The organism is Citrobacter sp. Igbk 17, assembly GCF_028069775.1.
Lineage (GTDB): Bacteria > Pseudomonadota > Gammaproteobacteria > Enterobacterales > Enterobacteriaceae > Citrobacter.
The window spans coordinates 173014-229502 of the sequence record NZ_JANEWI010000003.1 but is presented as its reverse complement, the minus strand read 5'-3'; the positions used below and the strand labels follow the sequence as shown (position 1 = coordinate 229502).

56 protein-coding genes, 1 tRNA gene, 1 other RNA gene and 1 pseudogene (1 of these 59 running past the window's edge) are annotated in these 56489 nt (G+C 52.8%); 26 read left to right on the top strand and 33 right to left on the bottom strand.

The features are described 5' to 3' along the window. The 3 genes and pseudogenes from tssE to NNO08_RS03345 form a co-directional block, all read left to right on the top strand. A pseudogene (gene tssE, locus NNO08_RS03355) lies at positions 1–350 on the top strand (type VI secretion system baseplate subunit TssE); its annotated part reaches 100 nt to the left of the window's first position; the annotation flags it as partial. A 44-nt stretch (positions 351–394) separates the two neighbouring features. Then, positions 395–883: a hypothetical protein gene (locus NNO08_RS03350; protein ID WP_271456189.1), complete on the top strand. Its 489-nt coding sequence runs from the start codon at positions 395–397 to the stop codon at positions 881–883. A 130-nt stretch (positions 884–1013) separates the two neighbouring features. Then, on the top strand, positions 1014–2375 hold the full coding sequence (locus tag NNO08_RS03345; RefSeq protein ID WP_271456188.1) for a VasL domain-containing protein: 1362 nt from the start codon (positions 1014–1016) through the stop codon (positions 2373–2375). A gap of 74 nt (positions 2376–2449) precedes the next feature. On the opposite strand, the gene NNO08_RS03340 is transcribed toward NNO08_RS03345, so the two are convergent. Beyond that, a tRNA-Phe gene (locus NNO08_RS03340) sits at positions 2450–2525 on the bottom strand. Positions 2526–2630: 105 nt separating this feature from the next. Further along, positions 2631–3338, bottom strand: a complete 708-nt coding sequence (locus tag NNO08_RS03335; protein WP_271441188.1) for a DUF554 domain-containing protein — start codon at positions 3336–3338, stop codon at positions 2631–2633. A gap of 458 nt (positions 3339–3796) precedes the next feature. Here NNO08_RS03335 and NNO08_RS03330 point away from each other — a divergent pair, with 458 nt between their 5' ends. Continuing rightward, complete coding sequence (locus tag NNO08_RS03330) at positions 3797–5932, top strand: ornithine decarboxylase (RefSeq protein WP_271456187.1); 2136 nt, start codon at positions 3797–3799, stop codon at positions 5930–5932. A gap of 56 nt (positions 5933–5988) precedes the next feature. Here the strand turns inward: NNO08_RS03330 and NNO08_RS03325 are convergent, their stop codons facing one another. The 4 genes from NNO08_RS03325 to mutY form a co-directional block, all read right to left on the bottom strand. Continuing rightward, on the bottom strand, positions 5989–7245 hold the full coding sequence (locus NNO08_RS03325) for a nucleoside permease (protein WP_137382607.1): 1257 nt from the start codon (positions 7243–7245) through the stop codon (positions 5989–5991). Between the two features lie 210 nt (positions 7246–7455). Beyond that, positions 7456–8541, bottom strand: a complete 1086-nt coding sequence (gene mltC / locus NNO08_RS03320; protein ID WP_137382608.1) for a membrane-bound lytic murein transglycosylase MltC — start codon at positions 8539–8541, stop codon at positions 7456–7458. Positions 8542–8627: 86 nt separating this feature from the next. Next, the gene (locus NNO08_RS03315; RefSeq protein WP_003027126.1) at positions 8628–8897 is read right to left on the bottom strand and encodes an oxidative damage protection protein; all 270 of its coding nucleotides are present in this window, start codon (positions 8895–8897) and stop codon (positions 8628–8630) included. 28 nt (positions 8898–8925) lie between these two features. After that, positions 8926–9978, bottom strand: a complete 1053-nt coding sequence (gene mutY / locus NNO08_RS03310; protein ID WP_271456186.1) for an A/G-specific adenine glycosylase — start codon at positions 9976–9978, stop codon at positions 8926–8928. A gap of 160 nt (positions 9979–10138) precedes the next feature. On the opposite strand from mutY, the gene trmB reads away from it, so the two are divergent. The 4 genes from trmB to ansB all read left to right on the top strand — a co-directional run bounded on the left by trmB (position 10139) and on the right by ansB (position 13189). Beyond that, positions 10139–10858 (top strand): tRNA (guanosine(46)-N7)-methyltransferase TrmB, encoded by a 720-nt coding sequence (gene trmB, locus NNO08_RS03305; protein WP_271441191.1) that lies wholly within the window; start codon positions 10139–10141, stop codon positions 10856–10858. Then, positions 10858–11184 carry a YggL family protein gene (locus tag NNO08_RS03300; RefSeq protein WP_198905818.1) on the top strand — a complete coding sequence of 109 codons (327 nt, stop codon included), beginning with the start codon at positions 10858–10860 and terminating at the stop codon, positions 11182–11184. Before trmB ends, NNO08_RS03300 begins: the two co-directional genes overlap by 1 nt. Before the next feature lie 49 nt (positions 11185–11233). Next, a complete protein-coding gene (locus NNO08_RS03295) occupies positions 11234–11953 on the top strand; it encodes a DUF2884 domain-containing protein (protein ID WP_271441192.1) in 720 nt (239 codons plus the stop codon). Positions 11954–12142: 189 nt separating this feature from the next. Beyond that, positions 12143–13189 (top strand): L-asparaginase 2, encoded by a 1047-nt coding sequence (gene ansB, locus NNO08_RS03290; protein ID WP_271456185.1) that lies wholly within the window; start codon positions 12143–12145, stop codon positions 13187–13189. A 118-nt stretch (positions 13190–13307) separates the two neighbouring features. On the opposite strand, the gene hemW is transcribed toward ansB, so the two are convergent. Genes hemW through NNO08_RS03265 form a run of 5 tightly spaced genes read right to left on the bottom strand, consistent with a single transcriptional unit; the run spans position 13308 to position 16614 of the window. Then, positions 13308–14444 (bottom strand): radical SAM family heme chaperone HemW, encoded by a 1137-nt coding sequence (gene hemW / locus NNO08_RS03285; protein ID WP_271456184.1) that lies wholly within the window; start codon positions 14442–14444, stop codon positions 13308–13310. Then, entirely contained in the window at positions 14437–15030 is a 594-nt protein-coding gene (locus NNO08_RS03280; RefSeq protein WP_271456183.1) for an XTP/dITP diphosphatase, read from the bottom strand. The genes hemW and NNO08_RS03280 overlap by 8 nt, the downstream gene beginning before the upstream one ends. A 7-nt stretch (positions 15031–15037) precedes the next feature. Continuing rightward, positions 15038–15328: a DUF167 family protein YggU gene (yggU, locus tag NNO08_RS03275; RefSeq protein ID WP_202037792.1), complete on the bottom strand. Its 291-nt coding sequence runs from the start codon at positions 15326–15328 to the stop codon at positions 15038–15040. Next, complete coding sequence (locus NNO08_RS03270) at positions 15325–15891, bottom strand: YggT family protein (protein ID WP_003825417.1); 567 nt, start codon at positions 15889–15891, stop codon at positions 15325–15327. Before NNO08_RS03270 ends, yggU begins: the two co-directional genes overlap by 4 nt. Positions 15892–15909: 18 nt before the next feature. After that, the gene (locus NNO08_RS03265; protein ID WP_271441196.1) at positions 15910–16614 is read right to left on the bottom strand and encodes a YggS family pyridoxal phosphate-dependent enzyme; all 705 of its coding nucleotides are present in this window, start codon (positions 16612–16614) and stop codon (positions 15910–15912) included. A 17-nt stretch (positions 16615–16631) separates the two neighbouring features. Here NNO08_RS03265 and NNO08_RS03260 point away from each other — a divergent pair, with 17 nt between their 5' ends. Then, the gene (locus tag NNO08_RS03260) at positions 16632–17612 is read left to right on the top strand and encodes a type IV pilus twitching motility protein PilT (RefSeq protein WP_271441197.1); all 981 of its coding nucleotides are present in this window, start codon (positions 16632–16634) and stop codon (positions 17610–17612) included. On the opposite strand, the gene ruvX is transcribed toward NNO08_RS03260, so the two are convergent. The 8 genes from ruvX to metK all read right to left on the bottom strand — a co-directional run bounded on the left by ruvX (position 17609) and on the right by metK (position 24866). Further along, positions 17609–18025, bottom strand: coding sequence for a Holliday junction resolvase RuvX (gene ruvX / locus NNO08_RS03255; RefSeq protein ID WP_182269195.1), 417 nt, complete (start codon positions 18023–18025; stop codon positions 17609–17611). The two genes, NNO08_RS03260 and ruvX, sit on opposite strands and share 4 nt — an antisense overlap. Further along, positions 18025–18588: a YqgE/AlgH family protein gene (locus tag NNO08_RS03250; protein ID WP_170974365.1), complete on the bottom strand. Its 564-nt coding sequence runs from the start codon at positions 18586–18588 to the stop codon at positions 18025–18027. Before NNO08_RS03250 ends, ruvX begins: the two co-directional genes overlap by 1 nt. Positions 18589–18764: 176 nt before the next feature. Continuing rightward, positions 18765–19712, bottom strand: coding sequence for a glutathione synthase (gshB, locus tag NNO08_RS03245; protein WP_271450371.1), 948 nt, complete (start codon positions 19710–19712; stop codon positions 18765–18767). 19 nt (positions 19713–19731) lie between these two features. Next, complete coding sequence (gene rsmE, locus NNO08_RS03240) at positions 19732–20463, bottom strand: 16S rRNA (uracil(1498)-N(3))-methyltransferase (RefSeq protein ID WP_271456182.1); 732 nt, start codon at positions 20461–20463, stop codon at positions 19732–19734. Positions 20464–20537: 74 nt separating this feature from the next. After that, positions 20538–21245, bottom strand: coding sequence for a deoxyribonuclease I (endA, locus tag NNO08_RS03235; protein WP_271441200.1), 708 nt, complete (start codon positions 21243–21245; stop codon positions 20538–20540). A 94-nt stretch (positions 21246–21339) separates the two neighbouring features. After that, positions 21340–21837 carry a SprT family zinc-dependent metalloprotease gene (locus tag NNO08_RS03230; protein WP_271456181.1) on the bottom strand — a complete coding sequence of 166 codons (498 nt, stop codon included), beginning with the start codon at positions 21835–21837 and terminating at the stop codon, positions 21340–21342. Positions 21838–21914: 77 nt separating this feature from the next. Continuing rightward, a complete protein-coding gene (gene galP, locus NNO08_RS03225) occupies positions 21915–23309 on the bottom strand; it encodes a galactose/proton symporter (RefSeq protein WP_137382622.1) in 1395 nt (464 codons plus the stop codon). 402 nt (positions 23310–23711) lie between these two features. Then, a complete protein-coding gene (gene metK, locus NNO08_RS03220; RefSeq protein WP_005123306.1) occupies positions 23712–24866 on the bottom strand; it encodes a methionine adenosyltransferase in 1155 nt (384 codons plus the stop codon). 541 nt (positions 24867–25407) lie between these two features. Between metK and NNO08_RS03215 the strand changes: the two genes are divergently transcribed. The 4 genes from NNO08_RS03215 to speB all read left to right on the top strand — a co-directional run bounded on the left by NNO08_RS03215 (position 25408) and on the right by speB (position 28911). Further along, positions 25408–25545 (top strand): hypothetical protein, encoded by a 138-nt coding sequence (locus tag NNO08_RS03215; protein ID WP_271450368.1) that lies wholly within the window; start codon positions 25408–25410, stop codon positions 25543–25545. 91 nt (positions 25546–25636) lie between these two features. Then, the gene (gene yqgB, locus NNO08_RS03210; protein ID WP_137382624.1) at positions 25637–25768 is read left to right on the top strand and encodes an acid stress response protein YqgB; all 132 of its coding nucleotides are present in this window, start codon (positions 25637–25639) and stop codon (positions 25766–25768) included. A gap of 8 nt (positions 25769–25776) precedes the next feature. Beyond that, positions 25777–27753 carry a biosynthetic arginine decarboxylase gene (speA, locus tag NNO08_RS03205; protein ID WP_137382625.1) on the top strand — a complete coding sequence of 659 codons (1977 nt, stop codon included), beginning with the start codon at positions 25777–25779 and terminating at the stop codon, positions 27751–27753. A gap of 237 nt (positions 27754–27990) precedes the next feature. Next, entirely contained in the window at positions 27991–28911 is a 921-nt protein-coding gene (speB, locus tag NNO08_RS03200) for an agmatinase (RefSeq protein WP_271441203.1), read from the top strand. A 95-nt stretch (positions 28912–29006) separates the two neighbouring features. On the opposite strand, the gene NNO08_RS03195 is transcribed toward speB, so the two are convergent. Beyond that, positions 29007–29765 carry a M48 family metallopeptidase gene (locus tag NNO08_RS03195; RefSeq protein WP_271456180.1) on the bottom strand — a complete coding sequence of 253 codons (759 nt, stop codon included), beginning with the start codon at positions 29763–29765 and terminating at the stop codon, positions 29007–29009. A gap of 279 nt (positions 29766–30044) precedes the next feature. Between NNO08_RS03195 and tkt the strand changes: the two genes are divergently transcribed. Continuing rightward, the gene (gene tkt, locus NNO08_RS03190; protein ID WP_202037803.1) at positions 30045–32036 is read left to right on the top strand and encodes a transketolase; all 1992 of its coding nucleotides are present in this window, start codon (positions 30045–30047) and stop codon (positions 32034–32036) included. A gap of 51 nt (positions 32037–32087) precedes the next feature. On the opposite strand, the gene NNO08_RS03185 is transcribed toward tkt, so the two are convergent. Genes NNO08_RS03185 through NNO08_RS03165 form a run of 5 tightly spaced genes read right to left on the bottom strand, consistent with a single transcriptional unit; the run spans position 32088 to position 35142 of the window. Then, positions 32088–32747: an ABC transporter ATP-binding protein gene (locus NNO08_RS03185; RefSeq protein WP_271456179.1), complete on the bottom strand. Its 660-nt coding sequence runs from the start codon at positions 32745–32747 to the stop codon at positions 32088–32090. Then, positions 32741–33418: an ABC transporter ATP-binding protein gene (locus tag NNO08_RS03180; RefSeq protein ID WP_271456178.1), complete on the bottom strand. Its 678-nt coding sequence runs from the start codon at positions 33416–33418 to the stop codon at positions 32741–32743. The genes NNO08_RS03185 and NNO08_RS03180 overlap by 7 nt, the downstream gene beginning before the upstream one ends. Continuing rightward, complete coding sequence (locus NNO08_RS03175; protein WP_271456177.1) at positions 33406–34113, bottom strand: energy-coupling factor transporter transmembrane component T; 708 nt, start codon at positions 34111–34113, stop codon at positions 33406–33408. The genes NNO08_RS03180 and NNO08_RS03175 overlap by 13 nt, the downstream gene beginning before the upstream one ends. Further along, positions 34114–34692 (bottom strand): ECF transporter S component, encoded by a 579-nt coding sequence (locus NNO08_RS03170; protein ID WP_271456176.1) that lies wholly within the window; start codon positions 34690–34692, stop codon positions 34114–34116. It abuts the gene before it with no gap. A 24-nt stretch (positions 34693–34716) separates the two neighbouring features. After that, positions 34717–35142 (bottom strand): PPC domain-containing DNA-binding protein, encoded by a 426-nt coding sequence (locus tag NNO08_RS03165; protein ID WP_271456175.1) that lies wholly within the window; start codon positions 35140–35142, stop codon positions 34717–34719. Positions 35143–35516: 374 nt separating this feature from the next. Between NNO08_RS03165 and epd the strand changes: the two genes are divergently transcribed. The 7 genes from epd to srsR all read left to right on the top strand — a co-directional run bounded on the left by epd (position 35517) and on the right by srsR (position 42677). After that, positions 35517–36536 carry an erythrose-4-phosphate dehydrogenase gene (gene epd / locus NNO08_RS03160; protein ID WP_271441207.1) on the top strand — a complete coding sequence of 340 codons (1020 nt, stop codon included), beginning with the start codon at positions 35517–35519 and terminating at the stop codon, positions 36534–36536. Positions 36537–36584: 48 nt separating this feature from the next. Next, positions 36585–37748, top strand: coding sequence for a phosphoglycerate kinase (gene pgk, locus NNO08_RS03155; protein ID WP_003027032.1), 1164 nt, complete (start codon positions 36585–36587; stop codon positions 37746–37748). Positions 37749–37845: 97 nt separating this feature from the next. Further along, a complete protein-coding gene (fbaA, locus tag NNO08_RS03150) occupies positions 37846–38925 on the top strand; it encodes a class II fructose-bisphosphate aldolase (RefSeq protein ID WP_003027029.1) in 1080 nt (359 codons plus the stop codon). 191 nt (positions 38926–39116) lie between these two features. Beyond that, complete coding sequence (locus tag NNO08_RS03145) at positions 39117–39977, top strand: small-conductance mechanosensitive channel MscS (protein ID WP_271454887.1); 861 nt, start codon at positions 39117–39119, stop codon at positions 39975–39977. 209 nt (positions 39978–40186) lie between these two features. Continuing rightward, positions 40187–40822, top strand: coding sequence for an arginine exporter ArgO (gene argO / locus NNO08_RS03140; protein WP_032940461.1), 636 nt, complete (start codon positions 40187–40189; stop codon positions 40820–40822). A 90-nt stretch (positions 40823–40912) separates the two neighbouring features. Continuing rightward, entirely contained in the window at positions 40913–41659 is a 747-nt protein-coding gene (locus tag NNO08_RS03135; protein WP_271441208.1) for an oxidative stress defense protein, read from the top strand. Between the two features lie 121 nt (positions 41660–41780). Next, the gene (gene srsR / locus NNO08_RS03130) at positions 41781–42677 is read left to right on the top strand and encodes a LysR family transcriptional regulator SrsR (protein WP_271456174.1); all 897 of its coding nucleotides are present in this window, start codon (positions 41781–41783) and stop codon (positions 42675–42677) included. Here the strand turns inward: srsR and NNO08_RS03125 are convergent. From NNO08_RS03125 to argP, 5 genes are all read right to left on the bottom strand, one after another. Then, positions 42674–44140: an acetyl-CoA hydrolase/transferase family protein gene (locus NNO08_RS03125; protein ID WP_271456173.1), complete on the bottom strand. Its 1467-nt coding sequence runs from the start codon at positions 44138–44140 to the stop codon at positions 42674–42676. The genes srsR and NNO08_RS03125 overlap by 4 nt on opposite strands. 25 nt (positions 44141–44165) lie before the next feature. Next, positions 44166–44951, bottom strand: a complete 786-nt coding sequence (scpB, locus tag NNO08_RS03120; RefSeq protein WP_137382640.1) for a methylmalonyl-CoA decarboxylase — start codon at positions 44949–44951, stop codon at positions 44166–44168. A gap of 10 nt (positions 44952–44961) precedes the next feature. Beyond that, positions 44962–45957: a methylmalonyl Co-A mutase-associated GTPase MeaB gene (gene meaB, locus NNO08_RS03115; protein ID WP_271456172.1), complete on the bottom strand. Its 996-nt coding sequence runs from the start codon at positions 45955–45957 to the stop codon at positions 44962–44964. Beyond that, positions 45950–48094, bottom strand: a complete 2145-nt coding sequence (gene scpA / locus NNO08_RS03110) for a methylmalonyl-CoA mutase (RefSeq protein WP_271456171.1) — start codon at positions 48092–48094, stop codon at positions 45950–45952. The genes meaB and scpA overlap by 8 nt, the downstream gene beginning before the upstream one ends. Before the next feature lie 231 nt (positions 48095–48325). Then, on the bottom strand, positions 48326–49219 hold the full coding sequence (argP, locus tag NNO08_RS03105; protein ID WP_032940465.1) for a DNA-binding transcriptional regulator ArgP: 894 nt from the start codon (positions 49217–49219) through the stop codon (positions 48326–48328). 170 nt (positions 49220–49389) lie between these two features. Here argP and rpiA point away from each other — a divergent pair, with 170 nt between their 5' ends. Together rpiA and serA are read left to right on the top strand one after the other, a co-directional pair. Continuing rightward, positions 49390–50049 (top strand): ribose-5-phosphate isomerase RpiA, encoded by a 660-nt coding sequence (gene rpiA, locus NNO08_RS03100; RefSeq protein WP_003026986.1) that lies wholly within the window; start codon positions 49390–49392, stop codon positions 50047–50049. Between the two features lie 270 nt (positions 50050–50319). Continuing rightward, entirely contained in the window at positions 50320–51552 is a 1233-nt protein-coding gene (serA, locus tag NNO08_RS03095; protein ID WP_271456170.1) for a phosphoglycerate dehydrogenase, read from the top strand. A 380-nt stretch (positions 51553–51932) separates the two neighbouring features. On the opposite strand, the gene NNO08_RS03090 is transcribed toward serA, so the two are convergent. From NNO08_RS03090 to zapA, 3 genes are all read right to left on the bottom strand, one after another. After that, positions 51933–52529 (bottom strand): 5-formyltetrahydrofolate cyclo-ligase, encoded by a 597-nt coding sequence (locus NNO08_RS03090; protein ID WP_271456169.1) that lies wholly within the window; start codon positions 52527–52529, stop codon positions 51933–51935. Positions 52530–52548: 19 nt separating this feature from the next. Next, positions 52549–52732: non-coding RNA, 6S RNA (gene ssrS, locus NNO08_RS03085), on the bottom strand. Between the two features lie 41 nt (positions 52733–52773). Beyond that, positions 52774–53103 (bottom strand): cell division protein ZapA, encoded by a 330-nt coding sequence (zapA, locus tag NNO08_RS03080; RefSeq protein ID WP_006686880.1) that lies wholly within the window; start codon positions 53101–53103, stop codon positions 52774–52776. Positions 53104–53269: 166 nt separating this feature from the next. On the opposite strand from zapA, the gene NNO08_RS03075 reads away from it, so the two are divergent. From NNO08_RS03075 to ubiH, 3 genes are read left to right on the top strand one after another with little or no spacing between them, the layout of a single operon-like run. Continuing rightward, complete coding sequence (locus tag NNO08_RS03075; protein WP_003026978.1) at positions 53270–53848, top strand: YecA/YgfB family protein; 579 nt, start codon at positions 53270–53272, stop codon at positions 53846–53848. Positions 53849–53872: 24 nt separating this feature from the next. Then, a complete protein-coding gene (gene pepP, locus NNO08_RS03070; RefSeq protein ID WP_271456168.1) occupies positions 53873–55198 on the top strand; it encodes a Xaa-Pro aminopeptidase in 1326 nt (441 codons plus the stop codon). Next, positions 55195–56373 carry a 2-octaprenyl-6-methoxyphenyl hydroxylase gene (gene ubiH, locus NNO08_RS03065; protein ID WP_271456167.1) on the top strand — a complete coding sequence of 393 codons (1179 nt, stop codon included), beginning with the start codon at positions 55195–55197 and terminating at the stop codon, positions 56371–56373. Before pepP ends, ubiH begins: the two co-directional genes overlap by 4 nt. The last annotated feature ends 116 nt before the right edge of the window (positions 56374–56489 follow it).

Below are 56489 nucleotides of genomic sequence, written 5' to 3'. Positions count from 1 at the left end.
TCTCGGTACTGGATAACATGCAGCGCATCCTCAACTGTCGCGCCGGGACGCTGGCGCATCTGCCGGACTATGGCTTGCCGGATATGACCAAAACCCTGCAGGGGATGCCCGGCACCGCCCATGAACTGATGGGCGTGCTGTCGGCGGTGCTGCTCAAATATGAACCGCGCCTGAAAAGCATTAAGGTGGTACTACTCGAACAGATTGTTCCGGGAGAGCTTCTCTATGCTATTGATGCTGAACTCAACGGTATTGGCCTGGTGCGTTATGGTACGAAGTTTATGCCTGAAGGGCGTGTTTTGCTCCGACATCTTAAGCAACAGCAGTATCTCGGGAATACCTCCAGGATATGGCTCTTCTTTTTTCTCTCCAGCGTGAAAGGCCAGATAACATCATGTCAGCAAAATCACACTTTCTGAAAAAACTGCAGGCCAGACAGACGCTCCCCGGCTTGCCCGTCACTAAGCATCAGGCTGATATCGCCACATTTCGCTCGCGCATGACGCAACTTCAGGAACAGATGACCGGGTGGCTGGTGGATACGGGGATAGAGGTGCAAACAATACCTGTTTCTGTCACCGATCTGCTGGTGGAGGGCGGGGCTTTTGATGTCCCCGGCCTCGTTCTGCGTTATGAAAACCAGGCTGTAAAATTTCTGCCGGTATTTTTGTACGGTCAGGGCGTGACGGGGTGCGTGGAGATAACCCTCCAGACCGGAGAACACCTTACTGTATTAGGACGCTTATACAGGCGGGCAGGTAACGTCAGCGTCTGGATGTACGCGCCGAAAAATGACATCTCCCTGCCACAGCAGATGTTCGACGAAGATACCTTTTTTCGCCTGATTACCGCTCTTTTACCCCAGCAGGCTTGTGAATATTAACTTTTATTTTTGGCAGTATTCATCGAGTTTATTCATACGGCGTATTGAGTGCGAAGGGGCACTGCTCCGGGAAGCGGTATTAGCTGCCATCTGACGAAATTAACCTGCATGGATTTTCAGGAACCACTGAGTGAATAGTCAAAGAATGTTAAAGACTGGCGGCGATCCACGCGGCCTTCCCGATTTTACCCCATTGCGCGATGAACTAAGTAAACTGACGCATCCGGCGCGCCCGGATGTGGACTGGTTATATGCCGAAAAGCTCTGTCTTTCTCTGTTTGAGCAAAATGGCGCGGAGTTGCAGACGGCTGCCTGGTACACTCTGACGCGGCTGCAGTTGGCTGGGGTGGGGGGATTGAACGAAGGGTTGGCAATACTGGCGGTACTGATCTCCCGTCAGTGGGGATCGCTGTGGCCGCAGTCGCCCCGTGCGCGAATGGAAATCCTCAGTGCGCTGAGTAAACGGCTTCAGCAGATGATGCGTACGCTGACCTTATCTTATGCCGATCTCCCGCAATTACATCAGGCTTTGCAACATATCTCCTATTTTGGGGAGGTGTTACAAAAGCGGGAGCTGACAGACTTCGGTCAGACAGAAGCGCTGCGCGTACAGTTACACAATACGGTGGTAAGGCTGGAAAACAGCGTGCCACCAGGTCTGCCATCAGCATCTACAAGCGAAACACTGACTGCCTCCACTACCCGTCATGCGGATACGATTGCCGAATCTGACGGTTACCATCAATGGGTTTTTGTCGCACCGTCAGAATCTACGGTAAATATTGCTCCTCCAGTACGTTGGAAAGCGTTTGTGGCGGGAATGGCGCTGATGCTGGTGGCGGGGGGCGCATCGCTGTGGGGCTGGCAGGCATGTCATCGGGCTGAACCTTTGGTTGCACAGCTGAACACTTCATTGGCCGTGGCTCCTGAGCCGTTGACGATGGCGCAGCTGCAGGTATTAAGACAGCAAAAACTGCAACCAGAAGTGATTACTCTCCGTACCCGACAGCAGCTGGAACGCTTGTCTCTATTACCGCCAGACTCAACTTTTCGCCAGGAAACACAGCTGATACAACAACTGCGAGCCCTGTTCCCGGACAATGCTGAAGTAAGACAGCTTGCCAGTCAGTGGCGACATCAACAGGAAGCAACAGCACTTGCCCCGCAAAGTCTTAATGGCTGGTATCAGGGAATGATGAAACTACAGCAATTGGCAAACCAGTTGAATGCGCTGGACGAAAAACGCGGTAAATATATGACCGTCAGTGAACTGAAATCGCAGGTTTTTACCATCACACAGTTGTTTAGCCAGACACCGCCTGTGGAAGAGCGCTTACGGCAATTCGCGCAACAGTCATCACGCAATCAGGCCTTAGCTGTGGCGATAGACAGTCATTTGCGCCAGTTGTTGGCGAGATACAGTTTGTTGATGGACAGGGAAAATGATCATAATGAAATTAACAACGGAGGAGGAGTCTCTGGCGGCAAATAATCGAGCAAAGTCCGCTAGTAAATCACGTTTCTCCAAAAGCAAAAACCCAGCCATAGGCTGGGTTCTTTAAATAGTGGTGCCCGGACTCGGAATCGAACCAAGGACACGGGGATTTTCAATCCCCTGCTCTACCGACTGAGCTATCCGGGCAACGAGGCGCATTAAACCCGATTCACCTCGTTTCGTCAACGAAATTTCTTCAAATCAATGCAGACTGCACAATCTATCACCACATTGCTGGTATTGCACGCATTCTCAGGCAAAAAATGCAGTCCATGCTGCGGAAAGCGGCATTGCCAGTAGCAGGGCGGGAAGCATATTCACCACCGCAAACATTTTGATTCCACAAATACGTAGACCCGTCGCCAGCAACAGCAGTCCGCCTACCGCGCTGAAATCAGCCATCATGGCTGGGGTTGTCAGCGGTAAAATCAGAGCCGCGCAGGTGGCGAGCGTCAGCTGGATTGCCAGCATCGGTATGAAAATGGCAGACACGGCGATTCCTAGCGAGCAGGCGAAGATAATAGCGGTGAAGAAATCGAGAAATGACTTCGCGATTAAAATATTAGGATCGCCGGTCATCCCTTCATGTATCGCCCCGAAGATCCCGGTTCCGCTGGCGCAAAACAGCACGATGATAGCCACGTAGCTTTGGATGAAAGATTCGTGTGTTGCATTGACATCCGATTTGGTGAAAAGCTGCTGTGCTTTGGCGACCGCGGTATTAATGCCTTTTTCCAGATGACAGAACTCGCCGATCAGCGCGCCGACCAGCGTTGCCAGCACCATCACCGGCAAATTGGCGCACTTGATGACCAGTAAGATACCGATGCCTAACGAGGCCAGCCCGAAAATAGAGGTCATAGAGACCCGAATTCGTTCTGGTAAATGCTGACTGAGCAGCGCACCAAGAACGCCACCGAGTAAAATGGCGCTGGCATTGATAAAGGGTCCGATTACCACATTCGCTCCTGCATATCCATTATCATCTTGATATTAAATGAAATGAGTTGGGTATAATTATGTTTTCAGAATGCATTATTATGACGCTAATATTCGATAGAATGCTTGTTTATCTGTGAGGTCTATGCACTGGATTTTATCTTGCGCCTGATAGTGAAAGCTGCCATGATTGCGCGAATTTTCTCCTGTCTGAATGGGGCTGCCTGGGATGTTATTATTACCCTTACATCACCTTTCTGCGCGACGTTTGCCCCTTCCTGCAACATCTCTTTATTCTCTCACCATGCGGTGACGGCAGCGCACGCTCACTGCAGGATAACAGTAAAATCAGAGGCTATCTGCTTTTACTGATGTCTGGCGGTCGGGGCTGGTGACCAGTTTGACCTGTCATTTCGAGGGGCATAGCAATGCGGCTTTGCCCGGGACTTTTGATTCTCCCGATACGGGTTTTTGCGCTTATGAAATCAATGAATATTGCCGCCAGTGGTGAACTGGTTTCTCGTCTGTCTACTCATCGCAAGGTGGTGACGCTGGACAGTACCGATTTTACTGACGTCGCGGCAGTCGTCATTACCGTTGCGGACAGCCGCAGCGGGATCCTGGCTTTGCTAAAACGCACCGGGTTTCACTTACCGGTGTTTATATTTTCAGAGACCAACGTGGATGTACCCGCCGACGTTGAGGCGGTTATCTGCGGCAATGCGCAGGACTGGCTGGAACTGGAGTCTGCCGCCTGTCGGTATGAGGAAGATCTGCTGCCACCCTTCTATGACACGCTGACGCAGTATGTTGAAATGGGGAACAGCACCTTTGCCTGCCCAGGACACCAGCATGGCGAGTTTTTTAAGAAGCACCCTGCGGGTCGTCATTTCTATGAATTCTTTGGCGAGAACCTGTTTCGCGCGGATATGTGCAATGCTGACGTTAAGCTCGGCGATCTGCTGATTCATGAGGGGTCCGCGAAGCATGCACAAAAGTTTGCGGCTAAAGTCTTCCACGCCGATAAAACCTATTTTGTGCTGAACGGGACCTCTGCAGCAAATAAAGTGGTGACCAATGCGCTGCTGACGCGTGGCGATCTGGTGCTTTTTGACCGTAACAACCATAAGTCGAACCACCACGGTGCGCTGATCCAGGCGGGGGCGACACCGGTTTATCTGGAAGCAGCGCGTAATCCGTTTGGCTTTATTGGCGGCATTGATGAACACTGCTTTGATGAGGCGTATCTGCGCCAGCAAATCCGTGAAGTCGCACCGCAAAAGGCTGACCAGCCGCGTCCGTTCCGCCTGGCGATTATCCAGCTTGGAACCTATGACGGGACAATCTACAACGCCCGCCAGGTGATCGATAAGATCGGTAGCCTGTGTGATTACATCCTGTTTGATTCCGCATGGGTTGGCTACGAGCAATTTATCCCGATGATGGCTGATGGATCACCGCTGCTGTTGGAGCTGAATGCTAACGATCCGGGGATCTTAGTTACCCAGTCGGTGCATAAACAGCAGGCCGGATTCTCGCAAACTTCGCAGATCCACAAAAAGGATAACCATATTCGTGGTCAGGCGCGTTTCTGCCCGCATAAGCGCCTGAATAACGCGTTTATGCTGCATGCTTCCACCAGCCCGTTTTATCCGCTGTTTGCGGCGTTAGATGTGAATGCCAAAATACATGAAGGCGAAAGTGGACGTCGGTTATGGGCGGAGTGCGTAGCGCTGGGAATTGAGGCCCGTAAAGCGATACTTACCCGCTGTAAGATGATTCAGCCGTTTATTCCCCCAGTGGTTGATGGTAAACCGTGGGAAACCTATCCGACGGCGGTGATTGCCAGTGAGCGTCGCTTCTTTAGCTTTGAACCTGGCGAAAAATGGCATGGCTTTTCCGGTTATGCGCGTGACCAGTATTTTGTCGATCCCTGCAAGTTGCTACTAACCACCCCCGGCATTGATGCACAAACCGGGAAATACACGGCGTTCGGCATCCCGGCAACGATTCTGGCGCACTACCTGCGTGAAAATGGCATCGTGCCGGAGAAGTGCGATCTGAACTCGATTCTGTTCCTGCTCACTCCGGCAGAAAGCGCAGAAAAAATGGCACAGCTGGTAGCTATGTTGGCGCAGTTTGAACAGCATATTGAAGATGACACGCCGCTGGCTGACGTGTTGCCGACAATCTTCAATAAGTATCCGGTACGTTACCGGGACTACACGTTGCGTGAACTGTGTCAGGAGATGCATTCACTGTACGTCAGCTTTGATGTGAAGGATCTGCAAAAGGCCATGTTCCGTCAGGCGAGCCTGCCTGCCGTGGCGATGAACCCGCAGGATGCCAACAGCGCTTTTATTCGTGGTGATGTTGAACTGGTTCGCATTTGCGATGCGGAAGGCCGTATAGCTGCTGAGGGAGCATTGCCTTATCCTCCTGGTGTGTTGTGCGTGGTGCCAGGTGAAGTATGGGGCGGGGCGGTACAGCGTTATTTTCTGGCGCTGGAAGAGGGCGTGAACCTGCTGCCGGGCTTTTCGCCGGAGTTGCAGGGCGTTTACAGTGAGACTGATGCGGACGGTATTAAGCGTCTGTATGGCTATGTCGTGAAGTAAGCGCCATCTGGCCAAAAAAAGGTCACCATTAGGTGACCTTTTTTCATCAATAAAGATTAATGTGCGATAGTCTGCGTGCCAGTCGGAACGCGTACGTGTTTATATTTAAACAGAGCCACGAAAGCGAAGGCCAGAACCAGTGAGTAGCCAGCGAAGATCAGCCACACCGTCTGCCAGTCAGTGATACCATTCAGCGTGTAGTACTCAACCACTTTACCGCTCACCAGCCCACCCAGAATACAACCGAAGCCGTTGGTCATCATCAGGAACATACCCTGTGCACTGGCGCGGATTTCAGGACGTACCTCTTTCTCTACAAACACGGAGCCCGAGATGTTGAAGAAGTCGAAGGCACAACCGTAAACAATCATCGACAGAACCAGCAGCACGGTACCGAACGGAGTCGGATCGCCGTAAGCAAACAGACCGAAGCGCAACATCCACGCCACAATACTGATAAGCATAACGTTCTTGATACCGTAACGGCTTAAGAAGAACGGGATGGTCAGGATAAACAGGGTTTCAGAGATCTGGGAAATAGACATCATCACCGACGCGTGCTCAACGATAAAGCTACCAGAGAACAGCGGGTTGTTATCGAAGCTGTGCAGGAAGGTATTACCGAACATATTGGTAATCTGCAATTCTGCGCCCAGCATCATTGAGAAGATGAAGAAAATGGCCATACGCTTGTTTTTAAACAGCGCAAAGGCATCCAGGCCAAGCATTGATGTCCAGCTCTGGTTTTTCTGCTGGTTGGCAACCGGAATGTGTGGCAGCGTCAGGGTGAACAGGACCAATACGACGGATAATGTTGCGCCGATATAAAGCTGCATATGGCTCAGTTCAAAGCCAGAGAAGCTGACTGCCCACATGGCCAGAATAAAGCCGATGGTGCCCCAGATACGGATTGGTGGGAAGTCGGTGACAATATCCATCCCGGCAGACTGCAAGCGATAGTAAGAGATGGTGTTGATTAACCCCAATGTTGGCATATAGGCCAGCGAGTTAAGCAAAATCACAAAGAACATTGCCCCAGGCGTGGTCACTTCGGCTGCGGCGAACAGCGTTCCTGCACCGACCAGGTGGCAAAGCGCATAAACCCATTTTGCACTGATCCATTTGTCAGCCACGATCCCTAACAGGGTCGGCATAAACACGGCGGCAATCCCCAGCGAGCTATACACTGCGCCGATGGATGCACCGTCGAATTTAAGGGTGACAAACATATAGGAGCCGAGGGTTGTCAGCCAACTACCCCACAGGCAGAACTGCAGAAACGAGAGAACTTTCAGCTGCAGCTTAAGATTCATGTTAATTTCCTCACACCGTAATGCGGATGGATGTTTTAAAAGGCACATTTGCCGTTGCAATATGATGTGATTCTATCAATGAGAGACACTCTTTTTTTGTTAGCTGTGACAAATATTTGCAAACAATTTCTAATTGCAAAGCAAAATAGTGACGGAGTTAACGCTTTTTCCTCCTCTGCCGCGGGAATGAGCGGGCAGAGGAGGAGGGGATTATCGACGTCGATAGGTTTTCTGTGCGGAATTGACCTTGTAAAGATAGCGACGTGATTCTGCAGAGGGATGTCGCGTGGTCAGAGTTTGGTAAACGTCACCAGGTGACATGCTATTGATAATATTCGCGGCCTGAATTTTATCGTTAGAGAAAACGCGCAGCACGCTTCCCGCGCCGCCGTTATAGGCGGTGATGACCGCATAGCGACGCGAGGTTGGATTATCAATACCGCCCAGATAGACGTTGTTGAGCATTGCCAGATAGGCCGTACCCGTATCAATGTTACTGGCTGGGTCGAACAGGAAGCTGCGGCTTGGCGTACCTGAGCGCCCCTGAGAACGGAACACATCTTTCCCGGCGCTATGTTGGACTACCTGCATGAGTCCCAACGCATCGGCATGGCTGACCGCATAGGGGTTAAAAGAGGATTCGGTCTGCATGATAGCCAGAATCAGCGACTCATCAACGCCATACTTCCGTGATGCCTGACGCACCATACCAACGTACTTATGCGCACGCTTATCAAGGTGGTTTGGTACCAAATTGATGGTCACGCTATAGATGATACGCAGCCCGTTGCTGCGGCTCTTCAGGCGCGTTTGTAGCAGATAGTTGGCAAAGTTAGTGGCACGTCCCTCCCAGCGAATCGGTTGGCCGGTATTATCCACCACCTGTCCGTAGAGGAACGGTTCTTTGGAAATTTTGATGTCATCGACATCGGAATAGAGATCGATAGATCCCGGATCATCGCCCATCAGCAATGTCTTGATGATCGCCCGACGCAGGTGTCCGGCGGGATCTGTCCCGGCAATGGTCTCGACAGTGATTGTACCGTCATCGAAGTTGATATGGCTGCGGGTTTGATACTGATCGGTATACTTCACGTAGTCCTTCGGACCCGCAATTAGCACTTCCTTAAATCCCCACAGATTCTCAATGTTATGGGCAAACTGCCCCATCAGAATATCAAAACCGTTGGTATCCTTGACCCAGGCTTCATTATAGGAATCGCCTTTCTTGGTCGAACTGGAACAGGAGATGAGCAACGGCGCAATAACGGCAAGCGCGAGAAATTTTTTCATCATTCCGGGAGTGCGTGTTGTGTTTGTTATTTGCAAGGACCAGATAAAATCGTAGGCCGGATAAGCGCAGCGCCATCCGGCAACGGTTCTTATGACTCTGGAGTATAGCCTTCAATATGCACATCCTTACCTTCAAACAGGAAGTTGATCATTTCCTGTTCCAGCAGTTTGCGGTGCTCGACGTTCATCATATTGAGTTTTTTCTCGTTAATCAGCATGGTTTGTTTATGCTGCCACTGCGCCCACGCTTCTTTAGAAATCTCGTTATAAATGCGTTTTCCCAGGTCGCCCGGGTACAGCTGAAAATCCTGGCCTTCGGCTTCGCGTTGCAGGAAAGTGCAAAAAATTGTTCTGCTCATTAAAAAATCCTCTCTATCGACCGATACGTTAAATCTGCGTACCGGCGCGTAATTGCTGTAACAAACGCTCCACGGGAGCCGCCAGGCCGACTGACGGCGGTTGCGCTAAGTTATACCAGAGCGCGTTGCCTTCATCCATGCATGCGGTGAATGAGGACACGCGAAGCCACATAGGCACAATATCTAAATGGAAATGGCTAAAGGTATGGCGAAACGCATTAAGTTGGGTCAGATTATCTGCGTTAATTTGTCGTTGCGCCAGCCACTGACGAAGCCCATCTTCATCGTCAAACTGCGGAAAACAGTATAATCCCCCCCATAAGCCGCTGGGTGGGCGCTGCGCGAGCAGCACCTCATCATCATGTTGCATCAGTAAAAAATAGCCCGTCCGTTCGGGTAACGTCTGTTTGGGCTTTTTACCGGGGTATTGTGCCCAGCTTGCATTGGCGGTCGCCACACAGCCATTTTCTAATGGGCACAGGGAGCACTTAGGTTTTGAGCGCGTGCAGACCATTGCCCCTAAGTCCATCATTGCCTGGTTGAAACGCTCAACGCCGCGGGCAGGTGTGACTTGCTCGCTCAGTTCCCACAGTTTCTTCTCGACCTCTTTCTTACCAGGCCAGCCGCTGACAGCATAACAGCGAGCCAGCACGCGTTTAACGTTGCCGTCGAGAATCGGAAAATGCTGACCCAGAGAAAGCGAAAGGATCGCGCCTGCCGTTGAACGTCCAACGCCTGGCAACGCAGCCACTTCATCAAAGGTCTGTGGAAATACTCCACCATGCAGGGTGACCACCTGCTGCGCGGCCTTATGCAGATTTCGGGCACGGGCGTAATAGCCAAGGCCGGTCCATAAATGCAACACTTCATCCAGCGGTGCATGGGCTAAATCCGTAACCGTTGGGAAGCGCGCCATAAAACGCTCATAATAAGGGATAACGGTCGCAACCTGGGTTTGTTGCAGCATGACTTCTGAGAGCCATACTTTGTAAGGCGTCTTGTCAATTTGCCAGGGCAACGTTTTCCGCCCGTATTTGTCGTACCAGCTCAACACCTGAGCTGAAAATTGAGACGCTTGCATGATTACCGTTTCATTATTGCCGGGGGCAAGATTGCAGCACAGAGGCAACAGGGTGTAAACCGGAACTTTCCGCTGCTCACTTTCTTCCTTTACTTGCATCCGGCAACTAACTTTGGATAATGCCCGTTTTCGGAACTCAAACACAGCAGACTAAACTTTTATGAAGAACGACGTCATTTCACCGGAATTTGATGAAAACGGCCGCCCTTTGCGCCGGATTCGTAGTTTTGTTCGTCGCCAGGGGCGACTGACGAAAGGGCAGGAACACGCGCTGGAAAACTACTGGCCGGTGATGGGCGTTGAGTTCAGCGAAGAGCCCGTGGATTTTACAACGCTGTTCGGTCGCGATGCGCCAGTGACGCTGGAAATTGGTTTTGGTATGGGCGCTTCGCTGGTAGCGATGGCGAAAGCGCGTCCGGAACAAAATTTCCTTGGTATTGAAGTTCATTCTCCGGGCGTTGGCGCGTGTTTGGCATCAGCCCATGAAGAGGGCGTCGAGAACCTGCGCGTAATGTGCCATGATGCCGTTGAAGTCCTGCATAAAATGATTCCTGACAATTCTTTATCTATGGTTCAGCTGTTTTTCCCTGACCCATGGCATAAAGCACGTCATAATAAACGCCGTATCGTTCAGGTGCCGTTTGCTGAACACATTTTGAGCAAACTGAAGCCTGGCGGCGTTTTCCACATGGCAACCGACTGGGAAGCTTATGCGGAACACATGCTTGAAGTGATGTCCTCCATTGACGGATATAAAAATCAGTCAGAGAGTAACGATTATGTACCGCGCCCGGAATCGCGCCCGGTAACCAAATTTGAACAACGTGGTCATCGTCTTGGCCACGGCGTATGGGACTTAATGTTCGAGAGGGTGAAATAATGGCAAAGAACCGTAGCCGTCGTCTGCGTAAAAAAATGCACATCGACGAATTCCAGGAAGTCGGATTTTCGGTTGCATGGCGTTTCCCGGAAGGTACATCGGGCGAGCAGGTCGATAAAATCGTTGATGACTTTATTGATGAAGTGATTGAGCCGAACAAGCTGGCTTTTGACGGCAGCGGCTATCTGGCCTGGGAAGGTCTGATCTGCCTGCAGGAAATCGGCAAATGCACTGAAGAGCATCAGGCAATCGTGCGTAAGTGGCTGGAAGAGCACAAACTCGAAGAAGTGCGCACCAGCGAACTTTTCGATATTTGGTGGGACTAAGTAGCAAAGGGTCGGCAAATGCCGGCCCGATTTGTATTGAGGGAAAGATATGATGCGCAAAACGCTGCTGGCGGCAGTCCTAACGTTCACGGCGATGGCCGCACATGCAGATTACCAGTGCAGCGTCACCCCGCGTGACGATGTGATTTTGAGCCCACAAGCGGTGCAGGTGAAGGGCGAGAACGGCGACCTGATTATTACCCAGGCCGGCGATGTCACCTTTAACGGTAAACAGTACAACCTGAACGCCGCACAGCGTGAGCAGGCCAAAGATTATCAGGCGGCGTTGCGTAGCAGCCTGCCGTGGATTGACGAAGGTGCCAGAGCGCGCGTAGAGAAAGGTCGTGTGGCACTGGATAAAATCATCGCCAAAGAAGTGGGTGAAAGCAGCAACATGCGTGGCCGCTTAACCAAGCTGGATGCGCAATTGAAAGAGCAGATGAACCGCATCATCGAGCACCGTACAGACGGTCTGACCTTCCATTATAAGGCGATTGATCAGGTCCGCGCGGACGGACAACAGCTGGTCAATCAGGCGATGGGCGGTATTTTGCAGGACAGCATCAACGAGATGGGAGCGAAAGCCGTGCTCAAAGGCGGTGGTAATCCACTGCAGGGCGTGCTCGGTAGTCTGGGCGGTTTGCAAACGTCAATTCAGAATGAGTGGAAGAATCAGGAACAAGACTTCCAGCAGTTTGGCAAAGATGTTTGCGCACGCGTCGTGATGCTGGAAGATAACCGTAAATCCCTGGTTAGCACTCTGAAATAATATTCACCTCTTTTTAACGGCATAGAAACATTTCTGTGCCGTTTTATTTTGTGTTTATCTTCTTTTTTGATATCCATCTCTAAGAATAACAATTTCATGGAAATATAAATCTGGTTAATTGGATTGCGTCACATTATTCATCTGTGGGATGGACATAATGCAGCAAATTCAAGTAACTGGAGAAATAACATGGAGTTTTTCAGAAAAACGGCACTGGCAGCACTGGTTATGGGTTTCAGCGGTGCAGCGCTGGCATTACCCAATATCACCATTTTAGCGACTGGCGGGACGATTGCTGGTGGCGGTGATTCCGCGACAAAATCTAACTACACGGCGGGTAAAGTTGGTGTAGAAAACCTGGTAGATGCAGTGCCCCAGTTGAAAGACATTGCGGTCGTGAAAGGTGAGCAGGTAGTGAATATCGGCTCCCAGGATATGAATGACGAAGTCTGGTTAACACTGGCGAAGAAGATCAACACTGAGTGCGATAAGACTGACGGATTTGTGGTTACTCATGGTACGGATACCATGGAAGAAACCGCCTATTTCCTCGACCTGACCGTGAAGTGCAACAAGCCGGTGGTACTGGTCGGCGCAATGCGTCCGTCTACGGGTATGAGCGCCGATGGCCCGTTCAACCTGTATAACGCAGTGGTAACTGCCGCAGATAAAGCCTCAGCTAACCGCGGTGTGCTGGTGGTGATGAACGACACCGTTATGGATGGTCGCGACGTGACCAAAACCAATACCACCGATGTCGCTACCTTCAAATCCGCTAACTATGGCCCGCTGGGTTATATCCATAACGGAAAAATCGACTACCAGCGTACGCCTGCGCGTAAGCACACCACATCGACTCCGTTTGATGTTTCTAAGCTGACCGAGCTGCCGAAAGTGGGGATTGTTTACAACTACGCGAATGCTTCCGATCTGCCGGCAAAAGCGCTGGTTGATGCCGGTTACGCCGGGATCGTCAGTGCGGGTGTAGGTAACGGCAACCTGTATAAAACCATTTTTGATACGCTGGCAACTGCCGCGCATAAAGGTACGGTAGTCGTACGTTCATCCCGTGTACCGACGGGTGCAACTACCCAGGATGCAGAAGTGGATGATGCGAAATACGGATTTGTGGCTTCAGGCTCGCTGAACCCGCAAAAAGCGCGTGTTCTGCTGCAGCTGGCATTGACTGAAACCAAAGATCCTAAGCAGATTCAGGAAATGTTTAATCAGTATTAATAGCTGAAGGTGGCTGTGCCCTGGCCTTTCGTAGGCCGGATAAGGCGCAGCCGCCATCCGGAAAATTGCCTGATGGCGCTACGCTTATCAGGCCTACGTTCACTATATCATTACCGTATTACTCCGCCAGAAACAGCTCCAGCAGCGAATTCAAAAACAGCTTACCGTGCTGGGTAATCTGCCAGTACTCATCGCACTCGCTCAAATAGCCCTGCGCGATAGCCTCTTCAATCTTTTGACGAATAACTTCTTCGCTAAGCCCGGTGTATTGCGTGAATTCAGCGCGTGGTGCGGCTTCCAGTAACCGGAAACGATTCATAAAGAACTCGAACGGCTTATCGGCCTCAGCGACATCACGCTGACTTTCTAAGTAGCGTCCTTGCATATAACCGCGTGGATGCCGCGTTTTGGTGGTGCGCAGGATCCGCCCGTCCGGGAATGTGACTTTACCGTGTGCGCCGCAGCCAATGCCAAGATAGTCACCAAAGCGCCAGTAGTTCAGGTTGTGCTGACATTGATAGCCCGGCTTTGCATAAGCTGAGGTCTCATACTGCTGATATCCGGCAGCGGTCAGCAACTGGTGGCCTTGTTCAAAAATATCCCACAGCGCGTCATCGTCTGGTAATACGGGTGGACGAGAGCCGAACAGCGTGTTGGGTTCAATAGTCAGTTGATACCAGGAGAGATGCGGTGGATTCAGCGCGATAGCTTGCTGCAAATCGCCCAGCGCCTCTTCCAGTGTTTGATCCGGCAGACCGTGCATCAGATCAAGGTTAAAGCTACGTAGCCCCAGACCACTCGCCAGGTGCGCGGCACGTTTGGCTTCTTCCGGTCCGTGGATACGTCCCAGACGTTCGAGCTTGGCGGAGCTAAAGCTCTGTACACCAATAGATATCCGGTTGACCCCGGCGCGTTGATAATCGACAAAGCGATCGGCTTCAACAGTTCCGGGGTTCGCTTCCATCGTGATTTCTGCATCTGCCGCCAGATTCAGGCGTGCACGCACGCCGTCCAGCAGCGTTTGCATCGCCGGACCAGAGAGCAGGCTCGGCGTACCGCCACCAATAAAGATCGTCTTTATTTCACGTCCCTGAGCGTGTGTAACCTCGGTATCCAGATCGCTCAGCAGATGTTGCACGTAGTCGTCATGTGGGACTTCGCCCTTCAACGCATGCGAGTTGAAATCACAGTAGGGGCATTTCTGTACGCACCACGGGATGTGAATATACAGACTTAGCGGTGGAAGCTTAACCATTACGCAGGGCATCTAACAGCAGCTTCAGCGCCTGTCCGCGGTGGGAGATCGCACTTTTCTCCTCACGGGTCAGTTCTGCCGCGGTTTTCCCTTCAGACGGCACAAAGAAGATAGGATCGTAGCCAAAACCACCGGTACCGGCAGGTTCGCGGGTGATTACGCCAGGCCAGCTTCCGTGGCAAACAATAGGGGTCGGATCATCTGCGTGGCGCATATAAACCAGTACGCAGTGGAATTGCGCCTGGCGCTTCTCGTCGGGCACATCCTGCAAAGTATGCAGCAACTTTTCCAGGTTCTGTTTGTCAGTCGCATCTTCACCAGAATAGCGTGCTGAATAGATACCTGGCGCGCCGCCCAGCACGTCTACCGCCAGACCGGAATCATCGGCAATAGCAGGAAACCCGGTGATTTGCGCTGCATGGCGCGCTTTCAGAATGGCATTTTCAATAAACGTCAGGCCGGTTTCTTCAGCGGAATCAACGCCCAGATCCGTTTGGGCAACGACATCAAGGCCGAAATCGCTCAGAAGAGAGGCGAGTTCACGCACTTTACCGGCATTGCCGGTCGCGAGGACAACTTTTTGCATGGGATACCTAATCAGTTAGCGCCGCTATTGCTGGCGGGATCTGTTGCGGATGAATAATTTTAACCTGTTTATGACGGCCAAGCTCGCCCTTCTCAATGACGATCTGGCTTTTCGCTACGCGGAACTGTTTGCCGAGAAACTTCACCAGATGACTGTTCGCTTGTCCGTCGACCGGCGGGGCAGTAATGGCGACTTTTAGCTCGTCGCCATGTAAACCCACAATACTGTCACGGCTGGCTTTCGGCTGAATATAGAGCCGTAAAACCAGACCGTCATCGCAGGGTGTCACGGCACTCATAGCGCCATCCACAGCCCCGGCAGCAACATATTGCCTGTCGCCTGTAATACCTCTGCGATCCCCATGTTAATGACATAGAGCAGCAGCACCAGGATCATTGGGGAGAAGTCGATTCCACCCATGCCTGGAAGTATGCGACGGATAGGGCGCAGCAGCGGGTCCGCCAGTTGAATCAGTACGTATTCCACAGGGCTGCGACCCTGACTGACCCAGCTCATGATTGCCATCACTAAAAGAACCCAGAAAATCAGCAATCCAATGGTTTTCAGGACGATCAACACCGCGGCGATCCAGATGATTGGCTGGAACGTGACCACCTTAAACAGCACGATGGCTTTGATAAAGCTGAGAACGAGCGCAACTAATGCTGATGCGCTGTCAATCGGCCCCATCGGTGGAATAATGCGGCGTAATGGCCCAATAATGGGCTGGGTGATTTTCACAATAAACTGTGAGAACGGGTTGTAAAAATCGCAGCGAGACCACTGCATCCACACGCGCAATAGCAGCGCCATGGTATACAGCTCAATTACCGTTGAGAGCAGGAAGGTCAACGTATTCATGGTGTTCCTTAGTTTTCCTTAATTTTTTGTGTAATCACGAGCACCAAAAATGGCAGTGCCAATGCGCACCATCGTGCTACCCGCCGCGATGGCGGCATCCATATCATCAGACATCCCCAGTGAGAGGGTGTCGATATCTGGGTAGCGCGTTTTCAACCCGGCAAATGCTACAGCCATTTGCTGTGCAACTTCAAACTGCCTTACATAATCTGACTCTGGCGCCGGGATCGCCATCAGCCCACGTAGGGTTATACGTGGTAGCGCGGCGACGTCGGCGGCCAGCGCATCAAGCTCAGCCAGCGGAATACCTGACTTGCTATTCTCATCGCTGATATTTATCTGAATCAGTACATTCAGCGGTGGCAGATCGGCCGGGCGTTGTTCGCTCAGGCGAGCCGCGATACGCAGACGGTCGATTGTATGACACCAGTCAAAATGTTCAGCTACCAGACGGCTCTTGTTGGACTGCAGCGGGCCGATAAAGTGCCACTGCAGACCTTCAATACCGTTTTCTTTGAAGTAGCGGATCTTATCCACGCCTTCCTGAACATAGTTTTCGCCAAAGGCGTGCTGCCCGGCGACGATGGCTTCTTCGATGGCGCTCGCAGGTTTGGTTTTACTGACTGCAAGCAACGTAACTTCTTCTGAAGACCGCCCGCAACGCGTCGCGGCGGCTGAGATTTTGTCCCGGACATGTGCCAGGTTATGCGCGATATCGTTCATTTTCCGAGGATGTTCATATGAATATGGAAGAAATAGTGGCCCTTAGTGTAAAGCATAACGTGTCGGATCTACACCTGTGCAATGCATGGCCTGCGCGTTGGCGCATACGGGGAAAGGTGGAAATCGCGCCATTTACTACGCCGGACGTAGAGACGCTGCTGATGTACTGGCTCAACGACCAACAGCAGGTACAGTGGCGTGAGCAGGGGCAAATTGATTTTGCTATTGCGCTGGCAGATTCCCGGCGTTTACGCGCCAGCGCTTTTGTTCATCAACAGGGAACGTCGCTGGCGCTAAGATTGCTACCGCTTGATTGTCCTCGTTTAGACGATCTCCAGGCTCCCGAGGCTATACCTGACCTGCTGCACAGTGAAAATGGGTTAATTCTGGTTACAGGAGCTACCGGTAGCGGCAAATCGACCACACTGGCTGCGATGGTGGAGCACCTTAATCACCATGTTGCGGGGCATATTCTGACGCTGGAAGACCCGATTGAATATCGCTACACCAGCCAGCGCTGTCTTATTCAACAACGGGAGGTGGGCGCACACTGTGCTTCTTTTGCCGCCGGCTTGCGCGGCGCGCTGCGTGAAGATCCCGACGTCATTTTGCTGGGCGAACTGCGCGATGTTGAAACCATCCGGCTGGCCTTAACAGCGGCGGAAACGGGGCATTTGGTGCTGGCAACGCTACACACGCGTGGGGCTGCACAAGCCATTGCGCGGCTGGTAGACACCTTTGCTGCATCAGAGAAAGATCCCGTGCGTAATCAACTGGCGGATAGCCTGCGGGCAGTGCTTTCACAAAAACTGGAAGAAGATAAGCAGGGCGGACGGGTGGCGTTATTTGAGTTGCTCGTTAACACACCCGCCGTTGGCAACCTGATCCGCGAAGGGAAGAACCATCAGCTACCCGGCGTGATACAAACCGGGCAACAATCAGGTATGCAGACATTTGCACAAAGTCTGCAGCTGCGACAGGCGCAGGGGCGGCTTTAGTAGCCCTGTTCGAAATAGCTTTCGAGGATCACAACGGCAGACGCGGAGTCTACTTTGCCTTTATTCAGCGCACGGTATCCACCCTGTTCAAACAGGCCGGAGCGGGCTTCGACGGTACTTAGCCGTTCGTCATGCAATGTCACGGTGACACCGAAACGGCCATGAATGCGGTTGGCGAATTTGCGCGCGCGTGCGGTCAGGGGTTGCTCAGTACCATCCATATTGAGCGGCAGGCCGACGATGATTTCATCTGGTTGCCACTCTTTTAGCAAACGTTCAATCAAATTCCAGTCCGGCGTACCGTCCTGAGCTTTGATAGCAGGTAGGGGTCTGGCTGTGCCGGTAATACGTTGGCCAATCGCCACGCCAATGCTTTTGGTACCAAAATCAAACGAGAGTAACGTTTCACTCATTATGCATGTCCCGCCACGCCAGGCATGGTCAAAATATCTATGCCGATAAGTTTTGCAGCATCGCGCCAGCGATCGGCGATCGGTGTTTTAAACAAGATGTTGAGATCGGCGGGGGCGGTGAGCCAGGCGTTATCCAACAGTTCTTGTTCAAGCTGGCCCTTTTCCCAGGATGAATAACCTAATGCGACCAGCACTTCGGACGGTTGTTCCTGGGTACCTAAGGTTTCTAAAACATCGCGGGATGTCGTGATGATGGTGTTATCGGAAATTAAGATACTGGATGCAAAACGGGCGGGCGGGGTATGCAGAATAAATCCGCGGTCTTCCGCCAACGGGCCGCCGAGCATCACTGCTTTATCCAGACGGATGGACGGATCGCGTCCTTCAGGCGTGATCTTCAGCTTTTCCAGAATCCCTTCAATCTGTAAGTTTTCCAGGGGCTTATTGACGATAATCCCCATCGCACCGTTCTCATTATGTTCACAGATGTACACCACAGCGCGGCGGAAAATAGGATCCTGGAGAGCAGGCATGGCAATAAGAAAGTGATGCTGTAAATTCATTGTCAGAGGTTCTGTTTCCTGGTTCAAAAAAGCAACAGCGCCCAGTATGTGGGCAAAGCGAGAAGATGTCACCCTCTGAAAATAGCGTTGCCGGATGAAGGGTGCGCCTTATCCGGCCTACGGGGTGCAATTCCAGGCCGGATAAGACGCGAGGGCGTCGCCATCCGGCAACGTATTTATTTCTGTAGACGAGCCTCAATGGCATCCATCAGCATTCCGGTAATAGAGACCGGGAACTCTGCTTCGATTTCACGAATACAGGTTGGGCTGGTGACGTTAATTTCAGTGAGGCGATCGCCAATGATATCCAGGCCGACAAAGATCAGACCTTTGGCTTTCAGGGTTGGTCCAATGCGACGGGCAATTTCCCAGTCACTGTCGGTTAATGGGCGCGGTTCGCCACGACCACCGGCAGCCAGGTTGCCTCGGGTTTCTCCACCCTGCGGAATGCGCGCCAGGCAATACGGTACAGGTTCGCCATCGACTACCAGGACACGTTTGTCGCCGTCTTTAATTGCTGGCAGATAGTTCTGCGCCATGCAGTAGCGGGTACCGTGCTCGGTCAGCGTTTCAGCAATCACGCCGAGGTTCGGATCGCCTTCCTTCACACGGAAGATAGATGCGCCGCCCATACCATCCAGCGGTTTAAGAATAATATCGTTGTGCTTTTGCCAGAAGGCTTTCAGCTGTGCCTTGTTACGCGTGACCAGCGTTTCCGGTGTCAGGTCGGCGAACCAGGCGGTGAACAGCTTTTCGTTGCAATCACGCAGACTCTGCGGCTTGTTAACGATCAGCGTCCCTTGTTCTTCTGCACGTTCCAGAATGTAGGTTGCGTAGATGAACTCAGTATCAAACGGGGGATCCTTACGCATCAGGATGACGTCCAGATCTGCCAGCGGGAGATCCTGTTCGTTGTTGAACTCATACCATTTGTCGTAGTTCTGCTCGACGCTCAGAGTACGCGTACGGGCGCGGGCTTCCCCGTTTTCCAGATAAAGATCGGCCATCTCCATATAGTGAAGTTCATAACCACGACGTTGTGCTTCCAGCAGCATAGCAAAACTGGAATCTTTCTTGATGTTGATGCTTGTGATGGGATCCATCACGATGCCGAGCTTAATCATGTTCTTCTCCGTTTATGCCTTAGCCCAGATCGCCAAAACGCACCTGAAGCGCGGTAATGGCGGTGAGCGCAGTTGTCTCTGTACGCAGAACGCGAGGTCCTAACAGGATATCAGTAAACTGATAACGTGCGGTCATGGCAATTTCATCTGCCGACAGCCCACCCTCCGGGCCAATCAGCAAGCGGATACGCTCTACGGGTAGCGGCAGTGTATTAATGCTGGCGCTGGCGCGTGGGTGCAGGTTCAACTTCAACCCTTCGTCTTGTTCAGCGCACCATGCTTCCAGAACCATTGCCGGGCGAATTTCAGGTACCCGGTTACGACCGCATTGTTCGCAGGCGGCAATGGCAATTTTCTGCCACTGCTGGAGTTTCTTGTTCAGGCGTTCACTGTCCAGTTTAACGCCGCAGCGCTCAGAAAAAAGTGGCGTAATGAGGCTTACACCCAGTTCGATCGATTTCTGGATAGTGAATTCCATTTTTTCGCCACGTGACATGACTTGTCCAAGATGGATATGCAACGGTGATTCACGATCGTCGAGTTCGGCGTTAATAACCTTCACGTCCACGCTTTTCTTACTGGCATGGGTGATTTCGGCGTCAAATACCTGATTACTGCCGTCAAATAGCTGCAGGGCCTGGCCGGGGCCCATGCGTAGTACGCGACCAATATGATTGGCGGCATCCTCACACAGTGAAATTTGGCTACCGGAAGTGATTGGCTCAGGGTGATAAATGCGGGGAATGCGCATAGTTAAACATCCGCGTCATGGCCCTGAGCTATTTAAGGCCAGGGCATGGTTAAAAATATTGACGCTAGTGTAGGTTAGCTCTTTTGTGCCTGGCAAGCGCGTTGCACATATGGATTATGGTTACCCTGTACCTTTGCAATACGCTCATCACGTTCACACTCCCAGTCGGTTACCGGATACTGCTTATTCCAGGCGTTAAAAAGCTGGGTTTGTTGGCGGGAGAGTGTGAGATCGTACTGGTCGCGCATGTAAAAATAGGTACGAGCAATGGCGCCACGGGCGCGCGCTGGCGGCTCGGCAACTTTCTCTTTGAAGTCGACTTTCATGGCGCACTGTCCATATTGGCCTTCGCCGCCGTTCCACTGGCTGTACATGAAGTTTGCGCGATCGCCATTGACTTCACCTACTGCCGGCTGCAGGTTATGCATATCGCTTTCCATCTTGCGATAGACCGGATCTTTGGCGCAGTTTTTACGCCCACCCTCCTGCCAGCACTGGCGCTGATGGCCAAATTGCCATGCAGGAACCACGTGCTCCCACTCAATTCGGCTGGCTCGGTTTTCATTTTTTCGCACTTTGTAACCGCAAGATTCGAGGTCCACGACCCCTTTTTTGCCTTGCCAGTTAATCTTACAACCACAGTAGAAGTCGCCCGGCGCATCGGCGTTAACCTTGACGCCCGCTGCTTTTGCCTGAGAAAAACTGTTGATGCCTTCGGCTAAAACCGGGCCTGAAAACGCAGCGGCTAACAGGGCCGCTGCAAAAGAAAGATTACGGTACATCACGAACTCCGTGTCAAAACGAGCCCGCAACGTAGCGAAAGTTATTCCTGTATGCAATCAGTTAGATCAGAAAAGTTCCTGATAATTCTGATGATTATTCTGCAATCAGCGGCTCACCGCAGTGGACGCAGCGGTAGGTGGCTTCACCGCGTACAACGCGGTTATGGCGGCGGACCGTCAGCTGGTGTTCCCGGCACTTACAGCGGTAGGTAAAGGTCTTGCGTTGTATGGATTGCAGTTCAAACTGATGCGTGCGTCGGGCTGGAACGCCCAGCACGCTCTCCATCATCCATTTCCATTCTTTGCCGTGTGGCGGTACGCGGCCAAAGTGCTTCCACACCAGCAAATGCGCCAGTTCATGTGGAACTACCTCATTCACGAACGCGTCGACATTCTCCATCAGCAGTACCGGATTGAGGCGGATTTCGTAGGTTTGTAACCACGCGGTGCCTGCAGCGGTGCCGCGCTGTTGATACACCAGCTTAGGTTCCGGGTAATTACGCTCGAGCTTAAGATTGGCCTGTGCGAGTTTTTCCCGCAGGCTGCGCATAACGGCTTGCTGGATAGCGATGGGAAGACGGGTGGTTTTCATAACGCCAGAGGATAGTGCGACAGGGAAGGGACTGCAAGAAGAAGGCTTCCTCCCGGCGGGAGGAAGCAATGAGATGATTAATCGTGCGCGCCAATTTCGCGCAGTTTACGACCTTTCATCAGGTTACGTTCGATGTGTTCCAAAGAGACGTTTTTGGTTTCCGGAATCAGCCACAGGGTCAGGAAGATGAACAGTACGTTCAGGCCACCGTAGACCCAGAAGGTGTTGGCGCTGCCCAGCGAATTCAGCATCGTCAGGAAGGTTGCGCCGACAATCATGTTGGCAATCCAGTTGGTTGCGGTAGAGCAGGTGATACCGAAATCGCGGCCTTTCAGCGGCTGAATTTCAGAGCACAGCACCCAAATCAGCGGACCGGCGCTCATGGCGAAGCCAACAATAAACATTAGCAGCATCAGCACCGCGAAGTATTGAGCGGCTGCCGAGTGAATGCCTACGTGCATCATCGTGCCCAGTACGCCCATACCGACGGCCATCACGATAAAGCCGAGGATCAGCGTAGGTTTACGTCCCCAACGGTCAACCAGGCCAATGGCGATAAAGGTTGCCAGCACGTTAGTCAGACCGACAATAACGGTCCCCCACATCTGTTCAGTGGTATTGGTATAACCCGCCAGTTCAAAGATTTTTGGCGCGTAGTACATGATGACGTTCATCCCGGTGAACTGCTGCATCACCTGTAACAGTACGCCCAGGAACACCGCGCGACGGAAGTTGCTGTTTTCTTTAAACAGCGCCCAGCCACTCTGTTTTACCTGCAGGCTTTCACGAATCTCATCCAGCTCGCGCTTAGCTTCTGCACTGGTATCACGCAGGCGCAACAGGACGCGCTCGGCATCGACAAAGCGACGTTTAGCCGCGAACCAGCGCGGGCTGTCTGGCAGGAAGATAACGCCAACCAGCAGTAACAACGCCGGGATGATGATCACGCCCAGCATCCAGCGCCATGCGCCACTGTAGCTAAACGCGGTATCGGACAGATAGGCACCAAGGATCCCAATGGTGATCATCAACTGATACATGGAGATCATGCTGCCGCGAATTTTTTCCGGCGCGATTTCGGACAGATAAAGCGGCGCGGTGTAAGACGCAACGCCGACAGCCAGACCCAACAGTACGCGAGAAACCAACAGTACTTCCACGTTAGGCGCCGCTGCGGAGAACAGTGAGCCGGCAACAAACAGGATGGCACCGATCATCAGGCTTTTTTTACGACCCAGTTTGAAAGAGAGCCAGCCGCTACCGACAGCACCGACTGCTGCACCAAACATCATGGAACTCACCACCCATTCCTGAGTGTGTGCAGTAATTTGGAACTCATCGGTGATGAAAGGTAAAGCACCAGCAATAACACCGATATCCAGGCCAAAAAGTAATCCTGCCAGGGCTGCAAGGAAGCAGACAAAGAATGTCATGGCTTTGTTGGAACGCCCCGCTTTTTTATAGTCAGGCATGATGCCCTCCGGTTGGGTAACTAGTTTTGTTGATGTTAAGGGTAGGTGAGTACGGGGTAAAAAAATGCGAATCACATCACATTAGTGTAATCGGTTACACTAACATTCATCACGCTTATTAGTTAACTATTTGAAAGTTAACATTTTATAATGCGATTAAATATGGCTGATTGCCTGGAATTAAGACAATCCTGAAAAGTGATGTAACAGTGATGCAGTCGCGGCGGAAAAGAGATGTTAACTCGTTGTGGATAGAAAAGCGGTGATGTGTAATCGCTTTCATTTTTATTGAAAGAGATGATTCACTGTATTGTTCAGGTGACGAGGTGTTGGAGGAGAATAGGGGAATAAAAAAAAGACCAGCACGAGGCTGGTCTTAATAAGCGGACAGTCTTCAGTAAATTACTTCAGACCGGCAGCGTCACGCAGCAGTTGCGCTTTGTCGGTTTTTTCCCATGGGAAATGTTCACGACCAAAGTGACCGTAAGCTGCGGTTTCTTTGTAGATCGGGTGCAGCAGATCCAGCATCTGAATCAGACCGTATGGACGCAGATCGAAGAACTCGCGCACCAGCAGGGTCAACTGCTCTGAAGGTACTTTTTCGGTACCAAAGGTTTCAACCATGATAGAGGTCGGTTCAGCTACACCGATAGCGTAGGAAACCTGAATCTCACAACGGTCTGCCAGACCTGCAGCGACGATATTTTTTGCCACATAACGTGCAGCGTAGGCCGCAGAACGGTCAACTTTAGACGGATCTTTACCGGAGAATGCACCGCCACCGTGACGGGCCATGCCGCCGTAGGTATCAACGATGATTTTACGACCAGTCAGACCGCAGTCGCCCATTGGGCCGCCGATCACAAAACGCCCCGTCGGGTTGATGAAGAATTTGGTCGCAGCGGTCAGCCATTCGGTCGGCAGTACCGGTTTGATGATCTCTTCCATGACGGCTTCTTGCAGAGATTTCTGGTCGATATCTTCAGCGTGCTGAGTCGACAGAACCACGGCATCAATACCGACAATTTTACCGTCGTCATACTGGAAAGTGACCTGGCTTTTTGCATCCGGACGCAGCCACGGCAGAGTACCGTTTTTGCGTACTTCAGCCTGACGCTGTACCAGACGATGCGCGTAGGTGATTGGCGCAGGCATCAGCACGTCGGTTTCATTGGTTGCATAACCAAACATCAGACCCTGGTCGCCAGCGCCTTGTTCCAGCGGATCCGCGCGGTCAACACCCTGGTTGATATCCGGAGACTGCTTACCGATGGCGCTCAGAACTGCGCAAGAGTTGGCGTCAAAGCCCATGTCGGAATGCACATAGCCAATTTCGCGAACCGTGTTACGCGTGATCTCTTCGATATCTACCCAAGCGCTGGTAGTGATCTCGCCGCCAACTAAAACCATACCGGTTTTGACGTAGGTTTCGCAGGCTACGCGTGCTTTCGGATCCTGCTCGAGGATTGCATCCAGCACGGCATCAGAGATTTGGTCAGCGATTTTGTCAGGATGCCCTTCTGATACGGACTCGGACGTAAAAAGGTGTTTTGCCATATTTAATTTCACCTAAGGAATATTTGGTTAGCTCAAACTGTCGAGTGGAATAGCCATGTGTAGAAGATTCTACCATGAGTCTGCAGATGACGGACACTGGCAGTCTGAGTGTTAATCGGTATAGATGGATTAACATCTGGACGGCTATTTTAGGATACTTCTTCGCCTGATTTCCAGCTTTTTTTGATTAAGGTCGCATTGTACTGAAAATGTAACTGGAAATTTTTCCTGACGGTGCTGGCAATGTGCATATTTATCTTTTGCATTTTGACCTTCTTATCGGTATAAAACGCGGCGCGCGGCTCATATCCGTCATACTTCAAGTTGCATGTGCGTTGGCAGTACTCGCTCGCCCCAGTCACTTACTCATGTAAGCTCCCGGGGACTCCCTGCGTTGCCGCCTTCCAGCAACTCGAATTATTTAGGATAGACAAAAGCACACGACGTTTTCATCGTGTTGCCACTTCCAGCCGGGCTAAAACTTTAGCTTTGGCTTGTGGGTTCGTTCCGTCAGGAGCAGCCGTGGAGGTGATACGAGATAATGAACCGTTGTATTCTGCTGAATCTGTCACACCGTTCTGGTGTACATATGTCCCCCGTAATCTGCATCTTGCATACCTGCCGATGTTATACCCATCTCGGCGCTTCTCAGGACTCCAGGGCCGGCTACGGTCACTAAGGACTGAACAAGGGCGCTCTTGGTAAACAAGAGTTTTCTCGTGGTTTCGCCGAACCGTCAGCATTAAGTTCGGTTACGTGTTTACAATGATATGAAAAAGAAACCGGTCGCACAGTCGGAGCGTCAGCACTATCTGCTGGAAAATCTGCCTGTTTATGGGTTGTTATCGCCTCTTCGGATTGCGATAGTAGTCAACTGTTTTACACTTGTTAATAAAATCTGAGGTTCGCTATGTCTGACGACATTTTCATGGGTTCGCCTTCGTCAGCGGGCGGACAGGGTGTACTACGCTCCATGCAGGAGGTTGCAATGAGTTCCCAGGAAGCCAGCAAGATGCTGCGTACATACAATATTGCCTGGTGGGGTAATAATTATTACGACGTCAATGAATTAGGCCACATTAGCGTGTGCCCGGACCCTGACGTCCCAGAAGCGCGTGTCGATCTCGCCGAACTGGTAAAAGCCCGTGAAGCACAGGGGCAACGTCTGCCTGCGCTGTTTTGCTTCCCGCAGATCCTGCAGCATCGTCTGCGCTCGATTAACGCGGCGTTCAAACGTGCACGTGAATCATACGGCTACAACGGCGACTACTTCCTGGTTTACCCGATCAAAGTTAACCAGCATCGCCGTGTTATTGAATCGCTGATCCACTCTGGCGAACCGTTAGGTCTGGAAGCGGGTTCGAAAGCGGAACTGATGGCGGTACTGGCGCACGCGGGTATGACCCGTAGCGTGATTGTCTGTAACGGCTATAAAGACCGCGAATACATTCGCCTGGCGCTGGTCGGTGAGAAGATGGGCCATAAGGTCTATCTGGTTATCGAGAAGATGTCTGAAATCGCCATCGTGCTGGAAGAAGCCGAGCGCCTGAACGTCGTGCCACGCCTCGGTGTTCGTGCACGTCTGGCCTCCCAGGGGTCCGGTAAATGGCAGTCTTCCGGCGGCGAGAAATCCAAGTTTGGCCTGGCGGCAAACCAGGTGCTGCAACTGGTGGAAATTCTGCGCGAGCGCGGTCGTCTGGATAGCATTCAACTGCTGCATTTCCACCTTGGTTCGCAGATGGCGAACATTCGCGATATCGCTACCGGCGTACGTGAATCAGCCCGTTTCTACGTTGAACTGCATAAACTTGGCGTAAATATCCAGTGCTTCGATGTGGGTGGTGGTCTGGGTGTGGACTATGAAGGGACCCGCTCGCAGTCCGACTGCTCTGTGAACTACGGGCTGAACGAATACGCCAACAACATTATCTGGGCGATTGGCGATGCCTGTGAAGAACATGGCTTGCCGCACCCGACGGTGATCACCGAATCTGGACGTGCTGTTACTGCACACCATACCGTACTGGTGTCGAACATTATCGGCGTTGAACGTAGCGAACACACCGAAGCCACACCTCCGGCTGAAGATGCTCCGCGCGCCCTGCAAAGTATGTGGGAAACGTGGCAGGAGATGCACGAGCCGGGTACCCGTCGCTCGTTACGTGAATGGTTGCACGATAGCCAGATGGACTTGCACGATATTCACGTCGGCTACTCTTCAGGCACTTTTAGCCTGCAGGAACGCGCATGGGCTGAACAGCTCTATCTGAATATGTGTCACGAAGTGCAGAAACAACTCGACCCGAGCAACCGCGCGCATCGTCCGATTATCGACGAGCTGCAGGAGCGTATGGCGGATAAGATTTACGTCAACTTCTCTCTGTTCCAGTCGATGCCGGATGCGTGGGGTATCGATCAGTTGTTCCCGGTGATGCCGCTGGAAGGGTTGAACCAGGCCCCTGAACGCCGGGCGGTTCTGCTGGACATTACCTGTGATTCCGATGGTGCTATCGACCATTACGTTGACGGCGACGGAATTGCCACCACCATGCCGATGCCGGAGTACGATCCGGAGAACCCGCCGATGCTGGGCTTCTTTATGGTGGGGGCTTATCAGGAGATCCTCGGTAACATGCACAACCTGTTCGGTGATACCGAAGCGGTTGACGTGTTTGTCTTCCCTGATGGCAGTGTCGAAGTTGAGTTGTCTGACGAGGGCGATACTGTGGCAGACATGCTGCAGTACGTGCAGTTGGACCCGAATACTCTGCTGACGCAGTTCCGTGATCAGGTGAAAAACACCGATCTGGATGCGGAGTTGCAGCAGCAGTTCCTCGAAGAGTTCGAAGCAGGGCTGTACGGATATACCTATCTCGAAGACGAGTAACGGTAAATGCTCAGTGGTGTTGCGCTTACCGGAGCTACGAAAGTAGGCCGGATAAGGCGAAATCGCCATCCGGCAGTCAGATTCAGAGAGGGCGGCATTTACGGCGCTCACTTGAATCCGTACAAATTAACGGCGATAATTCGCCCATACAAGTAGTCACGTAAATCAATCCCTTCCTCGTCGGGCTTAACGACGCGGAGGGGATTTTTTTTCACCGATTTTATAAGAGGTCAGTACATGAGCACCTTAGGTCATCAATACGACAACTCCCTGGTTTCTAACGCCTTTGGTTTTTTGCGTCTGCCGATGAACTTCATGCCATACGACAGTGATGCCGACTGGGTAATCACCGGCGTACCATTTGATATGGCAACATCTGGTCGTGCGGGCGGGCGTCATGGTCCGGCGGCGATCCGTCAGGTTTCCACTAACCTGGCCTGGGAACACAACCGTTTCCCGTGGAATTTCGATATGCGCGAACGTTTGAACGTCGTGGACTGCGGCGATCTGGTTTACGCGTTTGGCGATGCCCGTGAAATGAGTGAAAAGCTGCAGGCGCATGCTGAGAAGCTGCTTTCTGCTGGTAAGCGCATGCTCTCTTTTGGTGGTGACCACTTTGTCACACTGCCGCTGCTGCGCGCTCACGCGAAGCACTTTGGCAAAATGGCGCTGGTGCACTTTGATGCGCATACCGACACCTACGCCAACGGTTGTGAATTTGACCACGGCACGATGTTCTACACTGCGCCGAACGAAGGGCTGATCGATCCGAATCACTCTGTGCAGATTGGTATTCGTACCGAATTCGATAAAGACAACGGCTTTACCGTACTGGATGCCTGCCAGGTGAACGATCGCAGTGTGGATGACATCATTGCGCAGGTTAAGCAGGTAGTTGGTGATATGCCGGTATACCTGACCTTTGATATCGACTGCCTGGATCCTGCGTTTGCCCCAGGTACCGGTACGCCGGTAATCGGCGGTCTGACTTCCGATCGTGCAATCAAACTGGTACGTGGTATGAAAGATCTGAACATCGTCGGCATGGACGTTGTAGAAGTGGCTCCGGCTTACGATCAGTCAGAGATCACCGCACTGGCCGCAGCAACGTTAGCGCTGGAAATGCTGTATATCCAGGCGGCCAAAAAAGGCGAATAAGTTGTTTTTGCCGGATGGCGCTGCGCTTATCCGGCCTACAGGTATTCACCCGCTGTAGGCCGGAAAGGCAACGCCGCATCCGGCACGATTAACGGTTATTTGATCCCGTCCGCGCTCATGCGATCGCGAATATGTTGCGCACGTTCTGCGGATGCCGGGTGATCGTCAAACATTGAGCTTTGACGTCCTGCCTCCAGTTTTGCCAGTTTCTCAAAGCTGGTGGCTAAACCCGCCGGGTTGATGCCGCGCTTGCGCAACAAATCATACGAGTAATCATCTGCTTCGGATTCCTGGCGTTGAGAGAACTGTGAATTCACCAGTTTCTCACCAAGATCGCCCAGTTGTGATTGCGACAGGCTGCCGACGATGCCGCCCGCAGATGCCGCCGCAGCACGCACGGCGTTGGTTCCTAGCGCAACCTGCATACCTTTTTTCACGTGACCCAGCGCAACGTGACCCATTTCGTGGCCGATGACTGCTTCAACTTCGTTATCCGTCATCATATCCATCAGGCCGCTGTACACGCGGATACAGCCGTTTGCCATGGCAAAGGCATTCACATCTTTCGCCATATAGACTTTGTAGTTCACTGGCTGACCGTTAATGTTGTCGCCAAGCGCAGTGGCGATTTTGCTAAGACGCGTCGCATATTCGCTGCCAGTTGGGGCTATGGTAGCTTTGCTGTCCATATCCTTACAGGCCTGATCGCTGAGCGCTTTCACCTGAGCATCGCTCAGGCTGTAGGCCTGAAAAGCCTCTGCGCCAGAAGAAAGCAGTCCATTGGAGTCCATATTCTGGCAACCGGTCAATGCCGTCGCCATGCTCATAGCAAGCAGTAAAGCGCGAATTTTCATGTTTTCTCTTCCGCACAAAGTCAGGATTATTCTAAAAATTGCGTCGTTTGCAGGTAAACCGACGCTCAGCCTAAGTATAAAGAAAAGAACAATAAGCGGGCGAGTAGATTGCGCAACATGCGCGCATGATCCAGAGATTTCTGAAACAGTAAAAGGATGCTCCATGTACATGACACGCGGCTTGGGTTACATTGTTGGCACTTTTTTCCGGCGTAGCCCAAAACGCTCTGTCGTCAAGTCGTTAAGGGCACGGCCTTCATTATCCGATCTGGAGTCAAAATGTCCTCACGTAAAGAGCTTGCCAATGCTATTCGTGCGCTGAGCATGGACGCAGTACAGAAAGCCAAATCCGGTCACCCGGGTGCCCCGATGGGTATGGCTGACATTGCCGAAGTCCTGTGGCGTGATTTCCTGAACCACAACCCGACTAACCCGTCCTGGGCTGACCGTGACCGCTTCGTGCTGTCCAACGGCCACGGCTCCATGCTGATTTATAGTCTGCTGCACCTCACCGGCTACGATCTGCCGATGTCCGAGCTGCAGAACTTCCGTCAGCTGCACTCCAAAACCCCGGGACACCCGGAAGTCGGTTACACCGCAGGTGTGGAAACCACGACAGGTCCTTTGGGTCAGGGTATTGCGAATGCAGTGGGTATGGCTATTGCTGAAAAAACACTGGCGGCGCAGTTTAACCGTCCGGGCCACGACATTGTTAACCACTTCACTTATGCGTTCATGGGCGACGGCTGCATGATGGAAGGTATCTCTCACGAGGTATGCTCCCTGGCTGGTACGCTGAAGCTGGGCAAACTGGTGGCGTTCTACGATGACAACGGTATCTCCATCGATGGTCACGTTGAAGGCTGGTTCACCGATGACACCGCGAAGCGTTTTGAAGCTTACGGCTGGCATGTGGTTCGTGGCGTTGATGGTCACGATGCTGACGCGATTAAGCGCGCCGTTGAAGAAGCCCGTGCGGTCACCGATAAACCGTCCCTGCTGATGTGCAAAACCATCATCGGTTTCGGTTCCCCGAACAAAGCTGGCACCCATGACTCTCACGGTGCGCCGCTGGGCGATGCTGAGATCGCGCTGACCCGCGAACAGCTTGGCTGGAAATACGCGCCGTTTGAAATCCCGTCTGATATTTACGCGCAGTGGGATGCGAAAGAAGCCGGTCAGGCAAAAGAAGCGGCATGGAACGAGAAGTTCGCTGCTTATGCAAAAGCCTTCCCGCAGGAAGCCGCTGAGTTCACCCGTCGTATGAAAGGCGAAATGCCGTCTGATTTCGACGCGAAAGCGAACGAATTCATTGCTAAGCTGCAGGCGAACCCGTCCAAAATCGCCAGCCGTAAAGCATCCCAGAACGCGATTGAAGCGTTTGGTCCGTTGCTGCCTGAATTCCTTGGTGGCTCTGCCGACCTGGCGCCATCAAACCTGACTATCTGGTCTGGCTCTAAAGCGATTAACGAAGATGCTGCCGGTAACTACATCCATTACGGTGTACGTGAATTCGGTATGACCGCTATCGCCAACGGTATCTCTTTGCACGGTGGTTTCCTGCCGTACACCTCCACCTTCCTGATGTTCGTGGAATATGCCCGTAACGCGGTGCGTATGGCTGCGCTGATGAAACAGCGTCAGGTCATGGTCTACACCCACGACTCCATCGGTCTGGGCGAAGATGGCCCGACTCACCAGCCGGTAGAGCAGGTCGCTTCTCTGCGTGTGACCCCGAACATGAGCACATGGCGTCCGTGTGACCAGGTTGAATCCGCTGTGGCGTGGAAATACGGTGTTGAGCGTCAGGACGGCCCGACCGCGCTGATCCTCTCCCGTCAGAACCTGGCGCAGCAGGAACGTACTGCAGAACAGCTGGCGAACATCGCTCGCGGCGGCTACGTGCTGAAAGACTGTGCCGGTCAGCCGGAACTGATCTTCATCGCGACCGGCTCTGAAGTTGAGCTGGCGGTGGCTGCATGGGACAAACTGACTGCTGAAGGCGTGAAAGCGCGCGTGGTATCCATGCCGTCTACTGATGCTTTCGATAAGCAGGATGCCGCTTACCGCGAATCCGTACTGCCGAAAGCGGTCTCTGCGCGTGTGGCAATTGAAGCCGGTATCGCTGACTACTGGTTCAAATACGTGGGCCTGAATGGCGCAATCGTCGGGATGACCACCTTCGGTGAATCTGCACCGGCAGAACTGCTGTTTGAAGAGTTCGGCTTTACCGTCGACAACGTCGTCGCGAAAGCAAAAGAACTGCTGTAATTACGATTACAGATAAAACGGGTCGCTTAGGCGGCCCGTTTTTTTTGCTTATCAGAGCCGTTCCGGGTACAAATGCCCGGACTCGAGCCGCACCATGCGTGAAAAGTGGCGCTGTGAAAACGCCGGATCATGACTTATCGCGACGACGCTGGTTCCTCGTGCGCGACACACCGCAAGCCAATTTTCGAATACGCCCAGCCAGCGTGCGTCAAAATCCCGGCTGGGCTCATCAAGCAGCAAAATGGCGGGTGCAATAGCCTCCAGACTGGCAACAGCGACCATGCGACGCTGCGCGGTATGCAAATCCAGTGGATGGGCATCGGCAACGTCTTCTAACTGGCAGAGTTGCAGTGCGGCTGCAGTGCGTTGCGCAATTTCTGTTGCAGGGCGCTTCTGCAATCGCAATCCGAAAGCCACTTCCTCTGCCACCTTGCTATGAAAGAGTTGATTTTCAGCTTCCTGAAACAGGACGCCGAGCGATTTAGCACGCTCCCGGTTTTTTAGTTGCGCAATCGGACGGCTCTGCAGGGTGATTGTGCCGGACGAAGGGGACAGTAGTCCGGCCATGACGCGCAGCAATGTGGATTTTCCGGCACCATTATCGCCTGTTAAGGCCAGCCATTCCCCTTCTCTGAGTTCAAGCGAGATAGTGCGCAAGCAGTCATCGGCGGCGTTCGGCCAGCGATAGCTGACCTGGTTAAGCGTTAGCATATTGGCGAGAGTGCTCCGTCATGCAGTCGCCACGCCTGCTGGCAGTAGCTGAGAAAAGGGGAATGATTGCGCTCGAACAACACAATCAATGCTTGATGTTCCTGTGCCCATTGTTGCAGTCGCTCCAGTAGCATCGTTGTTGCCTGTGCCGTCAGGCGGCTGAACGCTTCATCGAGAATCAATATCTTCGGCTGCATGGCGAGTGCACTGGCAATCACCACCCGTTGGGTTTCGCCACCGGAAAGCGATCCTGGATGGCGATGACGTAGTGGCTGACATGCTGTCAGTGTGAGCGCAGCGTCAATTCGACGCATAATTTCAGCCCCGTCCAGACAGAGGTTTTCCGGGCCAAATGCCACTTCTTCCTCAACGCTAAAAGTACAACCGGACAGTTGCAGATAAGGTGATTGTTGTACAAGTTGGATGGTGCATGATTGTTCAACAAGCGACAATTGTCCGACAGGATTGCCCAGCAGTGTTCCTTTACCTTCGATCTTCCCGGGAAGAAAATCGGGGTACCAGCCTGCTATCAGTTGCGCCAGTGTACTTTTTCCGCTGCCATTATCGCCAAAGATAGCCACCATACCGGGGTCAGCGTAGTGGAAATTGAAGAGGGCGGGCGGACGTGTGGCATGCGCCGGAAGATAGCAAAACTGTTCTAACGTAACCATATCCAGACTCCTGTTTCGACCACCATCAGTACGACCATGGCGTAGCGTGCCAGGCGCTGGACGGTGCTGTCTGGCGGTGCCCACAGCGTGGTACGTGTACGATGCAGGCGAAACCCCCGCATATCCAACGCCGCACCGCGTACAACCAGATCGTTGAGCGCATTATGGGTAAGAGGCACAATCAATGCGGGCATGGCACGTAAACGTTGGTGCCAGCCCTCATCCAACGGCACGCCGCGTGCGCGCTGGGCTTCATGAATAATCGCTAACTGATGTTTTAGCTGTTCGACGACCAGTAATGGCCCTGCAAACAGGTAGGCCACACCTGGTGGCAGACGGGAAGCAAACAGGGCGCGCATAAATCGTGAGACCGGAACGTACTGCATCCATAGTTGTGACGTGGATACGATGGCCAGGATCCGTAGCCAGAGCGTAATGGCATTTGTCCAACGCTCGGGTTCGCGTGGTCGCCCACTGATCCATTCGGTAAGCCATCCGCCATGTACCAGCCACAGCCCCAGGCCGAAGGGGATCACCAGCCATACGACATACTTCGCCCGCGGTCGTGTCGCCCTCATACACAGCAAGCAGAGAAAGGTTGCTGTGCTGTACAGGCTAAGTGGTACTCCTGCTGGTAACAGGAGTGTGGTGCAGGCGGCGAGCGCCCACAGCGCTAACGACGTAAACGGATGCATTTAGCGTACAGCAGACATCGTTGGAAAATGACGAGTCGTGCGTAACGGAAGCTGACGCAGCAGTACCCAGACGATCACCGCCGTCAGAATTTTATCGACCAGATTCGCACTGAGCACCGTGATAGCAACAGATTCAACCAGGTTCTGGCCGACGGAATGCATCCAGGCGACAAATAAATCAGCACCGCTGCCGGTGACGCCACCAAACAACGTGGTGCGGATAGGCACGGCAACAAGCGTGACGGCCAAGGTGATGATCACGCCGCTGACGACCACTTTGGGTAAGGTGCGAAACCAGCCAGCCCGCGCCAGCCAACCGGCAACCAGGCCGATAACCATCGCTACGGGAGCGAAGGCGGCGGCAATTGGATCGGTCAGCAGTCCCCACAGCAGATTCGTGAGCAAGCCGGTCAACATCCCCACAACCGGGCCTAACAGTACCGCGCTAATTAAGGTGCCAATGGAGTCGAGAAAAATGGGCAATTTCAACATACTGATAAGCTGCCCCCCGACCATGTTGATAGCGATAGCAATGACAATCAGAACCAGAGACTGGCTGGAAAATTGGCGACGCGCCATAGAAGACCTCTTTTAGGTGAAGCGTTAGCGGGATGAAATAACCAGTTCGTCATAACCGGAAACGGCGCAGGGTTGACGACTAAATGCCAGACTTGTTAGCTCGCCAATGACCAGTTCCAGTGTGGTTCGCACAGTACAGCCTGCCATCATGTGGCCCCCCAGCATGGCGCCTTGTGGATCGGACACCGCAAGATGGAGGTGTTCGCCAGTAAGTTCCAGCGTGCCGTTCAGGGAGATGACTTCCCAGGTACCGGTGAGTAATGTGGTTTCTTCACGTCCGGCGTAGCGTAACGCGACGTTGGTCAGGCTTCCGGTACAACCTGCTATCCATGCCGCCTGCAACTGGTGTTGTTGGACAAAGGCATGTAGCTGAGAAAAGACTTCCTGACCGGGTAACAAACGCAGCGCATGAAAGCGAACTTCAGATGATTGAGGATTGAATGTAGCCATTATTGAGGGACTCCGAGACTCGGACGTAGCGCTGATAATATAGACGCAGGTTAGGGAGCTTTCTGATATAAATCAGGATTTGTGACACGGCAACGAAATAATCTTGCTACGCTTATTCGCAATTCTGGAATATGGAATAAATTTAGCACTGAAGGGCTTTAAAATGTGACGCAAGTCAGATAACTGTGTTCTGTTGCTGGACAATCATTCCTTTTATTCCTTGTTTCGCTTATTCTAGCTGAAGCGTTTCAGTCGATTAAATGTTCGACAATTAATCAATTAGTCGCAGTTTGCGACAGGTAAGGTTTCCCTGAGCGGTTTGCTGCATTACTCTGTCAGCCACATCGTTTCTGAGAAATCCTTGCAGGAGACCTATGACCGTACGCGTAGCGATTAATGGTTTCGGTCGCATCGGACGTAACGTGGTTCGTGCTTTGTATGAATCCGGGCGTCGGGCGGAAATCACCGTGGTGGCTATCAACGAACTGGCGGATGCCGCAGGCATGGCGCATTTGTTGAAATATGACACCAGCCATGGGCGTTTTGCCTGGGATGTTCGTCAGGAACGTGACCAGCTCATCGTTGGCGATGACGCGATTCGCATTCTGCATGAGCGAACCCTTGATGCGCTTCCGTGGCGTGAATTGGGCGTCGACGTTGTGCTGGACTGCACAGGTGTCTTCGGCAACCGCGAACACGGCGAGGCGCACATTGCCGCTGGTGCTAAAAAAGTGCTCTTTTCACATCCTGGCAGTCACGACATCGACGCAACCGTTGTGTTTGGCGTTAACCAGGATCAACTGCGCGCTGAGCACCGGATCGTCTCCAACGCCTCCTGCACCACGAATTGTATAATTCCCGTCATTAAATTGCTGGATGATGCTTATGGCATCGAGTCTGGTACCGTCACGACGATCCACTCCGCGATGCACGATCAGCAGGTTATTGATGCCTATCATCCCGACCTGCGTCGCACGCGAGCGGCTAGCCAGTCGATCATCCCGGTTGATACCAAACTGGCGGCAGGTATCACACGAATTTTTCCGCAATTTAACGATCGTTTTGAAGCGATTGCAGTACGTGTACCGACCATTAATGTGACGGCGATCGACTTAAGCGTGACGGTGAAAAAACCGGTAAAAGCCAGTGAAGTCAACCAGTTGCTGCAAAAAGCAGCACAAGGTGCATTTCATGGTATAGTTGACTATACGGAATTACCGTTGGTCTCTGTAGATTTTAACCACGACCCGCACAGTGCCATCGTTGATGGTACGCAAACGCGCGTGAGTGGGGCTCACCTGATCAAGACCCTGGTCTGGTGCGATAATGAATGGGGCTTTGCTAACCGTATGCTCGACACAACGTTAGCGATGGCTGCTATTGGTTTCAGGTAAGGCGCGTGAGCGCTTGCAAAACTTTAAGAATCAACGAGAGGATTCACCATGTCTGTAATTAAGATGACCGATCTGGATCTTGCTGGTAAACGTGTTTTTATCCGTGCGGATCTGAACGTACCAGTTAAAGAAGGGAAAGTAACCAGCGATGCGCGTATTCGTGCCTCTCTGCCAACCATCGAGCTGGCCCTGAAGCAGGGTGCAAAAGTGATGGTAACTTCCCACCTGGGTCGTCCTACCGAAGGCGAGTACAACGAAGAATTCTCTCTGCTGCCGGTTGTTAACTACCTGAAAGACAAACTGTCTGCTCCGGTTCGCCTGGTAAAAGATTACCTGGACGGCGTTGAAGTCGCTGCCGGTGAACTGGTTGTTCTGGAAAACGTTCGCTTCAACAAAGGCGAGAAGAAAGACGACGAAGCGCTGTCCAAAAAATATGCTGCACTGTGCGACGTATTCGTCATGGACGCTTTCGGCACGGCTCACCGTGCACAGGCTTCCACTCACGGTATCGGTAAATTCGCTGATGTAGCGTGTGCGGGTCCGCTGCTGGCTGCTGAGCTGGATGCACTGGGTAAAGCACTGAAAGAACCGGCTCGTCCGATGGTGGCTATTGTTGGTGGTTCTAAAGTTTCTACCAAACTGACTGTTCTGGACTCCCTGTCTAAAATCGCCGACCAGCTGATCGTAGGCGGTGGTATCGCCAACACCTTCGTTGCCGCTCAAGGCCACAACGTGGGTAAATCTCTGTACGAAGCTGACCTGGTTGATGAAGCTAAGCGTCTGCTGACCACTTGTGACATCCCGGTTCCGACTGACGTTCGCGTAGCGACTGAATTCTCTGAAACTGCACCGGCTACGCTGAAATCCGTTAGCGATGTGAAAGAAGACGAGCAGATTCTGGATATCGGCGATGCTTCTGCACAGCAACTGGCTGACATCCTGAAGAATGCGAAAACCATTCTGTGGAACGGCCCGGTTGGTGTGTTTGAATTCCCGAACTTCCGCAAAGGTACTGAAATCGTTGCTAACGCGATCGCAGACAGCGAAGCGTTCTCTATCGCAGGCGGCGGTGACACCCTGGCAGCAATCGACCTGTTCGGTATTGCTGACAAAATCTCCTACATCTCTACTGGCGGCGGCGCATTCCTCGAATTCGTGGAAGGCAAAGTCCTGCCAGCAGTAGCGATGCTCGAAGAGCGCGCTAAGAAGTAATTCAGTTCAGGCGGGGTGACCCGCCTGTTTTTCAGCGCGCTTAAACGCTCGCGAACCTTCTTCAACGGTCGAAGATACAGATACAGGACTACGTAACATGTCTAAAATTTTTGATTTCGTAAAACCGGGCGTCATCACTGGCGACGACGTTCAGAAAGTTTTCCAGGTAGCTAAAGAAAACAACTTTGCTCTGCCAGCTGTTAACTGCGTTGGTACCGACTCCATTAACGCCGTTCTGGAAACCGCTGCAAAAGTTAAAGCGCCGGTAATCGTACAGTTCTCCAACGGTGGTGCTTCTTTCATCGCGGGTAAAGGCGTGAAGTCCGACGTTCCTCAGGGCGCTGCAATCCTGGGTGCTATCTCTGGCGCACATCACGTTCACCAGATGGCTGAACACTACGGTGTTCCGGTTATCCTGCACACTGACCACTGCGCGAAGAAACTGCTGCCGTGGATCGACGGTCTGCTGGACGCGGGTGAAAAACACTTTGCTGCAACGGGCAAACCGCTGTTCTCTTCTCACATGATCGACCTGTCTGAAGAATCTCTGGAAGAGAACATCGAAATCTGCTCCAAATATCTGGCGCGTATGTCCAAAATGGGCATGACTCTGGAAATCGAACTGGGTTGCACCGGTGGTGAAGAAGACGGCGTGGACAACAGCCACATGGACGCTTCTGCCCTGTACACCCAGCCGGAAGACGTTGATTATGCGTACACCGAGCTGAGCAAAATCAGCCCGCGTTTCACCATCGCTGCTTCCTTCGGTAACGTACACGGTGTGTACAAGCCAGGCAACGTGGTTCTGACTCCGACCATCCTGCGCGATTCTCAGGACTATGTTTCTAAGAAACATAACCTGCCGCACAACAGCCTGAACTTCGTGTTCCACGGCGGTTCCGGTTCTACTGCTCAGGAAATCAAAGACTCCGTAAGCTACGGTGTAGTGAAAATGAACATCGATACCGATACCCAATGGGCTACCTGGGAAGGCGTTCTGAACTACTACAAAGCCAACGAAGCTTACCTGCAGGGTCAGCTGGGCAACCCGAAAGGCGAAGATCAGCCGAACAAGAAATACTACGATCCGCGCGTATGGCTGCGTGCTGGTCAGGCAACCATGATCACCCGTCTGGAACAGGCTTTCAAAGAACTGAACGCGGTTGACGTTCTGTAATTTACGCCGTTCTACGTGACATGAGGCCCGCATATGCGGGCCTTTTTTATTGCCATTTCAATGTGCTGCTGACAGAGAATTCTGTGATCTGTTTGGCAAAATTCGGGTTTATTGTTTACCCTTGTCAGGTTGCCCGCCCCGGTGGGGTGGCTTTATTTCTCCCGTTTGGGTAAGCAAAAAAGGAATAGTAAATGGAAGATTTGAATGTTGTCGACAGCATAAACGGTGCGGGCACCTGGCTGGTCCGCAACCAGGAACTGCTGCTGAGCTATGCCGTCAACATCGTTGCGGCCATCGCCATTGTTATTATCGGTATGATTGTGGCGCGAATCGTTTCGAACACGGTTAACCGCCTGATGGTAGCGCGTAAGATTGATGCGACCGTAGCCGACTTCCTCTCTGCGCTGGTGCGCTACGGGATCATTGCGTTCACGCTGATTGCCGCCCTCGGACGCGTTGGGGTGCAGACGGCTTCGGTGATTGCCGTTCTCGGTGCGGCAGGTTTAGCCGTTGGTCTGGCATTACAAGGTTCGTTGTCGAACCTTGCCGCTGGCGTACTGCTGGTGATGTTCCGCCCGTTCCGTGCGAGTGAGTATGTTGACCTCGGCGGCGTAGCCGGAACCGTGCTTAACGTGCAGATATTCTCCACTACCATGCGTACCGTGGATGGCAAGATTGTTGTGATCCCAAACGGCAAAATCATCGCCGGGAATATCATCAACTTCTCTCGTGAACCGGTTCGCCGTAACGAATTTATTATCGGTGTAGCCTACGATTCCGATATCGATCAGGTGAAGAAAATCCTTACCGATATCATCCAGTCTGATGATCGTATCCTGAAAGATCGAGAAATGACGGTGCGTCTGAATGAGCTAGGGGCTTCCTCCATTAACTTTGTGGTACGTGTCTGGAGTAACAGCGGCGACCTGCAAAGTGTCTACTGGGATGTGCTGGAGCGTATTAAACGTGAGTTCGATGCCAACGGTATCAGCTTCCCATATCCGCAGATGGATGTGAATTTTAAGCGCGTGAAAGAGCGCGCGGCCGAGTAATCTTTTCCGTACTACGGTGCCGGATGGCGCTTCGCTTATCCGGCCTACTCAGATTTCTATACTGTAGGCCGGATCAGGCACAAGCCGCCATCCGGCATTTTCTCCCCAGGTATTAATTCCTCTTATCCCTGATTAATATTATCAATTTCCGCTAATGATTTTCCCGCGCTATAGTCTTCGCTTAAGAGAAATAGCTCGGGATAAATAACGTGATATCTTATTATTTTCAAGGTCTTGCGCTTGGTGCGGCCATGATCCTTCCACTTGGACCGCAGAACGCTTTTGTGATGAATCAGGGTATTCGTCGCCAGTATCACATCATGATTGCCTTACTTTGCGCTATCAGCGACTTAGTGCTGATCTGTGCCGGTATCTTTGGGGGGAGTGCCTTGTTGATGCAGTCGCCGTGGTTGATGGCGCTGGTGACCTGGGGTGGGGTGGCGTTTTTGCTCTGGTATGGCTTTGGAGCGTTAAAAACGGCGATGAGCAGTAACCTGGAGCTGGCTAGTGCCGAGGTGATGAAGCAGGGCCGCTGGAAAATCATCGCCACCATGCTGGCGGTGACCTGGCTAAACCCACATGTCTATTTGGATACTTTTGTGGTCCTGGGCAGCCTTGGCGGCCAACTGGACGTGGAACCTAAGCGCTGGTTTGCACTGGGAACCGTCAGCGCATCGTTCCTGTGGTTCTTTGGTCTGGCACTGCTGGCAGCCTGGCTGGCCCCGCGTCTGCGTACTGCTAAAGCCCAGCGCATTATCAATACGCTGGTGGGATTAGTGATGTGGTTTATCGCTTTTCAGCTGGCAAAAGAAGGTGTTGCGCACGTTCATGCGCTGTTCAACTAAGTGTTGTCTGATGGACAATGCGGCGAGATCGGCTAAGCTTGCCTGCATGCGCCCTGAGTTTAGGGGTATATGTAACATGGAGGAACGACAGTGAAGTTCAAAGTCATCGCCCTGGCGGCATTAGTCGGATTCAGCGCACTATCGGTACAGGCAAACGAATTGCCCAATGGACCACACATCGTGACTTCCGGAACGGCAAGCGTCGATGCGACACCTGATATTGCCACTCTGGCAATTGAAGTGAACGTAGCGGCGAAGGATGCAGCATCTGCGAAAAAGCAAGCCGACGAGCGTGTGGCGCAGTATCTTTCCTTCCTTGAGCAAAACCAGATAGCGAAGAAAGATATTAGCGCCGCCAATCTGCGTACACAGCCGGACTACGACTACCAGAATGGTAAAAGCGTACTGAAAGGCTACCGTGCGGTACGTACTGTTGAGGTTACGCTGCGTCAGTTGGATAAGCTGAACGCCCTGTTGGATGGCGCGCTGAAAGCGGGTCTGAATGAGATCCGCTCGGTATCGCTGGGTGTGGCTCAGCCAGATACCTACAAAGACAAGGCGCGTAAAGCCGCAATTGATGATGCCATTCATCAGGCTGAACAGCTGGCGGCGGGCTTCAATAGCAAACTTGGCCCGGTGTACAGTGTGCGCTACCACGTTTCCAATTATCAGCCGAGCCCGATGGTACGGATGATGAAGGCAGACGCGGCACCTGCTGCATCGGCTCAGGAAACCTACGAACAGCCGGTCATTCAGTTTGACGATCAGGTTGATGTGGTCTTCCAGATCGAACCCGCGGCGGGTCAGCCAGCAGCAGCGCCTGCCAAAACGCAGTAATCTTTTCAGACCCGGCTTATCCGCCGGGTTTTTTCTGTGAACAACTGTAAAAATGCGACTGCATCGCGAGTCTTTTTTTTGTCTTGATGAGGATATGCCGTAGTGATTTTATGAGGTGACTATGGATATTTTTATCTCGAAAAAGATGCGCAATTTTATTCTGCTGGCGCAAACGAATAACATCGCCAGAGCGGCAGAAAAAATACACATGACCGCATCGCCGTTTGGCAAAAGCATTGCTGCACTGGAAGATCAAATCGGCTATACGCTGTTTACCCGTAAAGATAACAACATCAGTCTGAACAAAGCCGGTCAGGAGCTGTATCAGAAATTATTTCCCGTCTATCAGCGGCTATCTGCTATTGATAACGAAATCCATAATGCCTCTCGTCGCTCGCGGGAAATCGTCATCGGCATCGACAACACCTACCCAACCATTATTTTTGACCAGCTGATTAGCCTTGGCGATAAGTACGATGGTATCAGCGCCCAGGCTGTCGAGTTCAGTGAAAATGGGGTGATTGATAATCTGTTCGACCGACAACTTGATTTTATTATCTCGCCGCAACATGTGTCTCCCCGGGTGCAAGAGCTGGATAATCTGGCAGTAAGTGAATTACCGCCGTTACGCCTGGGGTTTCTGGTATCCCGGCGTTACGAAGAAAAACAACCACAGGATTTGCTGCGTGAGCTGCCCTGGTTGCAGATGCGCTTCCAGAATCGCGCCAACTTTGAGGCGATGCTGGATGCTTACATGCGTCCCTGTGGGATCAACCCGACGATTATCTATCGCCCGTACAGTTTTATGGCCAAGATCAGCGCCGTGGAGCGGGGGCAGTTTCTGACGGTCATCCCGCATTTTGCATGGCGACTAGTGAATCCGGCCAAGTTGAAATATTTCGATGCTCCCGGCAGCCCAATGTACATGCAGGAGTTTCTGTATTCGCTGAAAAACCATCGCTACACCGCCACAATGCTGCAGCATATCGCTGAGGATCGTGACGGTACGGCAACTTAACCCAGCATGGAACCGGTCTCGATAAGATTGCGATGCAGATCAAAGGCATGACTGAGATCGTGATGAATATGCCCGCCGGGCGCTTTTTCCAGATAGTGGTGCAGGTAGTCCCGGTACAGGGGATGAGCACAGTTGTCGATGATGGTATGTGCCCGTTGCAGAGGAGATAACCCGCGCAGATCGGCAATGCCCTGTTCAGTGACAATCACTTTCACGCTATGTTCGCTGTGATCGACATGGCTGCACATCGGCACAATAGTGGATATTTTCCCGCCTTTGGCGATCGACGGAGCCATAAAGATCGACAGATAGGCGTTACGTTCGAAATCGCCGCTGCCGCCAATACCGTTCATCAGATTGACCCCCGCGACATGCGTGGAGTTAGCATGACCATAGATATCAAACTCCAGGCCGACATTAAGCGCAATCACCCCCAGACGACGGATAATCTCCGGGTTATTGGAGATCTCCTGCGGGCGCAACACTATCCTGCTGGTGAAGAAATCCATGTTGTCGTAGATCTTCTGCAGCGATGGGGCGGAAATCGTCAGGCTTGAGGCGCTGGCACCGGTTACTTTCCCTGTTTCCAGCAGATACACCACCGATTCCTGCAACACCTCTGAATACATCATAAAGGGCGGGATATCCGGGTTCTCACCCAGTCGCGCCATCACTGCGTTATTGATATTGCCAACGCCACTCTGAAGGGGCAAAAACTCAGGTGGAATTCGCTTGTGCGCCATTTCTGCCAGCAGAAAGGTGACCACGTTATCGGCTATTTGTTGGCTGACCGGGTTGGTTTTATCTGACGCATTACCGGCATCTGGCAGTTCGGTATCCACTATCGCAACGACCTTTTTCGGGTCTATCTGCACGCACTGTGTCCCGACACGATCCATGGTATGAAAAATGGGCACGCTGTTCCGCCGTGGTGGTGCGCCTGGAATAACAATGTCGGCAAGCTCTGCTACGCGCGGGTTATGGTAGTGGTTCAGTTCGATTACCACTTTTTTTGCCCGCAGCAGCCAGGTTGGCGCATTGCCTATCCCGCTTGTGAGCCAAATCCGTCCATCTGGCGCGATGGCTGAAGCTTCAATAACGGCAATATCGATCTCGCCAAAAAAGCCGTAATTGACCATCTGCGCAACCTCACTCAGATGGAGATCGACAAACCTCACCTGGCCCTGGTTAATTTTCTCGCGCAGGCCGGAGGAGGTTTGATAAGGCGCACGCCAGGAAACGGCATCTGCCTCTGATAATGCATCGTCAGCGGCAGCGCCGATTGACGCCCCAGTCAGCAAGCGAATCTGAAAGGGCTGCCCGGCCTGATGCTGTTCGCAGGCGCGTCGGGCAAGCGCTGTCGGCAATGCTTTTGGTGAGCCTGCTGGTGTGAATCCGCTAAATGCCACCATATCATCGTGTTGGATAATTTCTGCCGCTTCTTCAGCGCTCATCCGTTTCATGGCTCTCTCCTTTCTCTGACCGCAATTAGTGGCCGACAAAATTCGGTTTACGTTTTTCCATAAACGCATTCATCCCTTCCTGATAGTCCTCGCTGTCGTACACCGCGCGACGCATACCCTGAATACGCTCGAACTCGTCGGAATTCATGGTGTGTGCTTCACCCAGCACGCGTAGCTCTTCTTTGATAACGGCGATCGCCAGTGGCGCTTTTTCTGAGATGTGGTGCGCCATTTGCAAAGTGAAATCTTCCAGTTCGTCGACGGGGACGACATGGTTAAGGATCCCGACGGCCATGGCGCGTTGTGCTGTAATGGGCGAGGCGGTAAAAATCAGCTCTTTCACGATGTGAAAGCCTGCATCACGGGTCAGGTTGTGGATGCCCACCAGATTATAGGGCACACCAAGGTTGACTGGCGTCATCGAAAAGGTGGACGTTTCAGCGGAGATAATCAGATCGGAGCTCATGATCATTTCAAATGCACCACCCCAGACGCTGCCTTCAACCATGGAAATCACGGGTTTCGGGTATTTTTGGATCATGCGGGTTATCTGACGCAGCGGATCGTCATAGGAGAGGGGATCGCGACGTCCGGTTGGGAGTTCATGAATGTCATGCCCGGCAGAGAACACTTTTGCCCCGCTTGGTGCGCGCAGAATAATGCAGCGAATTTCCGGACGATTGAGATCGCTCAGCGCCTGTATCAGATCGTCGATAAATACTTTGCTCAGGGCATTGAGCTTGCGGGCATAGTTGAATTCAATGACCGCGACTTTCTGGATGATGACAACGTTGACGTATTGATAAGACATAATGTTCTCTTTATTCAAAGTAATGATGCTGGATAAATTCGCTGATGTGTCGCAGCCCGGTGCGCGGCGAAAGATCATTGTTTTTCACGGACTGTAGCGTTTGCTGGAAGTAGTGGTCGAAGTCCGCACAGGCAAACAGCAGATGCAGCGCTTCTTCTTCAGCTTGTTTCTGTATCCACTCAACTGCCTGTTGTTGACGCACTTTTTCCAGCCGACCGCTGGTGGTAAGACGCGTTTTGAAGTCGGTTATCGTCTGCCAGATTTCCTCGATGCCTCGCTTTTCGAGCGCACTACAGGTCAGAACCTGCGGCTGCCACTCGTCATACTTGTGGCGCAGAATATGCAGGGCGGATTGATACATGTGGCGGGTAATGGCGACGTTGCTGCGGTTATCACCATCATCTTTGTTGATTACGATCAGGTCAGCCATCTCCATAATCCCTTTCTTGATGCCCTGTAGATCGTCACCGCCACCGGCAATCTGCAACGAGATAAAACAATCAACCATCCGGGCCACTTCGGTTTCGGACTGCCCGACACCGACGGTTTCCACAATCACCACGTCAAAGCCCGCCGCTTCGCACAGCAGCATTAACTCACGCGCGCGCTGGCTGGCGCCGCCTAAATGCCCGCCGGAAGGCACCGGGCGAATGAACGCGGATTCTGCGCGTGCCAGCTCGTTCATCCTGGTTTTATCGCCAAGAATACTGCCGCCGCTAACCGGGCTGCTGGGATCAACGGCAATAACTGCTACCCGCAATCCGTGGCGGATCAACAGCATACCGAACGCTTCCAGAAAGGTGCTTTTTCCTGCACCCGGCGTACCGGTAATACCCAGACGTAAGGCATGACCGGTGAACGGCATAATGGCGTCCAGTAATTGCGTACTCAGCGGCTGGTGGCGCGGGTGGCTACTTTCGACCAGCGTCATCGCCTGCGCGAGCGTGGCGCGCTCACCCAGGCGCAGGCGCCGGACGGTATCCTCAAGCGTGGCGGCGTTAATCATGATGTTGGCTAATGCGGGTTAACACATCGCGGACGCTGTCGAGCATTGGCGTACCTGGGCCATAAATGGCTGCCACGCCATGCTCGTGCAGGAAGGCGTAATCCTGCGGCGGGATAACCCCTCCCGCGACCACGCAAATATCTTCGCGCCCCCAGTTTTTGAGCGCGGTGACCAGTTCCGGGATTAGCGTTTTATGACCTGCTGCCAGTGATGATGCACCAATCACATGCACATCGTTTTCTACGGCCAGGCGGGCAATCTCTTCCGGTGTGGAGAACATCGGGCTGAGATCAACATCGAATCCGAGATCGGAGTAGGCGCTGGCGATCACCTTCGCGCCGCGATCGTGGCCGTCCTGGCCCATCTTGGCGATTAGAATGCGCGGGCGACGGCCATGCTCAGCCAGAAATTGCTCCGTTTGCGCAACGATAGCGTCAAACTCATCGGCGGATTTATCAGACTGGTGATAGCTTTGCGCAATCACGCCGGTAACGCACTGGCTGGGAACCAGATAGCGGTCAAAGGCAACCTCCAGCGCGTCGGAGATTTCACCCAGCGTGGCGCGAACACGGGCGGCGTTAATCGCCGCGGCCAACAGGTTTTCATTGTGCTGTGCGGCGTGGGTCAGCGCTGACAGTGCAGTTTTGACGGCATCATTGTCACGCGTTGCGCGGATATGCTGCAACGAAGCAATCTGCTCGTTACGCACCTTCACGTTGTCGATCTCCAGCACCGACGTCTCGTCTTCTTTATCCAGCTTGTACTTGTTCACGCCAACGATGACGCGCTTGCCCTGGTCGATCAGCGATTGTTCACGTGCCGAGGCTTCTTCGATCATCCGTTTCGGCAACCCGGCTTCGATCGCTTTCGCCATGCCGCCGACTTCATCGATCTGTTTGATGATCGTGCGTGCCTGCTTAACGATGTGATCGGTGAGCGATTCGACGTAATACGATCCGGCCAGCGGATCGACGGTGCGGCAGATCTCCGATTCTTCCTGAATGATGATCTGCGTATTGCGCGCAATGCGCGCGGAGAAATCAGTGGGCAGGCCGAGCGCTTCATCAAAGGCGTTGGTATGCAAAGACTGTGTACCGCCGAGTGTGGCACCGAGTGCTTCGATGGTGGTGCGAATGACGTTGTTGTACGGATCCTGCTCGGTCAGGCTCCAGCCGGATGTCTGACAGTGGGTGCGCAGGGCTAAGGATTTCGGGTTGGTCGCGCCAAAACTGCTGACCGCTTCGCTCCACAAATAACGCGCTGCGCGCAACATGGCGACGTTCATGAACAGATCCATGCCGATACCGAAGAAGAATGACAGGCGCGGGGCAAAGTCATCAATTTTCAATCCTGCAGAGAGTGCGGCTTTGATGTATTCAATACCGTCAGCCAACGTAAATGCCACCTGCTGCACGCAGTTCGCGCCGGCTTCGCCCATGTGGTAGCCGCTGATGCTGATGGTATTAAAGCGTGGCATGTTGCCAGAACACCAGGCGATGATGTCGGCGATAATGCGCATCGAAGGTTTTGGCGGATAAATGTAGGTGTTGCGACACAGGTATTCTTTCAGAATATCGTTCTGAATGGTCCCGGTGAGCTGTTCCGGCGTTACGCCTTGTTCTTCTGCAGCGACGATGTAAAACGCCAGTACCGGCAGCACTGCGCCGTTCATGGTCATTGATACCGACATCTTATCCAGCGGGATCTGGTCGAATAGTATCTTCATATCTTCGACGGTATCGATCGCTACGCCCGCTTTGCCGACGTCACCCGCCACGCGCGGGTTGTCAGAGTCATAGCCACGATGAGTGGCAAGATCAAACGCGACGGAGAGCCCCTTTTGTCCGGCAGCGAGGTTGCGGCGATAAAACGCATTCGACTCTTTAGCAGTTGAGAAACCGGCGTACTGGCGAATGGTCCACGGCTGCGCGGTATACATAGTGGCGCGTGGGCCGCGCACGTAAGGCGGCAGGCCGGGGAGAGTACCTGTTACTTCCAGATTATCGAGATCGGCCTCGGTATACAGCGGCTTGATGGCAATCCCTTCCGCCGTTTGTCTTTCCAGAGATTCGACGGTTTTTTCCCGGCGACTGAGTTCTTTATTGGCGAGTGTTTGCCACTCCTGTACGTTTGCCATTTTTTGCTCCGTATTACGCAATAAGTTGAATCTTTACGAATACGGTGAGCTTTTTCCGTCAGCTTGTCGCCAGCAAAAAATAGCCAACAGGGCGTCGTTTTTTGCCGCATGGTGTGTTTGGTTTTGTGATGTATTTCAAAGACGTGGTATGAATAACATGAAAAAGCGGTAAGAGGGGGAGGCCGGATAAGGCGTTACGCCGCCATCCGGCACTCAGAGGCTATAAACAGTTTAATCCTGGCGCAGCACGTTGTGACCGTAAGCCAGCAGAGCGTCGGTGACGTTGCGCATCATGCGGCTTTCCGGTGCAAAGCGATGCCAGTAGAGCATCCGGCGCTGGAACAGTCCCGGCGTTAAGTCGATAAGCTCACCGCTTTCCAGCTCTTTTTCAATTTGCAGGTGAGGGATCATACAACAAGTCGTGCCCTGACGCGCCAGCTGAACGAAGGCTTCGGATGAGTTAACTATGTGGCATGGCACACTACCCGGCGGCAAATCGAAGTTCTGCTGCAGGAAGGCCTGGTGCATATCGTCGAGGTGGTCAAAAGCCACTGCTGGTGCTTTCAGCAGGGCGGAGCGGGTAACACCATTAGGGAAGTAGCGTTCGGCAAACGCTTTGGAGCCAACAAAAAGATAGTCGAGCGCACCGAGCTTATCCACCAGGCAGCTTGGCAGCGCCTGATGCTGGATACTCACCGCACCCACAACTTCACCCCGGCGCAGACGTTCCTGGGTCCGGGTTTCATCTTCAACCTGCAGGTTCAGACGAATCGGTGAATTGGCCAGTACCGGCGCCAGCGCCGGAAGTAACCAGGTTGCCAGGCTGTCGGCGTTCACTGCCAGAGAGAGCAGCAGTGGCGTGGATCCGGTTTGTTCATCACCCAGCCACTCATCTTCCAGCAGTTCAACCTGGCGCAACAGGGCCAGAAGTTTTTGTCCTTGTTCGGTAGGGCGCGGGGGGACGGTACGCACCAGCAGCGGTTGTCCGAACATATTCTCAAGCTGTTTTATGCGCTGTGAAACCGCGGATTGCGTGATGCACAGCTTTTGCGCTGCGCGCTCAAATCCTCGTTCACGAATAACCGCATCCAGTGCTTGTAGTGTTCTGTAGTCCGGACGTTTCATTGCTCTGACGCACTCCTGAAATTTTTGCTTGTTCTGCACTATGACACAATTTTAGGTTGGGTAAAGACGAAATCCGCCGCCAGCTTGCGGGTGTGGGAACATTTTTCTGCACAATGTTCTATAATGCGCGTGAATTTTCCCACCATATTCACACCACAGGCGAAACGATCATGACGCAGGATGAACTGAAAAAAGCAGTAGGATGGGCGGCACTTCAGTATGTACAGCCCGGCACCATTGTGGGCGTAGGTACCGGTTCAACAGCCGCACACTTTATTGATGCGCTGGGCACAATGAAAGGTCAGATTGAAGGCGCAGTGTCCAGCTCGGACGCCTCGACTGAAAAACTGAAAAGCCTTGGTATCCACGTATTCGATCTTAACGAAGTGGACAGCCTCGGCGTATACGTTGATGGCGCGGATGAAATCAACGGCCATATGCAGATGATCAAAGGCGGCGGCGCAGCGCTGACGCGTGAAAAGATCATTGCTTCCGTGGCGAAGAAATTTATCTGCATCGCGGACGCGTCCAAAGAAGTCGATATTCTTGGCAACTTCCCGCTGCCGGTGGAAGTGATCCCAATGGCGCGTAGCGCAGTCGCGCGTCAACTGGTGAAGTTGGGTGGTCGCCCTGAATATCGTCAGGGGGTGGTCACTGACAATGGTAACGTGATCCTGGATGTGCACGGCCTGGAGATCCTTGACGCCGTGGCCATGGAAAACGCCATCAATGCGATTCCGGGCGTAGTAACCGTGGGTCTGTTCGCCAATCGTGGTGCCGATGTGGCGCTGATTGGCACACCGGACGGCGTGAAAACTATCGTAAAATGATCTGACGGGAGAGTCTTCTCCTGTTAAAAAAATTTTGGCAGGGCAAATTTGGTGACTTGTGTCACGTTTATAATATTGTCCTGCCGATCCCTCCAAAGAAAAAGTTATCGCCAGTATTTTCCTCTGACAATTCCCGCTGAATGACATTTCCTCAGCATGACGACGCAAACGTTCATATTGCCGCAATATTATTTTTTGATATGTTGAAGAGGAGGATGAAAATCCCACACACAACACATCAGTTTGAACAAAAAAAGACAGGGTCGGGAAATGGCAAAGGTATCACTGGAGAAAGATAAGATTAAATTTCTGCTGGTTGAAGGTGTGCACCAAAAAGCACTCGAAAACCTTCGTGCAGCAGGTTATACCAACATTGAGTTTCATAAAGGCGCTCTGGACACTGAACAGCTGAAAGAGTCCATCCGTGATGCCCACTTCATTGGCCTGCGATCCCGAACCCATCTGACTGAAGATGTGATTGACGCCGCAGAGAAACTGGTCGCGATTGGCTGCTTCTGCATTGGCACCAATCAGGTTGATCTGAGCGCGGCGGCAAAACGCGGGATCCCCGTGTTTAACGCGCCATTCTCTAACACACGTTCCGTTGCCGAACTGGTGATTGGCGAACTGCTACTACTGCTACGCGGCGTGCCGGAAGCGAACGCCAAAGCGCACCGCGGCGTGTGGAATAAACTGGCTACCGGCTCTTTTGAAGCGCGTGGCAAAAAACTGGGGATCATCGGCTACGGCCACATTGGTACTCAGTTGGGTATTCTGGCTGAATCGCTGGGGATGCACGTTTATTTCTATGATATTGAAAATAAACTGCCGCTGGGCAACGCCACGCAGGTACAGCATCTTTCCGACCTGCTGAATATGAGCGATGTGGTCAGCCTCCACGTGCCGGAAAACGCCTCCACCAAAAATCTGATGGGCGCGCATGAGATTGCGCTGATGAAACCAGGCGCACTGCTGATCAACGCTGCACGTGGAACGGTTGTCGATATTCCTGCGCTGTGTGATGCGCTGGCAACGAAACATCTGGCGGGAGCGGCCATCGACGTCTTCCCAACGGAGCCTGCATCTAACAGCGATCCGTTCACCTCGCCGCTGTGTGATTTTGATAACGTGATCCTGACGCCGCATATCGGTGGTTCCACGCTGGAAGCGCAGGAAAACATCGGCCTGGAAGTGGCGGGTAAACTGACGAAGTATTCCGACAATGGCTCTACGCTGTCTGCCGTTAACTTCCCGGAAGTTTCGCTGCCGCTGCACGGTGGTCGTCGTCTGATGCACATTCACGAAAACCGCCCAGGCGTACTGACCGCGCTGAACCAGATTTTTGCCGAGCAGGGTGTCAACATTGCCGCGCAGTATCTGCAGACGTCCGCGCAGGTCGGTTACGTGGTTATCGATATTGAAGCGGATGAAGATGTGGCAGAGAAAGCGCTACAGGCGATGAAAGCCCTGCCGGGAACCATTCGCGCTCGTCTGCTGTACTGATTTCCTCTATATGGGCAGGCGATGACCTGCCCATCTTTCCTCTGATTTCCCTGCCTCAAAATTTCTTTCTGTAACGCATACATTCTGTTTTCGAGCCTTGCCGCAATTGGCAACTAAAGGCAGTGCTGCGTGTTGTACAGCACTAAAAGGAATTTACGATAGAGGCTCAGCATCGCGCTGAAACGGGAAAGCCCCTACCGAAGCAGGGGCTCTAAAAAGGAAAGGGACGATGATGAGAGTCGTCATCATGCTGCTAATCCTGTTAATCATCGCTACGCCAGCATATTAACAGAGAGTACGCAGGAGGGAGGTTCGCCTCCCTCACCCTTCACCGAGGAATTTAGGTCAAAAAAGCGACGCTGTCAATCGGCAAAAAACGGCTACCATTCCCAAATTTTGGATGGCGTCACCACCGCAGGCAGCGGGATATCCCACTCTTCGACAGGCAATTTTCCCACTCGCTGACAATCGTGCGCGTAGCCTACGGGTTGGATCTGATGCTGCTGCCAGTTTTGTAGCGTCCGATCGTAAAAACCGCCGCCCATGCCCAGTCTTTGCCCGTCTTCATCAAACGCGACTAGCGGCGTAATTAGCACATCCAGCTGTGACAGCGGCAATACGTCGCGTACATCAAGCCGTGGTTCCTGGATCTTTAAGCGATTGGTGACCAGCTCGCTGTGCGGATGATAGTGCAGGAACAGTAAATTACCGGGGCTGAAGGGATGAAGAACCGGAAGATAGACGCGCTTGCCCGCTCGCCAAAGCTGATCTATTAGCGGCTGGGTATCGAGTTCGCCATCGAACGAGAGGAATACCGCCACGGTATGAGCGAGTACAACAGGGGGATAGCTGAGCATTCTGGTCGCGGCTTGCTGGCCGAAATCTCTTTGTTGATCAGGCGTTAATGCACGGCGGCGTTGCCGAATGAGTTGACGTATTTCTTGCCGGGATAAAGGAAGTTCAGAAAGTAGTGTCATGGCTGTTGCCAGGTAGAAGGGAATCTCCGAGATGCCGCCGCAGGCTGTAACCCTTGAACCCTTGGTTCAAGGTGAATGCGTCGTCACAGTTTTAAGGCTTCTCGGACGGGCCGAGCATGCTCACCAACCGTGGAGCGCCACATTCTTGTGGTATGAAATATCGGCTCAGGGGACTGGCCCGCTTGCAAACATCTCAGAGAAATTTTGTCTTCACGGTCACTCTACCACAGTAAACCGAAAAGTGTTATTCAAAGTTTTGGCCCGTTTTTTCGGTTATGCGACCCTGATCAAGCAACGCTTGTTCGATGGTCTGTTGTAGCATCCGAATACGTTGTTCCATGCTCGCCGCGTAATCACGCGTCTTCGCTTTTTCCTGAGTTAATTCATAGCTGATGTTCAACGCGGCGATGAAAACCAGCTGCTCAGTATTTGTGACTCTAGTGCGAACTTTCAGATCTTGCAATCGCTGATTCAGATCGTCCGCAGCCTGATTCAACGCATCCCTTTGTTCAGGCGGGCAATTCACTCGCAGTGAACGGCCAAATATTTGGATATCGACGGGTTGTGCAGACATGCCACCTTCCTGCTGATTGACTGCGCTGCCTTCGTCTCCAGACCGTGGGTCCGCGAAGGGGCGACACTATAGCTACCCTGGTATCAAGATACAAGCCCTTTTCTGGTCCACCAGGGTCCAAAGTGGTAGCATATCATGAATATCCTCCCTTTGATGACGAATGCTTATGTCTATACAGAACGAAATGCCTGGTTACAACGAAGTTAGCCAGTTTTTGAACCAACAAGGGGCCGGATTGACCCCCGCTGAAATGCACGGTTTGATCAGCGGGATGATTTGCGGTGGCAACAACGACAGCTCATGGCAGCCGCTGTTGCACGACCTGACGAACGAAGGTCTGGCTTTCGGTCACGAGCTGGCTCAGGCTCTGCTGAAAATGCACTCTGCCACCAGCGATGCGCTGGAAGATGATGGCTTCCTTTTTCAGCTTTATCTGCCTGAAGGCGATGACGTTAGCGTGTTCGATCGCGCCGATGCACTGGCTGGCTGGGTAAACCACTTTTTGCTGGGCCTCGGTGTGACACAACCGAAGCTCGATAAAGTGACAGGTGAAACCGGCGAAGCGATCGATGATCTGCGTAATATCGCCCAGTTGGGCTATGACGAAGACGAAGATCAGGAAGAGCTGGAAATGTCACTCGAAGAGATCATCGAATATGTGCGTGTTGCTGCATTGCTGTGCCATGACACATTCACGCGTCAGCAACCGACCGCACCGGAAGTCCGTAAACCGACTCTGCACTAAGAACGAAACGCAAAGGAGAGTGTGATGAGCGAGATATCTCAGCAAGAATTCCAGCGTCGTCGCCAGGCATTATTGGCGCAAATGCAGCCTGGCAGCGCCGCGCTAATTTTCGCGGCACCCGAAGCGACACGCAGCGCGGACAGTGAATACCCGTACCGCCAAAGCAGTGATTTCTGGTACTTCACCGGTTTTAACGAACCTGAAGCCGTGCTGGTGCTGATTAAAAGTGATGACACTCATAACCACAGCGTTTTGTTCAACCGGGTTCGCGACCTGACTGCAGAGATCTGGTTTGGCCGCCGTCTGGGCCAGGATGCAGCCCCGGCAAAACTGGGCGTTGACCGGGCGCTGGCCTTCAGCGAAATCAACCAACAGCTGCACCTGTTGCTCAATGGCCTGGACGCGGTGTATCACGCGCAGGGTGAATATGCCTGGGCCGACGAGATAGTCAGTACGGCGCTGGATAAGCTGCGTAAAGGTTCCCGGCAAAATCTGCACGCGCCTGCTGCAATTATCGACTGGCGTCCGATGGTGCATGAGATGCGCCTGTTTAAATCGGCAGAAGAGATTGCTGTTATGCGCCGGGCTGGGGAAATTACCGCACTGGCGCATACCCGGGCGATGGAAAAATGCCGTCCGGGGATGTTTGAGTACCACCTGGAAGGGGAAATTCATCACGAATTCACCCGTCATGGTGCGCGTTACCCATCCTATAACACCATCGTTGGCAGCGGTGCAAACGGCTGTATCCTGCATTACACCGAAAACGAAAGTGAAATGCGTGATGGCGACCTGGTGCTGATTGATGCTGGATGTGAATACAAAGGCTACGCGGGCGATATCACGCGTACCTTCCCGGTTAACGGCAAATTTACACCAGCCCAGCGTGAGGTCTACGACATCGTACTGGAGTCGTTAGAAACCAGCCTGCGTCTGTATCGTCCAGGGACCTCCATTCAGGAGGTGACTGGCGAAGTGGTGCGCATCATGATTACCGGCCTGGTGAAGCTTGGTATCCTGCACGGTGAAGTCGATCAGTTGATTACCGATAATGCGCACCGCCCTTTCTTTATGCATGGTCTCAGCCACTGGCTGGGTCTGGATGTTCATGACGTCGGTGTTTATGGTCAGGACCGTTCGCGTGTCCTGGAGCCGGGAATGGTACTCACGGTTGAGCCAGGGTTGTATATCGCTCCGGATGCCGATGTCCCTCCTGCTTACCGCGGTATCGGCATTCGTATTGAAGATGACATCCTTATTACCGAAGACGGTAACGAAAACCTGACCGCTGGTGTGGTCAAGAAGGCGGAAGACATTGAAGCCCTGATGGCTGCGGCGCGTCTGCAATGAGCGTGATTATTGTCGGTGGCGGCATGGTCGGCGCGACGCTGGCGCTGGCCATTTCAGCGTTGAGCCATGGGACGCTGCCGGTTCATCTGATAGAAGCGAGCGAGCCTGAAACCGATCGCCACCCGGGATTTGACGCCCGGGCAATTGCGCTGGCGGCAGGAACCTGCCAACAGCTGGCGCGAATTGGCGTGTGGCAGGCGATTGCCGATTGCGCAACGGCAATCAAAACGGTACACGTCAGTGACCGTGGGCATGCCGGATTCGTAACGCTGGATGCGCAGGAATACTCTATTTCAGCGCTCGGTCAGGTGGTAGAACTGCACGATGTGGGGCTACGTCTTTTTGCGCTGCTGCGTAAAGCGCCGGGTGTCACATTGCACTGTCCCGCTCGTGTTGCCAGCGTGTCGCGCACGCAAGAACGTGTTGATGTTACACTGGAAAATGGCGAAATGATTACGGGGCATCTGCTGGTGGCTGCAGATGGCACGCGCTCTGCGTTGGCGACAGCCTGTGGGGTTGACTGGCAGCAACAGCCGTATGAACAACTGGCCGTCATTGCTAACGTCACGACTTCCGTTCCTCACGACGGACGTGCCTACGAGCGTTTCACGCCGCATGGTCCGCTGGCCATGCTGCCAATGGCGGAGGGGCGATGCTCGCTGGTGTGGTGCCATCCGCTGGAGAAGCGTGAAGAGATCATGTCCTGGTCAGATGAACAGTTTTGCCGCGAACTGCAACGCGCATTTGGCTGGCGGCTGGGGCGTATTACTCAGGCAGGTAAACGCAACGCTTACCCGCTGTCTTTAACAACCGCGCTGAAAGCGATTACCCATCGTACGGTGCTGGTGGGTAATGCGGCACAGACGCTGCATCCTATTGCCGGACAAGGTTTTAACCTTGGACTTCGTGATGCCATGAGTCTTGCCGAAACGTTGACTCAGGCCCAGGATGACGCAGAAGATGTGGGCGATTATGCGGTGCTGTCGCGTTATCAACAGCGCCGTCAGCGCGATCGCGAGGTAACGATTGGTGTCACCAACAGTCTGGTGTATCTGTTTGCCAATCGCTGGGCTCCGTTGGTCGTTGGGCGTAATGCCGGACTGATAGCAATGGAATTATTTACACCCGCGTGCGATGCGTTGGCGGAGCGGACCCTCGGTTGGGTTGCGCGATAAATATGACCTGTAGGCCGAATTAAAGAAGTAGGCCTGATAAGCGCAGCGCCATCAGGCAATGTCGCGGAATTGATGCCGGATGGCGGCTTTGCCTTATCCGGCCTACGGTTTTTGAT

Excerpts from the sequence above, each read along its gene's own strand:
- NNO08_RS03350 (WP_271456189.1), top strand. The coding sequence starts at position 395 with ATGTCAGCAAAATCACACTTTCTGAAAAAACTGCAGGCCAGACAGACG.
- NNO08_RS03330 (WP_271456187.1), top strand. The coding sequence starts at position 3,797 with ATGAAATCAATGAATATTGCCGCCAGTGGTGAACTGGTTTCTCGTCTG.
- NNO08_RS03325 (WP_137382607.1), bottom strand. The coding sequence starts at position 7,245 with ATGAATCTTAAGCTGCAGCTGAAAGTTCTCTCGTTTCTGCAGTTCTGC.
- mltC (WP_137382608.1), bottom strand. The coding sequence starts at position 8,541 with ATGATGAAAAAATTTCTCGCGCTTGCCGTTATTGCGCCGTTGCTCATC.
- NNO08_RS03315 (WP_003027126.1), bottom strand. The coding sequence starts at position 8,897 with ATGAGCAGAACAATTTTTTGCACTTTCCTGCAACGCGAAGCCGAAGGC.
- mutY (WP_271456186.1), bottom strand. The coding sequence starts at position 9,978 with ATGCAAGCGTCTCAATTTTCAGCTCAGGTGTTGAGCTGGTACGACAAA.
- trmB (WP_271441191.1), top strand. The coding sequence starts at position 10,139 with ATGAAGAACGACGTCATTTCACCGGAATTTGATGAAAACGGCCGCCCT.
- NNO08_RS03300 (WP_198905818.1), top strand. The coding sequence starts at position 10,858 with ATGGCAAAGAACCGTAGCCGTCGTCTGCGTAAAAAAATGCACATCGAC.
- NNO08_RS03295 (WP_271441192.1), top strand. The coding sequence starts at position 11,234 with ATGATGCGCAAAACGCTGCTGGCGGCAGTCCTAACGTTCACGGCGATG.
- ansB (WP_271456185.1), top strand. The coding sequence starts at position 12,143 with ATGGAGTTTTTCAGAAAAACGGCACTGGCAGCACTGGTTATGGGTTTC.
- hemW (WP_271456184.1), bottom strand. The coding sequence starts at position 14,444 with ATGGTTAAGCTTCCACCGCTAAGTCTGTATATTCACATCCCGTGGTGC.
- NNO08_RS03280 (WP_271456183.1), bottom strand. The coding sequence starts at position 15,030 with ATGCAAAAAGTTGTCCTCGCGACCGGCAATGCCGGTAAAGTGCGTGAA.
- yggU (WP_202037792.1), bottom strand. The coding sequence starts at position 15,328 with ATGAGTGCCGTGACACCCTGCGATGACGGTCTGGTTTTACGGCTCTAT.
- NNO08_RS03270 (WP_003825417.1), bottom strand. The coding sequence starts at position 15,891 with ATGAATACGTTGACCTTCCTGCTCTCAACGGTAATTGAGCTGTATACC.
- NNO08_RS03265 (WP_271441196.1), bottom strand. The coding sequence starts at position 16,614 with ATGAACGATATCGCGCATAACCTGGCACATGTCCGGGACAAAATCTCA.
- NNO08_RS03260 (WP_271441197.1), top strand. The coding sequence starts at position 16,632 with ATGAATATGGAAGAAATAGTGGCCCTTAGTGTAAAGCATAACGTGTCG.
- ruvX (WP_182269195.1), bottom strand. The coding sequence starts at position 18,025 with ATGAGTGAAACGTTACTCTCGTTTGATTTTGGTACCAAAAGCATTGGC.
- NNO08_RS03250 (WP_170974365.1), bottom strand. The coding sequence starts at position 18,588 with ATGAATTTACAGCATCACTTTCTTATTGCCATGCCTGCTCTCCAGGAT.
- gshB (WP_271450371.1), bottom strand. The coding sequence starts at position 19,712 with ATGATTAAGCTCGGCATCGTGATGGATCCCATCACAAGCATCAACATC.
- rsmE (WP_271456182.1), bottom strand. The coding sequence starts at position 20,463 with ATGCGCATTCCCCGCATTTATCACCCTGAGCCAATCACTTCCGGTAGC.
- endA (WP_271441200.1), bottom strand. The coding sequence starts at position 21,245 with ATGTACCGTAATCTTTCTTTTGCAGCGGCCCTGTTAGCCGCTGCGTTT.
- NNO08_RS03230 (WP_271456181.1), bottom strand. The coding sequence starts at position 21,837 with ATGAAAACCACCCGTCTTCCCATCGCTATCCAGCAAGCCGTTATGCGC.
- galP (WP_137382622.1), bottom strand. The coding sequence starts at position 23,309 with ATGCCTGACTATAAAAAAGCGGGGCGTTCCAACAAAGCCATGACATTC.
- metK (WP_005123306.1), bottom strand. The coding sequence starts at position 24,866 with ATGGCAAAACACCTTTTTACGTCCGAGTCCGTATCAGAAGGGCATCCT.
- NNO08_RS03215 (WP_271450368.1), top strand. The coding sequence starts at position 25,408 with ATGAACCGTTGTATTCTGCTGAATCTGTCACACCGTTCTGGTGTACAT.
- yqgB (WP_137382624.1), top strand. The coding sequence starts at position 25,637 with ATGAAAAAGAAACCGGTCGCACAGTCGGAGCGTCAGCACTATCTGCTG.
- speA (WP_137382625.1), top strand. The coding sequence starts at position 25,777 with ATGTCTGACGACATTTTCATGGGTTCGCCTTCGTCAGCGGGCGGACAG.
- speB (WP_271441203.1), top strand. The coding sequence starts at position 27,991 with ATGAGCACCTTAGGTCATCAATACGACAACTCCCTGGTTTCTAACGCC.
- NNO08_RS03195 (WP_271456180.1), bottom strand. The coding sequence starts at position 29,765 with ATGAAAATTCGCGCTTTACTGCTTGCTATGAGCATGGCGACGGCATTG.
- tkt (WP_202037803.1), top strand. The coding sequence starts at position 30,045 with ATGTCCTCACGTAAAGAGCTTGCCAATGCTATTCGTGCGCTGAGCATG.
- NNO08_RS03185 (WP_271456179.1), bottom strand. The coding sequence starts at position 32,747 with ATGCTAACGCTTAACCAGGTCAGCTATCGCTGGCCGAACGCCGCCGAT.
- NNO08_RS03180 (WP_271456178.1), bottom strand. The coding sequence starts at position 33,418 with ATGGTTACGTTAGAACAGTTTTGCTATCTTCCGGCGCATGCCACACGT.
- NNO08_RS03175 (WP_271456177.1), bottom strand. The coding sequence starts at position 34,113 with ATGCATCCGTTTACGTCGTTAGCGCTGTGGGCGCTCGCCGCCTGCACC.
- NNO08_RS03170 (WP_271456176.1), bottom strand. The coding sequence starts at position 34,692 with ATGGCGCGTCGCCAATTTTCCAGCCAGTCTCTGGTTCTGATTGTCATT.
- NNO08_RS03165 (WP_271456175.1), bottom strand. The coding sequence starts at position 35,142 with ATGGCTACATTCAATCCTCAATCATCTGAAGTTCGCTTTCATGCGCTG.
- epd (WP_271441207.1), top strand. The coding sequence starts at position 35,517 with ATGACCGTACGCGTAGCGATTAATGGTTTCGGTCGCATCGGACGTAAC.
- pgk (WP_003027032.1), top strand. The coding sequence starts at position 36,585 with ATGTCTGTAATTAAGATGACCGATCTGGATCTTGCTGGTAAACGTGTT.
- fbaA (WP_003027029.1), top strand. The coding sequence starts at position 37,846 with ATGTCTAAAATTTTTGATTTCGTAAAACCGGGCGTCATCACTGGCGAC.
- NNO08_RS03145 (WP_271454887.1), top strand. The coding sequence starts at position 39,117 with ATGGAAGATTTGAATGTTGTCGACAGCATAAACGGTGCGGGCACCTGG.
- srsR (WP_271456174.1), top strand. The coding sequence starts at position 41,781 with ATGGATATTTTTATCTCGAAAAAGATGCGCAATTTTATTCTGCTGGCG.
- NNO08_RS03125 (WP_271456173.1), bottom strand. The coding sequence starts at position 44,140 with ATGAAACGGATGAGCGCTGAAGAAGCGGCAGAAATTATCCAACACGAT.
- scpB (WP_137382640.1), bottom strand. The coding sequence starts at position 44,951 with ATGTCTTATCAATACGTCAACGTTGTCATCATCCAGAAAGTCGCGGTC.
- meaB (WP_271456172.1), bottom strand. The coding sequence starts at position 45,957 with ATGATTAACGCCGCCACGCTTGAGGATACCGTCCGGCGCCTGCGCCTG.
- scpA (WP_271456171.1), bottom strand. The coding sequence starts at position 48,094 with ATGGCAAACGTACAGGAGTGGCAAACACTCGCCAATAAAGAACTCAGT.
- argP (WP_032940465.1), bottom strand. The coding sequence starts at position 49,219 with ATGAAACGTCCGGACTACAGAACACTACAAGCACTGGATGCGGTTATT.
- rpiA (WP_003026986.1), top strand. The coding sequence starts at position 49,390 with ATGACGCAGGATGAACTGAAAAAAGCAGTAGGATGGGCGGCACTTCAG.
- serA (WP_271456170.1), top strand. The coding sequence starts at position 50,320 with ATGGCAAAGGTATCACTGGAGAAAGATAAGATTAAATTTCTGCTGGTT.
- NNO08_RS03090 (WP_271456169.1), bottom strand. The coding sequence starts at position 52,529 with ATGACACTACTTTCTGAACTTCCTTTATCCCGGCAAGAAATACGTCAA.
- zapA (WP_006686880.1), bottom strand. The coding sequence starts at position 53,103 with ATGTCTGCACAACCCGTCGATATCCAAATATTTGGCCGTTCACTGCGA.
- NNO08_RS03075 (WP_003026978.1), top strand. The coding sequence starts at position 53,270 with ATGTCTATACAGAACGAAATGCCTGGTTACAACGAAGTTAGCCAGTTT.
- pepP (WP_271456168.1), top strand. The coding sequence starts at position 53,873 with ATGAGCGAGATATCTCAGCAAGAATTCCAGCGTCGTCGCCAGGCATTA.
- ubiH (WP_271456167.1), top strand. The coding sequence starts at position 55,195 with ATGAGCGTGATTATTGTCGGTGGCGGCATGGTCGGCGCGACGCTGGCG.